Genomic DNA, 46,408 nt, shown 5'->3' with positions numbered 1-46,408 from the left:
CATCGAGGCGCTTCTTCTGTGCCTCGATGCGCTTCTTGCTGACGGAGGTGACTGCGCGGTCCTTGTTGTTGTCGAGTTCGTCGAGCTGCTTTTGAATGTATTCGCGCTGGGTTTCTTCGTTGACTCCGATTGCCGTGAACAGGCTTTGGGGCACGATGACCATGTCCCAGTCGGCGGCCGCGGATTGGGACACGAAGCGGCGCCGCCCCTCGGGATTGGTGCCCGCCTCGCCGAGCAGGATTCGGGCCGCTGGATACCATTGGGCGGCTTCGCGGCCGACTTGCTCCACGATGTGGTTCGGAACGACAAACCACGGCTGGGAAACCAGCCCGAGGCGCTTGAGTTCCATCATGCCCATCAGGCACGATCCGGTCTTCCCGGCGCCAACGACATGGTCCAAAAGCACTGTGGGCTCGGCGATTATCCTCGCCACCGCGTCGCGCTGGTAATGGTGCGGCTCGAATTTGTCGGACAGGCCGGGCAGGGTCAGGTGGTCCCCGTGGTGCTTGGGTGCCACGAGGCTGTTGAACCGACGGTTGAATTCGGTGACGAGAATGTCGCGGCGGGTGTCGTCGGCGAAAATCCACTTCTGGAATGCTTGGGTGATCTTCGCGGCTTTAGCCTGGGCGGCCGACGTCGCCTCGAAATCTAGTGCCGGGCCGCCTGTTTCGGCGACAACCTCAGCGGGCCGGTTGACGACAATGGGTTTGGAGTTGCAGAGGGCGTCGAGTATGTCGATGGCGTCTTTGGACTCGGTGCCCCACGTCTCGGTCATGGCGACCGTGCCACGCAGATTGTTGGGGCATTCCACCGACCAGGTGCCACCGACGTGATCGGCGGTGACCTTCTCGGCTCCGAACGTCTCCCGCGCGAACTGGGCGATGTATTTGGCGTCGATCCAGGGCGTGCCGGGGCGAGTCTTGATCTGCGAGGCTTCTTTGTCGCGCGGCATCACCTGGCGCAGCGCGGTCACGTAATCGTCGTAGACGGGGTTGCGTTCGGCGGCATCGGTTGCGGCGACCAGATTTTCGCGCACGTTCCCGGACAGCGCGGTGACGGCGGGGACCAGTTCCTCAGGGTCGTGCAGCGATGGGTACGCCAGGCCTCGCAGTTGCTCGCGCGCGGTGTCCGTGTCGACGTTCAAAAGTGTGGCGATGTAGTCGATGTCGATGCCGCGGCGTTGGTCCATGCTGATCGCCATGGCATCGCTGATGGTGGCGGCGGCCTCGGGGACGGTGCGGGCCGACAGCACATCGACCGAGAAGATCGGGGCTTTGGTGGCAACGCCGGTCAGTTCGTTGAAGATCTCCAGACTGGCTACGTGTGCCCAGCCGGGATCGTCCTTCATCCCGCCGTCAAGGTGGGGCCGGCGCTTGGAGGGTGCGTTGGGTTCTGCGGCCTTTTCCGCCCACTCTTCTTGCAGGTGCTGGGGCACCGGGCCGCGGTAGGGCCGGCCCTCATCGCCTTGGTCTTTGCGCCATTTCTCTTCGTATCGGGCGTATTTCTTGGCTTGCGCTTCCTGGGTCGGCGGGCCCGGGACAATCAGCTTGAATCGGTTGACCGGACCATGCGTGGTGACATAGTCGTCGTAGAGCCGGTTTAGGTGGGCGCGGAGCTGCTCGCGGACTTCCAGCGGCTGGCCAGTGCCTTGGGACGCGACCACCGATTGCGCGGCGTCGCGCAGTTCGATCAGCGAACGTGTTTCGCGCAGACGGGATTTCGGTGTGCGCTGTTCCGCCCATGCGTGGCCGGTCCACCGCTGGATACTGCCGGTGGCCTCGTTGTAGCGCAGGGTGTCAGGGATGGGTCGTTCTGCCCGGTCGGCGGCGGTGAGCAAGCCGGGATCGAATACGGTCGCGTCAACGTCGATCAGCGATTCGGGGGTGGCCGTGAGCCCTCGCCCGAGACTCTGGGCGTGCTCGATGATGGCGCCGAGCCGGTCACGGACCTGCGTGGCGAGCTCGTCGCCGGTAGTCTGCCCCACCACTTTGAGTGTCGCTGATCCGTAGATGCCCTGGCCCAGCGCCACGCTGCCCAGGACGTTCTCGGGGTGGTTGTGGAAGTACTCGTTGATGTTGAGTGCGCCATCGACGTGCTCGGGCTTGAAGACGCTTTCATCGACGAGGTGGTCGACGTCCTCGAGGTCCAGGGGTTCGGTGTCGATCCAGCGCGTCATGTCGTCATCGATCGATGCGTCGATGTCCTTGCGCCGCAACACGAGAATGTCGGTGACAACCTCGGTGCCCGCGACGCGTTTGAAGGCGGTGGACGGCAGGCGCACTGCTCCGACCAGTTCGGCCTGCTCTGCCATGGCCCGGCGGGCGCGGGTGTCCATGCTGTCCATCGTGTAGCGGGAGGTCAGGACGGTGACGTACCCGCCGGGCGCGGTCAAGGCCAAGGCCTTGTTGACGAAGTGGTTGTGGATGGAGAAGCCCTGCGGATTGTGCGCGGGGTCGACGAGGGAGAAGTTGCCGAAGGGGACGTTGCCGACAACGGCGGCGAACGAGGCCGCCGGCACACGGGTGGTCTCGAACCCTTCTGCGCGGATCTGCGCGTTCGGGTACAGCGCTGCGGCAATGGCGGCGGTCATCGGGTCGTTCTCGACACCGACCATCACCGCATCCGTCGGTGCCAGCCCGATGAAATTGCCTGAGCCGCAGCCGGGTTCGAGGACGCGGCCACCGGTGAAGCCGGCCGTGCGGACCGCATCCCACATGGCCTGGGCGATGGCAGGGTCGGTGTAGTGGGCGTTGAGGATGCTGGCTTCAGCGGCGCGGTAGGCATCGGGCCCGAGTGTTTCGCGCAGGTGGTCACGTTCGGCGGCGTACTGGTCGGTTCGGCGGTCGAACAGGTCGGCGCAGGCACCCCACCCGGACCAGGTGGCCAGCACCTCTTGCTCGACCGCGGTCGCGGGTCGGTCTTCGCGGCGTAGACGCTCGATGACGTCGATCGCGGCGAGGTTGGCTTGGATGCGGGCTTTGGTTCCCGACGGGACGCGGATGTCGGTGCCGGGCCGGAACTGGATGGGTGCGGCACCGACCGGCGCCGGCGCTGCGGCGGCTGGGTGTGCTTGTGCGGTCTCGGGTTGCGGTGTCGGGCGCGATGACGTGTCCGGGGCGGGCGGCACCGGGGCAGGTGGTGCGGGCGTGGACGATGCCGTCGACGACGACGCAGCAGGGATGGGAGCGGCCGGGGGTAGGAGTGTCGGGGTGCTGGTCCGCTCCCCCGGCTCGCTAAAGAGCTCTCCGACAAGGGGTTCGGGTCCGGCGGCTGCCTCGATGTAGGCGCGGCCGGTGGCACTGTGGAACTCGGCGGCGTCCTCGTCGCGGGTGAACAGGTCGTAGCCGCCGAGCTCCCGTACGGTCGTGAGCGCGGCGGCCAGGTCGTCGGCCTGCTCGAATCCGGTGACGGTGTTGGAGGCGAGGTCGGTGTAGACGATGCGGTAGCCCCGCGCCTGCGCGGCCGGCGCAGGGGTGGTGATCGGCGGGGTGGCCCGTGGTGTCGGCGGCGTCGCGGCGGCAGGGACGCGCGGCGGGGGCAGCGGTGCGCCACCGGGGTCGATGCTGCGGGGGTCGGTGGGTTGGTCGAAGTCCTCGAACAGGGAGAGCTGGGGCTCGCGTTCTACTGCTCGGGATACCCGTCGGCCGCCAGGTCCGCGTACACCAGCGGTGCCAGTTCCGCTGCCAACCGATGCTGGGGGCCGTCCGGTACCGGGAGCTGGTCCTCGATCCGGGCGATCAGTAGGTACGCCGCCTTGATGCGGAACATCACCGAGAAGTCCGGGTCCGGCCACACCATGTCCGCCAGGGCGTCGATCTGCTCCCCCGGTTCGGTCCGGTAGCGTGCGTCGTTCCATCGCAGATTCCACGGCACCTGGCTGGCCGGCACCGGCTGATGCAGCGGCGGGTCGACCGGCACTGTCGGCTCCGGTTCCTCCCGCTGCTCGATCAGGTCGTACAGTTCCTGGCGCACGATCAGTTCCCGGGCGTTCTGCAACGCGGTCTGCCGCAGCCGGACGGTGGTCAGGTAGTCCGGGTGTGCTCCCTGGCGTTCGGTCCAGTTCTCGATCGAGGTGCTCGCCAGCTGGTCGGACAGTTCGGCGGCCATCCGGTCCAGTCGCGCCGTCTCGGCGACCAGGTGCCGTTCGGTCTGTTCGGGGGTCCAGTCCGCCGGTAGGGGCAGCCACCTCGGGTACACGTCGTTGACCGCCTGGCGCATCCACTCGGTCACGGGTGTCGTCGCCTTCCTCGATGCTGAACAAATCCGGCTGGTTGATGTTGTCCCTGCGCGCCATAGCGTTCTCCCGGTACCGCTGGTCATGAGTTCTCCTCGTGATCTGCGGCATCGACCGGGATGGTCGTGCCCGTGCCCGGCGCCACCGTGGTGGTCGCCTGTGGTGTGCGTCGCTGGGACGCGGTCGTCGTCATGATGGCGACGGCGATGATGTTGTCGGGGTGCTGGCGTGGGCTGGTCTGGGTGAGCCCAAATCCTCGACAACCAAGTATGCCTGGGTCAGTGCTTGGTCGATGTCCTTGATCTGTTGGTCCAGGGTGAGTTGCTGCCGCTCGGCGCGGGTTTTGAGCACTTTGAGTTTGTCGATCACGGAGGTGACCGGGACCAGCGCGGGGTGCGGCTTGATTTCGATCCTGCGGTTGACGGGGGTGCCGCCTTTGAGTGTGGCCAGCGCGGAGCCGGGCTCCCACATCAGGTGGGTGTCGAGTCGCTCCAGGGTTTCCGGGCTCGTCTGATACCCGCGTTTGCCGAGGGTGGCCAGGGTGGTGCGGCCGGGTCCGCCGACGGCGGCGAGCCGGCTTTTGGTCATCTGGAGTTCGAGGAGCCGCTTTTCGATCCAGATTCCGAGGTTGTCGAAATCGTCTTCGGCGTCGGGGTTGATCACCGGCCGTGGGCGCTTGCCGACCTGAGTCTCCCGGGGTGTCGGCATGGAGCCGAACATCACGGCGTGCGCTGAGCCTGACTCCCAGGAGCACAGTTCGTCGAGTTTGGACAGCACGTTGCGGCCCGGAACTCGAAGCTCTTTGCCGTCCCCTTTTGGTTTACCGAGCAAATTGAGCGTGGAGCGGGACACCAGGCCAAGTTTGCTGGCTTCGAGTTGGCTCATCCCGAGTTCGCGGAGCCGGTCGTTGACGAACTGTGCCAGCCGGGCCACATCAGCTTTGACGCTGCTGCTGGCCAGCATTTCCACGTGGTTTTGGGTCAGGCCGGTGCGGGCCACGACCTCGTCTACGGGGTGGCCTTCGCTGAGCAAGGACCGTGCCAAGTCGACTGCGGCATCCTCGTCTAACGGCGCGGCGGTGATGGTCGGCCTCCTGGTCTAACCGGTCCGGTGGTCCCCCGTTCACAGGGATAGTACATGTTTCAGTATGGCACTAATAGAGCAACAGCGACACGCCCGCAACACAGTGGTGTTTACGGAAGTTAAGCAAATGGGGCGGGATTGCAAGACGCGTGTGATCTGGTGTGGCCCGTGGGGCGCCTGGGGCGCAGGCCGAATGCTCGGGCTGAGCGAAGTTGCTACAGGCCCTGATCGTAGCTTTGCGCGCGCGATTTGGGTGGCAGAAACTCTGTGGGGACGGTGAGGTCACTGGCTGGCCGGCTGATCTGCTCGAAGACCGGGACCATCCACTCGTGGGCCGGCTCGGTCTGCGACATATCCGGGCAGGAGAACGCGGCCCGTTGAACGAATACCTCGCGGGGAATCGCACTGTAGTCCAGTCCCCGTCCGGCCTGGGCCGCGACGGCGTTCATGAAAGCGCGCGTGGCGCGGCCCGTGCCCTCGCGGAACGGGTGCGCGTAGTTGATCCAGCAGTACGTTTGCGCAGCCCTGTCAGCGAACTGCGCGTCGTCCAGGTCGGACCACTTCGTCTCGGCGACGATGGTGGCGGCGCGGTCAATGCAGGCGGTGATCTTGTCGGTGCTGGCGAAGCTGCTCCACTTGGACACCTCGACCTCACGGAATTCGCCGGCGAACGGGTACACGTCCTGAAAGAGCCACCGATGCACGCCGCGCAGGTGCTCGGCGTCGAAGGTTTCCGGTACCGGGGCCTGACCCTGGGCGAGCTCCATCCCCCGGCTGTAGACGAAGTGGTGTTCGAGCCGTTCCAGTTCAGCGGCGTCGCGGATTCCTAGGTGGTTGCGCAGAACGGTGGTGCCCGGCCAGAAGTAGTCGTTCCACTGCACGAGGACGCGAAAGTGAGGTGGCCTCTACCGATGCGCGTCGTGGCGCACGCTGGCGAGCAGCTCGGCCCGGTACTGGTCGCCGGTGATCTTCCCGGTCGCCAGGTCGGCGAGTCGAGCCACGGACTCGAGGTCGGGTGTGTAGCCCTCGATCGCGCCGCTGACGACGGCGTCGTGCACGAGGCGGCGTTCCTGGGGTGGCAGGGCGGCCAAGATGCCCTCGTAGGTGTCCGCTACCTGCGCGCTGGTGGTCGCCGGGGTCATGTCACACAGTCTACCTGCCGGCGGTGACAGCCACTCCCCCATTTTCGGTCTGTGACGTGCGCATTTGCATTCCTGGTACGCGCGCTGGGCGAGTGGAGCGTGCGTGGCTGGCGCGCTCGTGACCGTGCGGTGACCAGCGGTTTTGTCATTGTGAGCTGCGTCATGGTGTCGCGTCCAGGACGTGGATGAAATGGGTCCCACCCTTCGGTCGGCGGGCACGCGATCCCTGACCTGCGGTTTTCCGGCGGCCCCGCCGCGGCCGTATGGGCAGCCTATGTGGGGCATCACTTATAGGCCACCGTCGATGCGCAGCAACCGAGCGGTATCACCTACTCCCCTAACTGGGCACCATCACATAGGGCATCATCATGGCCTGTTAATTGGGTCCTTTGTGATGGTCTGCTGTTGTACAACAATGCAGGTCAACCATATGGGTCAGATGCATGGTGCAATGCATGTTCACACTATGGGTGCAATGCATGTCGCCATGGCATGGTAGCCAGCCATGGGCAACACACTGTGTGATCAGTTACCGGGCTAAGTCAGGTAGCCGCAGTATGCTCATTGCACCTAGCGGAACATTGTGAGTAGGCAATGTATAGGTGTGTGAGGGCGACGGGTTGATGTACTTCGACACGGGCAGGTGTCGGAGTGAATCAGTGCATGCAAGGGACGTAGAGCAAGCATGTAGGTATCAGTTTGGGAACAACATCACGGTCACATGTGCGTGTACAGAGACAAGCGCAACAGTCATATGGCACACTCATAGGCATCAGTCACATGACACAATCACTGAACACCAGTGATGCACACGGTTATTGTTCAATGACGGCTAACAATGCTGGTTATGCCGTTACAGCACCGCAACGACGTACCCATATAGGAAAGGGCCTCTGACGTGCTTGTTATCGGAATCTTCAACCAAAAAGGTGGTGCGGGAAAGACCACTGTGGCCGTCAACTTAGCTGCCAGTCTGTTGTGGCTAGGTAAGGTTCTACTGCTCGACATTGATCCACAGCGGTCCGCATCATTCTGGGCAAAGCGGGTAGGGGATAAGGCCGGGTTCGATTACACAGACAGCACCGATCCGGACATTCTGGACCAGCTGCGGAAGCTTCAGAACTACGCCGTCGTGGTTGTAGATACGCCGGGGTCGCTGGAAGGTGCGGACGTTCTGAACACGGTTCTTCCGAAGTGTGATGTAGCGATTCTGCCAACCGAAGCGTCAGCATTGGGCTTTGATCCGCTGCGGCGTACGGCCAAACTGGCTGAGAAGTGTGGCGTTCCGTATTACGCATTGCTCAACCGCGTGGAGCCACGCGCCGACGAGTCGGACACCAAAGCAACCCGCGAGATGCTCGATGCGATGTCCATTCCGTACATGGCATCGCGCATCCGGTCGTACAAGATTCACTCCCAAGCAGTGCTTGAGGGCAAGGTCGTCAACCACATGGGATGGAGCCGATCGGCCCGTCACGTAAAGGAAGACTTCGAGAAATTGAGCCGCGAAGTGGTGGCCGTATCCGGTAAACAGAGTGTGAAGGCGTAGAGCGATGGCGAAGGTTTCACTGAAATCACTGGTGTCCGAAGACGATGACGAGCAGCCCGAACAGTCGCCTGCCGAGGCGCCAGTTGAGGACACCACTACATCCGTCACAGTGACGAATCCTGTTGGGGCGGTAGGACATCCGGCGCCCAAGTCGCGGGGGAGGGCTCCGCGCGGTCCGGTCAAAGCGATCGCCACCGTGTACACCGTGGACCCGATATTTCAGCGTCTGCGACAGCACGTGGCCGCCCGCAAGGTCGGTGGGGAAATCGTCTCCTACGGCGTGGCGACCCTGCTCGCGGTACAAGCCAACGCGGAGGAACTGTCCCGCTACTGGACCGAGGGGCCGGGCGCCGGCATCGTGGACCTGGACGACGACGACATGTTCGGTGTGGCCGTCCGCAAGGCCAGGCCGAAGAAGGTGCCGTGGCAGCTGCACGGCGCGACGCCCGAGCAGGTCGAAATCCTGGACCGCTTCGTCGAGCAGTGGGGTGCACCCAGTCGCTCGGAGTTGGTGGAGGTCGCGCTGACGATGTATTTGGGAACAGCGCGCCGTATCCGCCGCCACGCCCGGTAACGGAGCTGTCGTCGACTGTTCGGCGTCGCCGAGGCCGGACAAGGTGCATGCTCTGCGCGGCTGACCCGCGCGACGATATGGTGAACGACATTGCTACGAGCGCGTCCACCGGGAGGTGAGGACCATGGCTGAGGGTGTGCACGGCGATGTGACTCGGGTCGGTCATGACCTACGAACCGGTACATACGTGACCGTCGGAACGTTGGCGGGGCACACGCTCAAGTCCAAGGTCGCCGATATCGACCTCAAGCAACTGCGCGGGTCGAAGTCCATCGCGGCCAGCCACCTCGCGCGCAGAAAGCGTCCGATTCGTGGATGGAAGCGCTCAACACCAGCACCAGATTCGGCGCCGCGTCCGATCGTGTTCGCCGACATCCCTGTCGAGCTCTCGCGTGGGGTTCAGGTCCCTGCTGGCCTGACCCACGTAGTTGTCTGGCCCACGGGTCACGACGCCGCGGTGGCCGACCTGCCGGCGAACGTACAGGAATACACCAAAGCGCTACTGGTGCAGCTCGAACTGAAACTCCAAACCCGGCTGAGCGCGATCGACGCGGCCGATATCGACCTGTCGGCGCTCGGGCCTGTCGACGAGCTCGCCGAATCCATGATGTCTCAGCTGCCGGCGAGTCACGCGTTCGACGAGGCGATCGGGCCGTTTTACGACGAGGCCGGTGCTGCGAAGCGGATGCACGTGTCCGCAGATACGTTGCAGGCACGGGTGCTGCGCGATGAAGTTCTGGCGTGCCCCACAGCCGAGGGCGACGTGGTGTTTCCGACGTTCCAGTTCAACGCCGATGGCACGGTGCTACCGGGGCTGGATGCTGTCCTGCGCGCGCTTGCGGCGGGCACCAAGGATCGGTGGCAGGTCGCCTTGTGGCTGAGTACGCCCAATGAGCAGTTGAGGGGCCTACCGCCACGAGTGGCGTTGAAGACCGGCGCGTCACAGGCGGTGCTGAAGGTTGCTGAGCAGACTGCTGAGCGCTGGTGCCACTAAGGCGCACGGGCTTGGGGCTGCGCAAGCCTCCCGCGGACATCAGTGGGTTCCCCACGAAAAGAGTTCGCAAAGGCACGGCGCTATACCGCGCACACCACAAAAACTACGGGCCGTGGTGGTTTTCCAGTGACGATGGTGGCCGCTTCAACCTCGACCCGCCGGCGGGGACCTGCTACCTGGCGATGGACGAAGAGACCGCGCTGCGTGAGCGTCTGGGCCGCGGCATGCTCAAGCGCGGCGTCGTGTCCCAGGGGTGGGCCGATGAGACTGTCGTGTCCAGGGTGAGCGTGCACCGGGGTGGTCAGGTCGCCAACACGTGTCACCGCGAGGCAACCAACCACGGCATCACCAGGGAAATCGCGACCTACGCCCGTACCGGGTACGGGTTGACCCGTATGTGGGCGCGGCGGTTCCACGCCCTGGGCCTGCGCGGTGTCCTGTACGAATCCCGGTTCACCACCATCACCGCGGCGAATGCGTACGCGCTGTTCGACGCGGCCGGACCGAAGGCTTGGCCCGACGATCCGGCGCCGGCAGCCGGCGTCGACGCGTGCTTGCGGGCCGGGCTCCAGGTCATCGCCCTTCCATCGGTCACAGCGTTGCGGATCGTCCCCACGGCGTAGCGCACGATCAGCGCCCACAGCACCTCGGCTCGCCTTACGCCGTGGTCACGATGCGCGCACCGAGTAGGTCGGTGACCAGGTCTAGTGCTTCGCGGTGCTCGTCGACCTCCGGTGGCCCGGTGGCCATGGCGGTGGACCAGAAGCTCTGCTCGGCCGCCGCGTCGGCGGGCTGGGCCTGGGCGAGGGCTGCCAGCGCCGCGGTCTCGTGGTCCTGTTCGCGTTCGTCGAGCCAGCTACGCCATTGGGCACGTTCATCGCGGTAGCGGGCGATGCGGTCGTCACGGGTGGTTTGGGTGTCGTGGGCGGCGGCGAGCGCGTCCAGGGTGGTCGGGCCGGCGGCGACGGTGCCGTGGCCCGTGCGGGTGATCAGGCCGACGATTTGCAGGGCGGTCATCGCTTCATCGCCTGCTGTCGCTGAGACCGCCGCCGCAGCGTAGATGTCGGCGCGGCGCGTCAGCCCGTAGTGGGCGACGAGCTCATAGATGCGGCGGCGGGCGTGGCCGGCGATCGACCAAGCATCGTGGACGGGTTCGATCCTGACCCGGTCAGCCCAGGCGTCATCGAGCGTGATCCCGTGCGGCGTGGTCAACGCGTAAGTGTCAGCCTCGGTCCCGACGTGGGGGCGGGTGAGGATCAGCGGGGAGCCGACGCGGTCACGCAGGTCGCGCAGTACCCGCCACACGGCATCCTCGCTGAGCAGCCCTGTGGCGAGCGAAAGGTTGCGGCCGCCCACTGACACCAGCCAGCTCCCGTTGATCTGCTCTCCGCTGGTGTAGGCGTGCCAGGCGAGGGTCTGGAGAACGGCGTGCACTGTCCAGCGTGAGCGCTTCCCTCGGTACTCCACGTCTGCCCACGCCATCGCGTGGGCCAGCCAGCGTCGCAGCGCGGGCGGCCCGAGGGGGCCTAGAACCTCTGTGCCCCCCTGTGTGTACTTCTTCTTGTGCTGCGCATGGCGGTGTTTGAGGACATTGGTGCAGAGCCAGGTCAGGGCTTTGGTGAAGTCCCGTGCCAGGGCGTTGTCGCGCCCGTGTTTGTACCGGCTGTAGGCGGTGCCGAGTCCGGTCTCCCAGGGGCCTCCTGGGGCGATGAGAGCGGCGAGTGTCGTTTGGCTGTGCCCTCGAGCGATGGCGGCGACGACGACGGCCATGCGGGCTTCTGAGGTGCTGTCCCATTGGCGTTGGCCGGCGGGCATGTGACCGTGCTGGGCGTAGGCGGTGATGTCGGGGTCGTAAGGGTCGGTGCGCACGTATGCGGGGGCGAGGGTGCGGTGCTCGCCGTCGCCGACGCAGTAGGTGGTGACCTCGCGTCCGCCTGCGTGGGGGGCCTTGATCGTTGGGCCTGGGGTGCGGGATTTGACCGCGCCGAGCAGCTCGTAGAGGCGGGGGAGCAGCTGGGGCGCCGATCGGGTGGTGAAGGCCTCGATCGCGGCCGCCAAGGGTCCGTCGAGCTGGCGGTAGCCGCCGGTCTTGGCGGGCGTGCCCGGGACGGACAGGCAGCCCGACCGGGGGTTCGTGTTGGGCGTGATGTCCAAGCTGGGCAGGCGGGCGGCGAGCAGCCGGGTGAGGTGGTTGATTTCGGCTGCTGAGGCCGTGGTGCCGATGGCCAACGGGCACAGCAGGTGGCGGCCGCCGGGGGACCGGTCGGTGACCACGACGCCGCCGCAGCGGGTAAGCCATTCAGCGGCGGTGGCCATGTCCGCGTCGGCGGCCTCGGATCCGGCGCGTTTGTTATCGAAGTCCAGGGCAAGTACGAGGGTGCGTGCCTGATTGGTGAACAGGTACGCCGCGGCCGGTCTGCTCGGTAGTCGCGCGGATAGGCGGCCGGTGTCGCTGAAACTGTCGGTGTCGGCGTTGTACAGGCGCACCGTGCGGCGACCGGGGGCACTGATCAGTGGCGCGAGGGCCTGCCAGACCTTTTCTGGGCGCTCCGGAACCGGCTGTGCGGCAGCGGTATTCGCGGTGGCCATCAACCGAACCGATGGTTCGAGTCGTGGCAAACCTCAACTGGCGGTTGATACGCCTGTTGAGCGTGGGGCGCAGGGTGCGCCAGCGTGGGAGTGTCCACGCGCACCGGGGCCGTTAACCAGAGGTCAGCGGGTCCCGGGGTAAAGGTTTGAACACGGTAGATGCACAACTTCGCGAATGTTGCTGTTCCTTTTTCGCGAAATGCGCTACCGTGAGACTTGCCGTTCAAGCAAATCCCTTCGGGATGTGGGTGCGGAGAACCCAGAGCCGAGCGCCAACTCGACTTGAACTCTCTAGACCTGGCCCCGCCTCGGCGGGGCCTTGGTCGTTCAGCGGAGAAATCCGCACCCGCTATTCAGATGTCACATCTGCCCGTCCCACGGATCTAGTTGGGGGCCGGGCGGGGTGCTACATCGCCAGCGGCAGCGCCTCCTTGCCAAGGTTGAGTTCGCGCACCAGGTTCGGGTAACCCAGCAGGTAGCAGCAGATGTCGGCCAGCAGCGTCGGACGGGTGGTGCCGCGGCGCTGGTAATCAGCGATCACCATGTCGGCGACTTCGCGCGGCGGCCGGACCTTGACGTGGGGGCCGATAAGGCGTCCCTCTGCGCTCAATGCCCTTGTGGCGGTGCGGCTTTCGAATAACACCTGCTGTGACAGATGCCGCATGAGGTCGGGGCGGTCGTAGTGGTAGCAGACGATGTCGGACAGGATCGCGGACCGGTCGGTTGAATGATCGGCCGCGACCGCATCGGCGGTGTGCAGCACCGCGATGGGCAGGGGAGCGGTCATGATCGCGCGGTCGCCAAGGGAGGGTCGACCCATGCGAGCTGATGCAGTCATGGCAGTGATCCTGCCTCGGCGTTTTCCGGAAAGTGACTCGACACGCCGGGATGCGCGACGTGGATCGTATTCCTCACGCTGAAATCCCCCTGGATATGGCCGAAGCCGTGGTGCGGGTCTAGCTGATACGAAGCCGTTGCGCTCAAACCTTGCGCACTCGACGAGTGATGCTACACACTAGGCAATGAGTAAACGCAAGTGCTGCAAGCTGTTGTTGTATACCTGTGATGTCGAAAAGGAGTGGGGATGTCGGAACCGATCACCCTCGATACCGAGGCCACGCACCAGGCTGTTCAGGCCTGGCGCGACTACGGAGACCAGGTGCAGGCCCACGGCCAGAAGCACCACATGGACATTGACGATGTCCGCGCGACGGTCGGTGACGCGTACAGCCCGTACGTGGATGCCAAGCAAGCCGAGTTGCAGGCCAGGCAAGCCGCCTACGCCCGAGTCGCGGCCAACGCTCATGGTCATGCGCAGCGGCTGTCGAACACGGCCACGATCTTCGAGGCGACCGACGATGACTCCGCAGCGCGGATGGGCGCCATCGTGGCCGGTGGCGCGGAATCCAATGGGACCCAAAGCATTCGGCCGGTGAGCAACAACACCGTCAGCGACGAGGAAGCCCGGTTGAACATGGAGAATATGCAGCGCATCGCCAGCTCTGATCTTCCCGGCGCGGGCATGCAGTTCTAACGGTTCCCTCTGGTCAGCGTGCGCCCGACCAGCGACTATTACCAGGAAGAAACTTTCGAAAGGGGTCAGAGATGTCGGAACCGATTTCTCTCGATAGCGAGGCCGCCAAACAGGCGGTCCAGGAGTGGCATGACTATGCCAACCAGGTGCAGGCCCACGGCCAGAAACACCACATGACCCTCGAAGAAATCCGCGCCGCCGTGGGCGACACCTACGCCCCGTTCGTCGCGGCGAAGCAGGCGGAGATGGAGGCCCGCGAAGCGGCGTACGCCCGAGCGGCGGCCAACGCTCGTGGTCACGCACAGCGGCTGTCCAACACAACCACCATCTTCGAGACCACAGACGATGAGTCCGCAGCGCGGATGAACCGCATCCTGGACGCGTAGCCTGCGATTATGGACTTGAAGGTCGATCCGGACGGTCTACGCGCCGACGGTGCTGCTTTGGCTCACTCAGCAAGCCAAGGCGGGACCGTCGCGCCCTGCGCGGCTGCTGCATCCGACACCGTCTCCACCCACCTTGCCGACATGCTGACGACGTGGACGCAGTCATTGCACACGCTGCTGGACCATGCCGGGCAATTGCGGGTAGCCGGCGGGCTGGCGCTGTCCGGCACCGCAACGGACCTGCAATCCATGGACGACACCAATGCCCACCACATCTCCAACGTGATCAACGGTGCGGGATCGGTCCCTGCCTCGACACCCAGCGCACCCGCCGCGTCACCGCCGATCATCCCGGCCCCCACGCTGCCGACGCTGCCGACGCTCAATCCTCTCGCTCCGATGACCGGCGAACAGGTCTCAGCCCTGGTGCACGCCGGGCCAGGACCGGCCAGCCTGCGGGCGTTCGCCACCCACATCCGGACCATGGTCGCCCCGGCGGTGATCACCACCGCGCAGGACGTCCGCAACTCCGGGCAGTCGGTTCACAACCACTGGGATGACGGCAAGACCACCGCGGCCCAGAAGGTCGGCGCGCACGCTGACTGGCTTGAATCGACCTTGCATCCGAGCTTCATGTCGGTCGCGGCCGCCGCGGACTCGGCCGCCGAGCACACCGACACACTGATCAAGAACACGCCGACGCCGCAGGAATTCACTGACCTGCACCAACGGCTCAACGTGGCGATGGCGAACTACCGGGCCACTGGCGGCCGCAACGCCGCCCAGGTCGCGTCCCTGCAATCCGATCTGGCCAAGAAGCAGTCCACCGCGCTGGCCAGCTACGAGACGTTCGCGGCCGCGGCCCCGGCCACCACAGCCGGCGCGGCACCGCCGGCCCCGGCGCCGCCGATCGTGCACGCGGGCGGCCAGGTCGAGAAGCTCAACCAGACGGCACACCTCAAGCAGGATGGTCCCGGCCACGGCCAGGCCCAACACGGTCACGGCCCCGGCGACGAAGACTCGCCCGCGCCGACCAACGCACCCCCGGGAACCCCAACAGGCAGCCCGCCCGCTGCCGCCCCCCTGGCGGCCGCGGCAGCCGACCAAGCTGCTCCCGGCATGGTCGCCAACATCGCCGGCATGATCATGGGCGCCGGGACAGGAGCGGCCGGGCAGGTCGCGGGCAGTCTTCACGGGCTGACCTCGTCACCCATGTCAGCGCTGTCGAGCTTGTCGTCGCTTCCCGGTCTGGGAGGCATGCCGCAGATGGAGCCCCCCCAGCTACCGGGCGGGCCTGGGGACGGTAACGGCGGTTCACCCGAAGGCGGCCCGTCCGACTTCGGCACCGAGGGCACCGGCCCCGCGTCCGACGGTGGGGGTGGCGGCGGGGGCGGGGCCCCGCCGTCCCGCCCGAGCCCTGCCGTTGGCCCACCGGTTGGCAGCGGCATTACCGCAGGCACGCCGGGAGGCGGCAGCACCAGTGGTGGCGGCCCCGGGGCGGGCGGCATGGGCATGATGCCGCCGATGATGGGCTCCGGTATGGGCGGCAAGAACGAGGAAGGCCGCAAGTCAGACGACCATCGCCGCGTCGTACTCCGGCCGGTCGCCAACACCGAGCCGGTGTTCGGCGAAGTCCGTCGCGAACGCCGCGAACGCACCGAGCGAGACAAGAAAAAGACCTAGCAAAACCAGGGGAGTTGCGTTGCAGCGCAACGCATATCAGAGAGGGAGACACAGGACATGTCCACACGGACCGAGCAGATGTCATCAATGATCGACAAACTGTTGGACAGCGTTTACGAGTGGGAAGACAAGGTGAACGCCTTTACCGCGACCAGTGAAATCGACGACGAAATCGTCGTGACGCACGACGGGCGCGGCCGTCTGATCGGCTGCGACATTCCGCCCGGACTCCAAGAGCAGCTGTCCACGGAGGAATTCGAAGAGGCAATGAATGAGGCCATCGCCAGGAACGCCAAGCGTGCATACGACGGCATCCAGGCACTGGCCGCCGAGTTCCGAGCGCAGTGGGCCAACATCCCCGAGGAATTCGCCAAGCACCCCGTCGCGGCCGAATTTTCCGAAGCGCTGCGCGGCGCGAGCTAACACCCTCACTGTCGCCGCTGAAAAATACGTCCGGCAGCGTCGGTGCAGGCAGTTACCATTTCTATACGAGCAGAAGGGGAGGGAAACAGATGGACGCGATCCACGCCGATGTTCCGCAAGTGGAGTCATCCAGTGGGGGCTGGTCCTCCATTGTTCCTTCCCAGGAGGGCATTCACCCGGTTCCGACAACGGGCCTGGATGTGCTGTCGGGAGCGGTTTCCGGCGCGGTGGCGGCGTGGCCGGCGGTCCATGAAGAGTTTGTAGCGGGCCGCGTGAACGCCGCAGGCCACTTCGTGGCCGCCAACGGCGGCACCGTCGCCAACATCACCACCACCGAGGCAACCAGCACTGCACAGATCAACGGGATTGAGGTTTAGAAGATGGCCACTCACTACACGCACCCGTCGGTCCTGTCGCCATACCCCAACACTGGTGAGGTGCGGCTGCCGCCGTCGATGCAGCCCCCCACCCCACAGATGGCGCCCGGCTACCCGCCGGCGCAGCCGCCACGCAGCCCCAAGGGCGGGCTGATCACCGCGGCGATCGTCGGTGCCGCCGCGATCGCTCTCACAGCGGGCGCGATCGGTGGACTCATCGGAAATCGCATGGCCACCAGCCCGGCGCCAGCGACGCCTGCCGCGTCACCCGCCCCGACCGCAGAACAGGTGCACACGGCCACGGTCGACCTGTGCACCCGGTTTGCTGCGGGTGATCGCGCTATGCCGTCGCCGCAAAACACGGGGTTCGATGTGATTCCGAGCTACAACTACGTTGCGGAAGCCCTGCGCGAGAACCCCGCCGCGGATAGCGCAATCCGCGATGCGGTGAGCGAAAGCCTCAAGCTGGCACGCGATCAAGCCGCGCATTTCAGCAATACGCCTGCGAAGGGTGCCATCCAGCCGGCGACCGGCTGGACTGTAGAAGCAGCTAACGGCGCTGACCAGCGCGTATGGGATTTGTGCAAGGCATACGGAGGCTAACGAATGGACGCGGGAGCGGAAAGTAGTACCGGGGGGGCCGCTGCCGCTGCGCAGTCCGGTGCTCACATCGGGATGAACCTATTTCACCAGGCGGTGAAGGCCGCTGACACTGTGGCCAAGAAGACCAGCGGCGCCGCCGGTACCGCAACGAACACCGCTAGCGAGCTGGGCGAAGGCCCGTTCGCGATGGCGATCAAGGCCGGACGGCGTCCACCGGACAGCTTGGTCGAATTCCTCGATGAACTTCATGAATTCCACGCAGGTGTCGCCAGGGACCTGGACGAAGCCATCGGCACCTCGAAGAACACCTACAGGCCGCAATTCGCCGAGGCGCTGACTGGCGCGGCCGGTGACGCATTGCTCGCCGCGCATGACGAGAACACCCACCTGTGGGGCACTCACTACGACCAGCACACCAGTGCGGCCAGGGCCGCATACCAGGCATCCCATCACACCCAAGTTCTTCAAGGCTTGATCGACAACACCGCTGAAGCTGGCCAAGAAGAGTTCAATAAGGCTGTGAAAAGCCGCAATCCAGCAGCGGCGATGCAAGTGTGGACCACTTACAGCCAGCAAGCCGATAGCGACGTAGCCGAAAGCGTCAAACAGGTCACCCAGGCACTCAGCGGGAAGTTCACCATTCCTCAAAACGGCCCTTCGGACAAAAAGCCTTCCGACGGCAAGGAAGCTCACCGGGGCGAGAGTGACAAGGACGAAAAGAAAGAAGCCCATCGGACGGACGCCAAAGGAACCACCGACAAGTCGGGCGGCGCTGACAAATCCGGAACAGGCACGGGCGCTGAGGGCGACACGAAATCTGCCTCGCCAGATGCCACGCCGCGCACCGACAATCCCGTGAAAGCCGCCTCCGCTGACCCAGCCGCAACAGATGCGACAACTCCACGAACCCAGCCCGCCATGCCGATGACGGGCATGCCGAGCGGCGGGGGTACGCCCAGTGGCGGTCGTGGTGGCGGGTCCGGAGGTGGCGGCATGGGCTCGGGTATGTCCGGGCTTGGGTCGAGCATGAAGCCGCCTTCAGGACTTGGTTCACCGGGAGGTATGCCCGGTAGTGGGGGCATGCCTGGTGGCATGCCCGGCGGGGGCGGTATGCCCGGCGGCGCGTCAACATCGCCGGCGTCTGCGTCGCCGCTGGCGAACGCGGGGTCGAGTTTCCAGAGCGGGCTGGCATCTGGGATGAGCGCAACCGGCGGTGGCGCTTCCCCTGTTTCACCTGTGTCGCAATCACTTTCGCAGCAACAGGCGGCAGCTGCCTATGCTGCGCAGCCGCCGACAGGTGCAGTGCCTCAGATGGGCAGCACACCCGCTGGGATTCCGATGGGCGGCGGTCCTTCTGGCGGCGACGTGGGCGGTGGTGGTGCTGCGGCTCAAGGCGGCTCTGGGGCGGCGCCGATGGGCGGCGGCGGGATGATGCCTCCTGCTGGCGCGATGGCCGGCGGCCCGATGGCTCCCTACAGTGCGCCGGGCGCTGGTGCGGGCGGCGCGACTCCTGCGGCACCTTCGGCTTCGACGTCACCAGCGAGCAGCGGGGCAAGTGCTGCCAGCGGTGGCGGCGGCCCGGCGGCCGGTCCGGTGATGGCGGCCGGGCATGGTTCGGCGGGGGCCGCGTCCGGTCTGATTTCCTTGGGCACTGAGGTCAACCCCGATTTGTTGTTGGCGCAGAGGGTACTTGGCGGTTTGGTTCGCGCTTGCGAGAACTGGCCATCGCTGATCGTGTGGGCGGTGAGCGTGGTGAAAACCCCTGTGGGGTCGCAGATCATCATCGCGACCAGCGCTGGCGGGGGCGGCTATGTTCCGCCGACGGTGGTGCTGCCGACGACCGCTCGGTTGGCTGTGGTTGATCCTGTGCTCCCATTCGGGTGGGCAGCACCGTGGATGGGCTGCCAGAAGCCGTCGAAGATTCTCGCGGATCATTTCGAGCTGTTCCGCAAAAAGACTGGGGGAGCGCAGCTTTCGGCAATGGTGACCACGGAACTGTGGCCGCAGGCTCCAGACGGAGTACAGGATTTCCTGGGGATGCAGCACCGGGATGCGTTGGCTCTGGTTAGCGAGGCGCCGCGCCTCGATGGCGGACATCAGCATCGGCTGGCCGCCTTTGATCCCAGCCTGGCTCATCGGGTTGCCAGTCTTGATAGGGGAGCTGACGTATCAGCCTGGGCGGCGGCGAATCTGACCGCCGCGGTCATCAATGCAGCACACGCTGAGCCGGACGTTTCTGGAGACAAGTTGGTGACCGATGACGAGCTCGCGGTGCTGCAATCGGTGCACCGAGGAACAGCCGATGCCGTTGGTTGGGGGCTGTACGACAGCCTGGTTAGGAAGCGCCACAACGGGGTGCTGGAGTGGCCCGAGGTTCATGCGCCGCAGGATTTCGATGGTTCTGCACTGAACGTGACGATGGCGCAGTCGTATCGGAAGTACTTCCGGATGAGCCAGATCGTCGAGTTGGTGCGGTGCTGGAAGTTCTCGCCCCCGCCCCTGGCGGACCTGGCCTATTGCGGCATCCACGCCGGGTTCGGCGCAACAGTGGTGGCCAAGATCGGCGAGTTGGAGCAGCAGCTGCGTGGGCAGGCGTCTTAGCAGGCTTGTGTCCGCGCAGTTGAAAGGGTCCAGTCTCAGAATTATGGCAATTCTTCGCATCTGCCCCAGGTCGACAGTGGTCGGGAAGAGGGCAAAAGCGCTGGTCATGCCGTTCGAGGTGTCAAATCCGCTGAGACAACGCCATGCAGGTGTCACCGACCTTGAGGCAGTGTCACGCACGGTGAGACCCCACAAAAGCACAAAATCAGTTGCAGCATTGCTGTTCACGATTGCTTTTTTGTGTGTAAACTGCTGATGGTAATGAATTGGTGACGTGTTGAGAGGGGCTGTCGTGGAGCTTGCTGAGGAGTCGGCGAACGACACCCGAGAAGTCCGGGTTGTGGCTTCGGCTGTGTCGGTCAAGCGGACCATCGCTGCCGAGGTGGGGGACAACGGGTGCGTCGTGGGGGTGCGTTTCCTCAGCGATGCGTTCCGGAAGTGGGACTCGTACACGTTGGGAGAGCGGGTGGTCAAGGTCGCTGATGTGGCGCATGACCGTTACCTGTCCATTCAGCCGAACCGCGACGGGCATTACCCCGATCGCGGGGAGGTATCCGCGCGTGAACGCAAGCTGAACTTCTAGAAGGGGCAACACCGCGATGTCGAATGATTGGGACCCGATCAACACCGTGCTCGGTGGAATCTTGGGAACGGCGATTGCCGCACCGCTGGGACCTTTGGCCCCGATTGCGGGGATGATCGGCGCAAGCTGGCTAGGCAAGGAAGACAATCCGACCGCCAATGGTCCGATTCATCTGGGCCATGTCGGTCCGGACGCGCCGCCTCCTGCGGCGCCGCCCCCGCCGCCTCCTGCACCTGGTGGGTTGGCGCCCGGACCGCCGCCCCCGCCGCCGCCTGCTCCGTTGCCTGCACCGCCGGGCGGCCCCACTCCGGGGACGGGCGCGGCGACTGATGCGGCGAACAAGGAGAGCCGCGAGGTCGCGGCTGTCCTCGCGCAGTTGCACGAGTTGGACAAGTCGGCGGCAAGCACGATCGATGCGATCCACGCTGCTGGGACTGCGGGCCAGCAGCAGTTGGACGGCATCACCAAGGATGTTCAGGACAAGATCACCGAATTAGGTCCTCGGCTGAACACTCCTGCTGGTCAGCAGGAACTGCGGGACTTCTTGAAGGAGAAGTTGACCGCGGCCAAGAAGGTCATCGATCAGCAGATCGCCGATGCGGACGCCAAGGCCCGGCACACTCGTGAGTTGACGCAGAAGTACGCCGACATCGGTGGTGGCGACGACGTTAAGCCCGCCGGTAATGCTGGCAATGGGGGCAACGGCGGCGTGGGCGGTGGCCCCAGCGGGGGCGGCCCGACTGGTAGTAGCGAGCAGGGCACAACCCCGTCGAGTGCACCGGTGAACGCGGCGGCTCCGGGTACTTCTCCGTATGGGCAGGGCATGATGCCGGGTGCGGGGATGATGCCCGCGGGTATGTCGATGCCGCAGATGCCCTCGTTCGGCGGGGGTGGAATGCCCTCGTTTGGCGGGGGCGGTGATCCGTTGAGTGCGTTGGGCGGCTTGGGTTCTCAAGGGCTGGGCCATGATGCGTCGTCGTCGTTCCGTGACGACATCAACGGTGGTAAAGGCTCGGGCAACGACGGCCCGTCGAACTCGAAGTTCAAGGACGGTACGGAAACCGGTTCGGGGAACAACGGCGGCAAGCCGGGCAGTGACACCAATGGCAGCACGACTCCGGCGGGAGCCCCCGGGACCACTGGCGGGGCAACGGAATTGGCCGGCAACCACCAGAACGCCCCGGGCATTGACCCGAATGCGCCGGCACCGACCACGCATGTGTCGTTGCCTGGCGGGCTGGACACCGAGGCGCGCACGGTGCAGGGTGCGCAGGCGGTCAAGGCTGCGCTCGGTGGATCGACGGTGGCCGATGCGTGGCATCAGGCGGGCGTGACGGTGCCGCCGCCGGGCACTCCGGTGACCGACCCGATTCCCCCGACCAAGTTGAAGGCCGGCGACGTGGGTATCTGGCAGGACCATCTGGTGATGGCCTTGGGCAATGGCAAGGTGCTGGTTTCCGGTCAGCCGCAACCGTTGTCGAGTGTGGGGACCGGCCCGGATTTCCTGGGATGGATGGACCCGAGCGCATTGGCACCGAAGGGTGGCGCACCGGCCACGCCCCCGGCTGCGGCACCGCCGCAGCCGCCGGCGGCCCCGCCAGGTTTGCCGTCCTAAGAAGCTGTTGAGTGTGGGAGCGGGTGGGCGATGACGCGAAGTCGCGGTGGTAGCCGTGGGATCGGGTCATCGCCCACTGCGGCGCGAAACGATGTAGGTGTCCGATGAGTTTGGATGGGTTTGTGCGTGCTGCGGGTGCGGCGATGGGTATGGCCCGCGAATCGTTCGGCACCGGCGGTGTGGCGTTGGCGCCGCCTCCTGGTCTTGGCCCTCGCCCGGATCGCACTGGCGACGGGTCCGGTGCTGCGGCAACAGCTTTCAGTCACGAATCAACACAAATTGACTCTCACCTGGCGGCGCTGAGCGAGCATGATGCCGCCAGCGGCGCGCAGCTGCAACAAGCGCTGTCCTCCGCTGGTGTCTCGCGCGGCCGGATGGACTCGGTGATCGCCACGGCGGTGGCCGATGTGCAGGCCATGGGCATGTCCACCAGCACCGTTGAGGGCCAAAAAGCGTTGGTGGCGGCCATCAAACGGCACCTGGAGGACACCAAGTCCACCCTCGATCAGGGTGGCGCTGACGCCTCTACCCAGGCCGCGTCAGCCAACGCGAGCGCTGCGGGTTACCAGGGCGTCGGGCACCCGCCGGGCGGGGCTGCACCGGCGATGGCGCAGATGCCGGCGATGCCGCAACTGCCCCAGATGCCGATGGGCGGCATGGGCGGCGGAATGCCCATGGGCGGCGGAATGCCCCTGGCCCCCCTCGGCGCACTCGGAAACCTGTTCTCTCGCACTGGGTTCGCCCAGGACGGCGGCCATACATCGAGCAGTCCGGTGGGCGATGGGCTCGGCGGCAACGTTCCAGGCTCGGAGAACACGTCCTCGTCCGCGGCGATCCCGGTCGGCGAGGTCGATCTGCACAAGAAGGGGTTCCCCGGCGGGGCGGACGCCTACCGTGCCTACATCGGTAAAACCCTCGACCACATGGGGATTACCGATCCGGCGGCGCGGGCGAACTGGACTCGCGGCTTCATGACTGCCGCTGGCCGCGAGTCCGGGTTTCACCCCGATGCGGTGAACATGAGTGATTCGAATGCGCACGGTGCTCGTATGGCCGATGGTGCTCCGGCCAATTCGTCACGTGGCGGTTTGCAGACCATCCCGTCAACGTTCGCCGCCAACCATGAGCCGGGAACCAGCCGCAGCATTTATGACCCGATCGCCAACATCGCGGCGTCGATGAACTATGTGATGCGCCGCTATCACGTGGCGCGCGACGGGTCGAATTTGTTGTCGGTTGGACAGTTCAATCCCCACCACGCACCAGGAGGTTACTGATCGTGAGTTTGGATGGGTTTGTGCGTGCTGCGGGTGCGGCGATGGGTATGGCCCGCGAATCGTTCGGCACCGGCGGTGTGGCGTTGGCGCCGCCTCCTGGTCTTGGCCCTCGCCCGGATCGCACTGGCGACGGGTCCGGTGCTGCGGCAACAGCTTTCAGTCACGAATCAACACAAATTGACTCTCACCTGGCGGCGCTGAGCGAGCATGATGCCGCCAGCGGCGCGCAGCTGCAACAAGCGCTGTCCTCCGCTGGTGTCTCGCGCGGCCGGATGGACTCGGTGATCGCCACGGCGGTGGCCGATGTGCAGGCCATGGGCATGTCCACCAGCACCGTTGAGGGCCAAAAAGCGTTGGTGGCGGCCATCAAACGGCACCTGGAGGACACCAAGTCCACCCTCGATCAGGGTGGCGCTGACGCCTCTACCCAGGCCGCGTCAGCCAACGCGAGCGCTGCGGGTTACCAGGGCGTCGGGCACCCGCCGGGCGGGGCTGCACCGGCGATGGCGCAGATGCCGGCGATGCCGCAACTGCCCCAGATGCCGATGGGCGGCATGGGCGGCGGAATGCCCATGGGCGGCGGAATGCCCCTGGCCCCCCTCGGCGCACTCGGAAACCTAATCAGCGGTGCGGGCCGGCAGTCCGGTCCTGGTGGTGAGGATGCTGGGGGTGCTGAGCTGGCGGGGATGGTGCGCAGCAATGGGGGCGGTGGCGCGGTGGGGGATCAGATCGTGCACAACGCCTTGACTCAGCTGGGTGTGCCGTATGAGTGGGGCGGGGAAAAGCCTGGGGTGGGTTTGGATTGCTCGGGTTTGGTGCAGTGGGCCTACCACAAGGCGGGGATCGCGATTCCGCGCACCACCTATGACATGACGAACTGGGGTGTGCGGGTGCCGCCGAATCAGGCGCAGCCGGGCGACATTGTGCTGTGCAACCGGCAGGACGGGGCGTGGCAGCACGTGATGCTGGTGATGAACGACCACCAGACGGTGGAGGCTCCGACACGGGGCGTGCCCGTGAGGATCGGCCGCTGGCCCTCTGGCTCATTTGAGGTCAGACGGGCCGCATAGACAAACGTCATGAAGGGGTAAAGGGGAGAGAGATGCCGCCGGGCGGTTTGAATTACGCGTCATTAGAACAGGTTTCGGCGTGGCGGTTCCTGCGCCACCGGATTGCGGTGGCCATCGGCCGGCGCAATGTGCGCCTTGTGCACGATCCGTCGAAGAACTCGATCGCCGCGCTGCGGGTGAGTTTCGTGGTGTCGATGGTGATCGTGGCGATCTGCTGCGTCATTGCGTTCATCAAGCCGCAGGGCCAGATCGGCAAGTCCAGCATGGTGGAGGCGCGTGGCTCCAACGGCGTGTACGTCGATGTCGGCGGCACGTGGCATCCGGTGCTCAACAAGGCCAGCGCCCGGCTGATCACCGGGCAGGCCCAGGACCCGACGTTGGTGCCGATGTCGGAGATCCTTAAACAGCCGATCGGCCCGATCCTGGGCATTCAGGGCGCACCGGATGATCTGGGGGTCCGCAGCCCTGGCGACACCGGGTGGTCGCTGTGCGACAAACTGGGATCACAAGGCTCGCAGGTCATTCCGCGGACTACGGTGATCGACGGCATCGCCACGATGGGGGACTGGGCGCACACCATCGTATCTCCGGAGGCGGCGCTGATGACCTACGGCGGGGAGAATTTCCTGGTCACCGACGGCCATCGTTCGGCGATCGACCTGGCAGACAAGCCGGTCACGTTGGCGCTGGGGCTGCCGGTCGGCGACCTGCATCCGGCGGCGATGTCGCGCGCCCTGTACGAGGCCTTGGCCCCGACTGCTCCGCTGCGCGTTCCGGAAATACCGACCCCCGGCGGGCCGGTCAGTTACGCCACTGCGGCATTGCCGTTGGTGTCGGGAAGTGTCATGAAAGTGTCTGACGTCACCGGTGATCCGCAGTTCTTCGTAGCCCTGCCCGCCGGGGTGCAGCGCATCCCCCAGACGGTGGCCACAATGATCATCAACGCCGCGGTGGTGCCGGGCGCGCAGGTGATGGTGGCCAAGTCGGCGGCGCTGACGGCGATGCCGCAGGCGGTGGGGTTTGACACCAGCGTGTATCCGCCGGGCCTGGTCAAGCTGCTCGACAAGACCAATGAGCCGGTGACATGCGTGACGTGGCGGCGCACGAACGGCGAACCGCAGGCGCAGGTCTCGACGGTGTCGGGTCGGCGTCTGCCGATCCCGGTCGGTGATGAGCGGCGCGTCGTGCCGTTCATCAGCGCCGGACCCAACACCGCCGACGAGGTATTCGTCAGCCCGGACGCCGCCAACTTCGTACAGGTCACTGGCGTGCAGGCCGATTCGAAACGCGGCGAGAGCCTGTGGTTCATCGGTAACAACGGCACCCGATTCGGGGTGCCGGTCACGGGATCGAACGGCGATGACCAGAGTCGCCAGGCGCTGGGCCTGGACAAGGGCAAGGTGACGCCAACGCCGGCGCCGTGGGCGGTGATCAAGTGGCTGCCCGCAGGCCCGGCCCTGTCCAAGTCGGCCGCCCTCACCCAGCACGACACGTTGATGCCCGACCAGAACGCGGCCGCGGTGCCCACCCCGAAAGCAGGTGCGTAACACATGAGTACAACCGGTTTCATTCGCCAGGAAGTCAGCGCGCCGTTCGTTCCGGAGGAAGCGATCCAGATCGACGACCCGGCCGAAATCACCCGACCGGCGCCGGCGAAACCGCCCACCGTGGTGTGGGTGATAATCTTCGTGGTCGCGGCCGTGGTCCTGATGGTGTCGCTGTATTTGTCTGGCGCACGCCAACTTTCGGGGGCCTCATTCTTCGTCTTCCCGATGATGCTCGTGTCGATGGTCGGGATGATGCGCAACCGGATGGGCTCCAACGGCAAAAAGGACCACGGCGCAGCCTTGAACCAAGATCGCGCGGTGTACTTACGTGGGACCGATGAGAAGCGGGTCAAGATTCATGAGGCAGCCCACGCGCAGGCAACCGAAATCTCCTACCACCATCCCACCCCGCAGGACGGGTCGCTGGGCACGTTGGTGGGCACCGCCCGGATGTGGGAACGCACCCCTGATGCCCGCAATTTCGGGCACGTGCGGATGGGTGTCGGGATCACGCGGCTACAGACCAAACTCATTCCGCCGCTGAAGGTTCCGCCGCCGGAGTTCCGGGAGACGGTCACCACGGTGGCGGCCCGTGATTTGCTGCGCGCCCAGAACGTCATCCACGATGTTCCCCGTCCGCTGCATCTGTTCGATCAGCGGGGCTGGAGCTTTTTCGCCGAACCGGAGATGCGCGAGACGGTGCAGGGGATTCTGCGTGCGATGGTGTGCCAACTGTGCGTGTTCCACGGTCCCGACGATGTGCAGGTCGCGATCATCAGCGATGACACGGCCGCCTGGGATTGGGCGAAATGGCTACCGCAGACGGGCGATGACCAATTTGTCGATGCCTGCGGGCCGGCGAGGCTCATCTTTTCAGACGTGGCGGCATTCATGGAGCGCTTCGAGTCATCGTTGTCGTCGCGGCGGCCGTTCCAGGCCCGCCAGGAAGGTGGCGAGTCCCCCGATCGGTGGCTGGTGGTCGTGCTGGACCTGCCCGGGGCAGACAGCACGGCGATTCTGACCGAAGAGGGCCGGATGGGGGTGTCGGTGCTCGAAGCGACCGGCGATGAGAACAGTGTGCTGGCCACCGGTGACACCGCGTTTTTCGTGGCGACCGATGAGCACGGCACGGTCAATCTGCTCAAAGCAGCGAAAGCATAGGGGGATTTTCGCGATGGTTGCCATCACTAAGGAAGTGCCGTCCGGGCTGCGTTTTGCCGCCGTTCCGGACGTCATGCCGATCTACGAAGCCGAAGCATTGGCCCGTTCTCTGGCCCAGTACACCCCGACCGATGAGGCCGAGAAGTTGTTGGCCCAGCAGGCAGCTCAGGCGCGCGCGGGCCAGGACTTCACTGATGCGCTGAATATTTACGACTTGCGGACCTGGAAGCCGCGGCTGACGTGGAATGAACTCAGCCCGGCACGTCGGCTGAGAGTTCCCATCGGCAAGACCCCCTCGGGTGTGGTCGCGGAGCTCGATTTGAAGGAGGCCGCGGAGGCGGGCATGGGTCCGCACGGGCTGATGGTCGGCATGACCGGCTCCGGCAAATCTGAGCACCTCAAATCGTTCGTGCTGGCGCTGTGCGCCACCCATTCACCCGAGCAGCTGCGGTTGCTGCTGGGCGATTTCAAGGGCGAGTCGGGTCTGGGCGATCTGGAACGATTGCCGCACGTTGAGGGCCTCGTGTCGAACCTGGAAGGTAGCCGGCACAAGCTGATTCGATTCCAGTCGGTGTTGCGTGGCGAGTTGGGTCGGCGCCAGGAGATGTTGAAGCGGGCGGGCTTCAAGGGTGTGCGCGAGTATGAGGCAGCCCGCGCTGCGGGGCGCACCGATTTGGAGCCGATCGGCACGTTGGTGCTCATCCTCGATGAGTTCGCCCAGATGCTGGTGTTGCTCCCGGAGATGGGCGGCACGATGGACGAGGTCGCCCGGTTGGGGCGCTCGTTGTGGATCCACATTCTGAACGCTTCTCAGCGCGTGGAGGGCGGCAAGGCGCAGGGCATGCAGTCCCAGCAGCAGTTCGCGATCGGCATGAAGGTGAGAAACGCCGGCGAATCACGTGCCGCGATCGGTTCAACGCGGGCGTACGACGAATTCAAGAGCAAGGACGCCCTGCCGGGCTCGGCGTTCCTGGTTGTCGACGACGAGCACATCCGCTACCGCGCCTTCTACGCTTCCGGCCCGTACACGCCGCCGAAAATCAATGCAGCGGAACGAGATCGGGCCGAAGGACAGTATCTTCCGGTCACCAAATTCACCAGTGCGATGTCCGCGCTGCCCGACACGATCGGGATGGAGGATGAGGACGACGACGAGTTCGACGTCTCCGAGGCGGGGGTGCAGACGGTCGACCAACTGATGGTCGACCGCATTTGCGAGGACGCGCGTACGTTGCCGCGCGGGCACCGGATGTGGAAGCCCGACCTGGAGGAAACCGAGAAGCTGCCGATTGACGAGATTGTCACCGAGTACTGGCACCGGGAGCGCTGGCAGGATTTCACCGAAGATTCGGGCCTGGTGGCCCCGTTCGGCCGGGAAGACGACTGGTACTGGCATTCTCAGGATGTCGTCGCGGTCGACTTGGGTAGCACGCACGGTGGTGTGGCCGGGGCTCCGCAGGCCGGCAAGTCTACGGCGGTGCGGACATTGATCATGTCGCTGGCGATGGCCAATTCCCCTGCGCGGGTGCAGTTTTACGGCATTGACTTCGGCGGCGGCAAACTGGCGAGCCTGGCCAGCTTGCCCCATGTCGCCGGTATCGCAGCTACCGGCGACGACGAGCGAGTCGGTCGGGTGGTCTCTGAGGTCGAACGGATTCTGCGTAACCGCAAGCGCGAATGGGGACGCTTTGGCGAGTCGGGCTTGGACCTGGCCCGGTACCGGGCAGCCAAGTTCGGCCCGAACCCGATGCCGGTGCCCGATGACCAGCACGGGGACGTGTTTCTGGTGGTCGACAACATCAGCAAGCTCAAGACGGAAATGCTCGAAATCCACGACCGGATCATCGCGCTGGCGGACGGGGCCTTGAGTTTCGGCGTGCATGTCATCATCACCAATGACTCGTGGCTGACGATCAAAAACGCGGACAAGCTCCTGGCCAAGGTCGAACTTAAGCTGGGCGACAAGTCCGATTCGAAGATGGATCGACAGATTGCCGAGGATGTGCCCAGCAAGCAGAAAGGCCGGGGCCTGGTCGAGTCCGGCAATCACATGCTGGTCGCGGTGCCATACCTGTCGGAGTTCATCGAGCTCAGCGACACCGACGCGACGGAGGCGACCGCCAAGGCCGTGGCAGCCGAATGGGCCTCGCGTGGGTTCGGCGAGGCGCCGCGGCTGCGGCAACTGCCGCCCGAGGTCGACTTCGAGAAGCTGCCGCCGATGCCTGCTGCTGCGCCGCGTCATGCCCTGCCGGTGGGTATCGGTGAGCGGGAGATGAGCACCGTGTGGTTGGACCTGGCGCAGAATCCGCACGCGTGGTGCACAGGAACCTCACGGTCGGGTCGCAGTGTGTTCCTGCAGACGGTGTGCGCGGCCATTCAGCAGCGCTACACCCCGGAAGAGGCGCAGATCGTCGCGTTCGACCCGTCGGAGGACTTGGCTGACGCGATCAGCGACCGTTACCGCGTGGTGTACGAGAACCAGCATCAGCGCATCGGTCAAGCCAGCGCGGAGTTGGCGCAGTTGCTCGAGAGGCGCAAGCCGCCGGCGAATCTGCATCCACGTGAGTTGCGGCAGTGGCGTGCGACCGTCGTTCGGCCGAAGTGGTTCGTCATCATCGACGACCTGAACCTGCTCACTCCGGCGAACACGTACAGCTCGTTGACGTTGCCACTGGTCGGGCCTGCCGAATCCGCGAAGAACCTCGACCTGCACATCATCGCGGCGATCACGATCGACAACTGGTACGCCAAGGGACAGTCGCACAAGCTGCTCAGCGCCATGACCACGGCCGGTGCCTCGGTGGTGGTTCTGGACGGAAACCCGGCGGAAAAGATCATCGACCAGGTGCGCCCGGCGTCGCGGGTACCGGGGCGGGCCGAGCTGTACGAGCGCAAAGGCGGTGGCCAGCTCATGCAGATCGCGCTGCCGCCGCTACTCGCGGAGGATCCGAGCAGTGTTGGCTGATCGCGGCCCCACGGTGCGCCCCGCAAAAAATTAGTGTCGGCAGTACTGCCCGAGTCCTGGAATGATCGGTGGTAAGGGCGGATGTAGGGGGTGTTCATCGGGGTGATTTCTGGGCAGTTGGTGCAGCCAGCATGGGCAGTTGCATCATGAGTGAACAATCAGCCGTTTACGTATTCCATTACTTGCATCGTCGTGTGTACACTGGCGGCAAGTCCAACCAATCCAAGGAGTTGTGATGACCAGCTTTATTTCTCTGGAGCCCGAAGCCGTGATGGCCGCGTCGGGCATGGCGGCGGGCCTGTCCAGCGAGGCGGCCGCCCACGGCGGGCAGACCGCCGCGTCGGCGGCAGTGGTGCCCCCCGGTATCGAAGAAATCTCGGCCGCCAACGCCGCCAAGATCGCCGAATTCGCCAGCCAGGCAGCAGCGGTGCTGGAAGCAGGAGCCGCCTTCCACGCCGAACACGGTGTGGCCGTGGGTCTTTCGTCCGCGATCACCGATCTAACCGACGCGCTCAACTATGCGGCCGTCGGCAACATCATCTGATATTGGCCCGAACGACAGGGGTTAAGGCGCAACGATGACAGCTCCAGGCGCGTGGGGAGCCCTCCCTCCCGAAGACAACAGTGCTGGCTTCTGGCTGGGTCCGGGCGCGGAGTCGTTTATCGCTGCGGCCGAGAACCTGGTTGCTGTGGCGTCGGGGCTGATCGCGAACCTGGGCGGTCAAGAAGCGGTCAACGCCGCGCTGGCTGCCTCATGGCCGGACCCCACCGGGGAGCTGGCGGTCCTGTCGAAGGTTCCGCTGATGCTATGGCAGGCGCTGGCGGCCGGCCAGATTTCCGAGGCCAGTGCCGCCATCCACGCCACAGGATTGGCGTTCGAGACGCTGAAAGCGGCCACCCCCACACCGCTGGAGATTGGCGAAAATCAAATCGAACACGGTGTGCTGCAAGCGAACAACTTCTTGGGCATGCTGACGCCTGCGATCGGGGTCAATCGCGCCAATTACGGGCGGATGTGGGTCACGGCCGCCAGCAACAAGTATGAGTACGCCGCAGCCTCGGCGACCGGCGTGCAGTCCATTCCACCGATTCCGCCGCCGCCCCCGGCGACCGAAGGCGCGGCGTCAATGCCCTCAATGCCGACACCGAGCAACAAGGCCGAGGACCTGGCCAGCAGCCCTGAACAGGCTCTCCAGGCCTTCATGGGTCCACTACAACAGGTCGGCTCGATGGGCAGCCAGTTGGGTAGCGGAGGCCCGTTGAGCAGTCTGGGCCAGATGGGACAGTCGGCGTTCGGGCCGTTGACGCAAATGCTGCAAACAGGCATGGGCGGCAACACCACCGACGCCCTGGCCTCGTCGATGTCGGCGGATTGGCTCTCGGCCACGCCCGGTGCCGGTGGCCCCGTCGCGGCCAACCTGGTCTCTGGGCTGGGCGGCGCCGGCGGTGGTGGGGGCGGGGGTGGACTGGGTGGCCTGAGTGCGTTTCGGGGACCGACCGGCTTCGCGTCGGCTCCCACCATCAATGCCGCCACAGCCAACCCCGAGGCGACCGTATCGCGCCTCACCGAGGCGCGGATGGCATCAGGGGCGCCGGCAAGCACCGCGGGGATGGGCAGCAGCGGCGCGATGATGGGGCCGATGGCAGCTCGTGGCGGCGAGCAGGACAAACAGGACGCAGGCAAAGAACGCCGCAGCACCCCGCTGGCGTCCCTGGCCTCGCTTTACCGTGCTCCAGCAACCGTGCCGGTCATCACCGGCGGTTCGGGTGCGGTTTTCCGGGGGGAGGAGGGCATCACACGGCCGACGTGATGAACCGACGCACAAACCAGGCGGGTAACCGCACCGATCAACATTTCACCTACAGCTACGAAGGGACATACCAGACATGAGCACCCCCATTTTCGGTGATCTTGAAGGCATCGGCCGGGATTCCGGCTCGCTTCAGGAAATCTCCGACGAGCAGGCCTCGATCATGAACGCGCTGGGCAGTTCGATGGAGGCACTGGTCCCCGCGATGAAGGGCGGCGCCGGCAAGGCCATGCAGATGGTCGGCGAGCAGCTCCAGCACCAGGGACAGCAGTTCAGCTCCACGTTCGCCGACCACTCGCAGAAGATGAGCAACAACGGCCACATCTTGAGCACGGCCGACGACGACGGCGCGTCGATGATCAACGGCATCAGCAACCTGATCGTCTAGCCCGCAGCGCTCACTACCCAACACACCACCACACACGTTCATCGAAAGGACATCACAGTGCTGATTCACTACGCCACAGCGGCCATCGCCGACGTCGCCGCCCAGATTGGCCACGCCTCGGACCGTACCGAGCAGAACCACCAGCGCAGTCTGGCAACCGTGCAGGCGAACGCCAACAACTTCGGCGGCGCCGGTAGCGACGCGTTCAACGCCGCGATCAGCGCGATCAACCAGAAGTACGCGCAGTCGCAGGCGACCATCCAGCAGGCGGGCCGGGTGCTGCTCGAAGCCAACAACGAGATGACCCACGCCGACCAGAAGTCGGCAGGTCAGTACGCCTAACTGACCTGCTGGTCGATTCACCTGCGGCCCGGCGAAGGGCTGGATACGCCGGAAACGGCCGATACCAGTTTCCTTTCGCCGGGCCGTTGTGTGAACACGACCAGGATCATCCCAGGACAGAACAGAGAAAGCAGCCGCCACGATGACGCGACCACCGACTTTCATCAAGCGACAGGCCGCCGCCCCGCGCGGCCCGCGGCCGATCACGGCCATCGAGACCACGTGCGAAGGCGCGTGGCTGCTACAGGCGCTGTGCGGTATCGAGCACCTTCCGCCGTCGATGCTGTTGCGTCCCTACGTTTCTGCCTCGGGCCGGCCCACGTGGCACCCGGGCATTCCGATTCTTCGCGAGGCCGGCGCGATCATCGAGGACGACGCGGTGCATCCGAGCGTGGCACGGTGGCTGGAAATCCTCGGCGCCCCCGACATCGCATTGGTGGTCGACGTGCGGCGGCCCGGTGTCGAATGCCTGCGGATGGTGATCGCGCGGCGCGACGGTAAACACGCCGCGATTTCCCGTGGCGGTCCCGGTAACGCTGACAGCGTCACGATCGAGGAAGTCGGCTCAGTCCCGTCGATGCGGGTGTTGTTCGAGCGGATCATGGAGCTGTGCGACCGCGGTTTCGGTTCGGTCGCCCCTGCCGCCTTCGCGCCGGTCACTGTGCGCACGGCGGCACTTCTGGATGGTTTGAACAAGATCGTGCAGGGCGATCACACCCCGGCCGCAGCGCTGGGGTCGATGGATCTGACCACCGAACAGCGGCGCATCCTGACGTTGGCCGCCGATGAACCGCTGATGGAGGTGGGGTTCGCGTTGCAGGTGCACGATGCCCGGGGCGATCACTTCGCGCTGGCGTCGGTCGCGGTCACCGACACCACCGAGGGCCGGATCATCACCGGACCCATCGTCGGTGATGACCGAACGTGGTGGACCCAGATTGTCCCTGGTACCGCCGATGCCGGGGGGAGCGCGCTGCGTGCCCTGGTGGCGTCAGTGGGCACCACCTGGGAGGGCCACTCGCGATATACGTAAACACACAATTCATGTGTTTACGTACTGCATCTATTGCTTCAATTGTGTTATTTTGACGGTATGGATATTGGGGGTGTCTGGGCCACCGGCTCTGGCACGAAAATTGTGGGAGAGCCAGTGAGCCAGAGCAACGAGGACGATTTCCTCTCGCGGTATGTCGGAGACGAATCGTCGACACCGCACGGTGGGGGGCAGGACCCCGGCGACGAATCAATCCGGCCAAATCCTTTGGGCCTGTCGCCCGACCCTGAGGGCACCAACATTCTCGACAGGGAAACGCACGCGCGGATGATGCGGGAGGCAGGGGAACTGGCCGCCCAGCAGCCCGGCGCTGCGGCAGCCGCGCGCAGCGCCGACGAGCCGACGACCATCGGCGGTTTCCCTCCGATCAGCGCCCCGCGGCATGGGCAGCCCGGACCCGAGCTGGGCCGACACACTCAACCGCCGCAGGCGCCGCCGCCCCTGACCGCGCCGTCGCAGCGCCCGGGCCCGGAACGCCCCTTCAATCCGGAGCAGGCGCCTCCCGTTCCGCAATGGCCCGCGCCGCAGTGGCAGCAGGGCCCGCCCCCGCAACCCCAGCAGCCGGGTGGTCAACCAGGTTTTGCGCAGCCGTTCGGCCCGCGCAGCGGCGGCGCCCAAGGCGACGCTGAGTTGTTGGACGATTCGTCTGCCTCCGTCGGCCAGATGCGCGCGGAGATTCACGAAAGCAACGTCGTCGCGCCGTACAAACTGGTGCCCCAGACCGGATGGCGCAAAGGTCTGTACAAAGCCACTCGCATCAACCTCGGTCTGTCGGCCAGCGAGACACACTGGAATGACCTCAAACGCCGGCTCAAAGTGAACGTGCGGGGCCGCTACGTCATCGCGGTCATGCAGGAAAAAGGCGGGGTCACCAAGACCACGACGTCGGCCATCTTGGGCGCCGTCCTGGCTCAGTATCGCGACGAAAAGGTGGTGGCCATCGACGCCAACCCCGCGTCGGGCAACCTCGCTTCGCGGATCGACGAACCCTCCACAGAGTCCTGGGTGGGTCTCAACGCCGACCAGAATTTGGTGAACTACAGCGATTTCCGCAACTACCTGGGCAAAGACTCGCACTCGGGACTGGAAGTGCTTGGCTCCGATCGCGGCAAGGTGCCGATGTCAGGGACCGATCTGCACCAGGCCTGGGCCAGGCTGCAGAAGCTGTATCCGATCGCGATCGTGGACTGCGGTACCCAGCATCTCGATGACGTGACCCGGGCCATCCTCGACTACCTTCCCATCGACGCGCTCGTGGTCCCTTCCACCACCTCGCTGGATTCGGCTATTGCTGCTCGCGACACCTTGAACTGGCTGATGGTGGAGGGTTACCCGCACCTGGTACGCGAGGCCGTGGTGGTCGTGAGCAACACCAAAAAGGTCGACGCCAGCGCGCAGGTCAAGCAGTTGCACAAGGACTTTGAACGTGTCGTGCGCTCGGTGCATTCGGTCGGCTTCGACCCGCATCTGAGCGATGCGGTGGCCATCGACATCAACCGGCTCCAGCCGCAGACGTGGCAGGCGTACGTGGAAGCGGCGGCATCGCTGGCCGACGGTTTCACCCGCGCCGCCGAGCGTGCCCCCCAGCAGCCCCAACAATCCCAGCAGGCGGTTCAACCGCAGCGTGCGCCGCAGCTGCCCACGCAGGGCGGCCCGTGGCAGGGCCAGCAGGCCGGCCCCGGACAGTGGCGCGGCGGGGGACAAGGTCCGCGGCAGGGCGGCGGCCCTGGCGGCGGCCAGTGGCCGGCTGACGGTCGCTGGCAGGGCGGTCAGGCCCGATGACTGCGACCTCTGAACGCGCCGGGGCCAAGCCCAGCGCCCATGTCCGGTTGCGAGAGCAGGTCCGCGTCGCGGTGCTGTACCGCGGACGGCAGACCGACCTGGTGCTCCCGGCGACCGAAGTGGTGGCCACCGTCGTCAGCGAAGCACTGCGACAGGTCATCGATCAGGCTGAGGACCTGCGTCCCCGTGACGACCAGGACCTGATCAACCCGGGAAAGGTGGTGCTCAAACGCGTCGGCGGCTCAGCCCTGGCACGTGGCGAGTCGCTGCGTGAGCAGGGCGTCACCGACGGCACCCTACTGATCCTCGACGTTGAAGACGCTGAGGTGTCCTTCACCCCGGTCATCGAGAACGCGTCCTCGGCTATCGCCGACATCAACGCGCGGCGCTTCAAATCGGTGACGCCGCAGACCGCCACCACGGTGGCGGCGGTCACCGCGGGGATCGGTGCAGCGCTCGTCGCGGCACTGTTGGTGCGGGTGTGGGCGTTGGCGCACGCGGCCGGGACGTACTGGCCGCTGGTGCCACCGGGTTCCTGCGCGACGATCGCGGTGCTGCTGGTGGCGGGCGGCGCGATCGCCTGGTGGCGCCAGAACCTTACGGTGGTCGCCAACGGGTTGTGGGCGGGGTCGCTGGTGGCTGCGGGCGCGGCGGGATACACCGCAGTTCCCGGCCCGGCTGGCGCGTGGAATGTCGTGTTCGCGGCAGCGCTGACCGGAGTGCTGGCGGTGGCCTTGTGGGTTCTGGGTCCGGCGCCGGCAGCCCTGTTGAGTTGGCTGACAATCGTGTCGATCGGCGCGGGCCTGATGGGTCTGCTGCATGCGGTCGGCGTGCCGATGATCTACCTGTGGACCGGCGCCCTGGTGGCGGCACTGGTGGTACTCAAGAAGGTCGAAGCACTGTCGGCCACGCTGGCACGGGTGCCGATGCCGTCTTTCCCGACGGTGACGGGCAAGCTCACCTTCGACGATGCTGATGAGATGGCGTCCGAGGCGCTGGTGGCGGCAGAGACCGAAGGAACGCCCAGCGTTGACGAACTCAGTCGCGCGCAGATCGCGGCGAACGGCTACGTGCAGGCGATCGTCGCCGCCATCGCTCCGTTCTTCGTGCTCGGTGCCGCCGGCGCGGTAGCACCGGGGCAGGGCCGGTGGATGCTCGCTACCGGGTTCGTGCTCGGGATCGCGCTGATTCTGGTGTTCGGTGGCCGGGCATTGGACGACCGGGCAGCTGCGGTCACGGTGGTCGGCACGGCGTTGGCGATGAGCGCTGCTCTGGGCGTGAAATATGCACTGTCCAGCCATAATCCGACAGTCAGCTTGATCGTCGCCGGATTGGTCGCCGCACTCGGTCTGTCAGCGCTGGTGATTGCCGCTGTCGTGCCGCGGCGCGCGTTCTCGGCGCCGGTACGCAAGGGCATCGAATGGTTCGAGTACGCGTTGCAGGCCGCGGTGTGGCCGCTGTTGCTGTGGCTGCTGAACATCTACGAGCTCGTCAGGAACTGGGCATGAGCGCCCGACGCTTCGGCCAGGCGATGGCCATCGTGGCGGTCAGCGCGCTGGTGATGACCAGCCCGTTGGTGACCGGCACCGCAGCGGCGATTAACCCGCCGGTGGTTGACCCTGGGGCGGTGCCCAGCGCCGACCCGGTCGGCCCCGCAGAACCGCTGCGACAGGAACACCAATGCACACCCACTGGGGTGCTGCCCAATACTGACCTCGGTGCGCCGACCGCGGCGCAGGCGTTCATGGACATCCCCGCCTTGTGGCGCTCAGCCGGGCGCGGCGCCGGGCAGACCATCGCAATGATCGACACCGGAGTCAATGTCGCGCCCGGACCACCGGGCGCCCCGCCCCGGTTGGCACACGTGCACGGCGGCGGCGACTACGTCGACCCGACGGCCAACGGGTTGCAGGACTGCGACTCTCACGGCACCGTGGTGGCCAGCATCTTGGGCGCCCAGCCTTCCCAGACCGACGGCCTGGTCGGTGTGGTCCCGGATGCGGACATCATCTCGATCCGGCAATCTTCTGAAGCGTTCGTGCCCGCCAACCCGACCTCGGCCGACGTCGAGAACGACCGCCGCTCCGGAACCGTGTCTTCGCTGGCGAAATCTATTGTGCTGGCCGCCAATTCGGGCGCGAAAGTGCTGAACTTGAGCATCGTGGCATGCATCCCGGTCCTCAAGCCGGTCGATCAAACCACGCTGGGAGCAGCGATCCGGTTCGCCGCAGTCGAGAAGGATATGGTCATCGTCGCGGCCGCAGGCAATCTGGCCAATCAAGGCTGCGCGCAGAATCCCGACATCGACGCCACCAGCACGAAAGACCCGCGCAACTGGGCGCGGGTGGTGACCATCTCAACGCCTTCGTGGTTTTCGCAGTATGTGCTGTCGGTGTCGGCGACCGACGGCAGCGGTCAGCCCGCTGTCGATCAGCAGGGCCGCGAAATCAGCCTGGCCGGCCCGTGGGTCGGTGTCGCGGCGCCCGGCACGTTCGTTGAAGGGCTCGACGGCAAGGGCGCGGTGATCAATTCAACGTTCGATCAGCAGGCGGGGGTACTCAAGGCCATCAACGGCACCAGCTTCGCCGCGCCGTACGTCAGCGGCGTGGCCGCACTCATCCGCGCCAAGTACCCCAATTTGACTGCCGCCCAAGTGATCGCGCGCATCGAAGCGACTGCGCACTCCCCGGCGGCATCGCCGCAGGACGTGGCCGGCGGCGCCGTGGTGGACAACCGGATGGGCTACGGGGCGATCGACGCAGTCGCCGCCCTCAACGATGACGTCCCGGTGGGGGCGGCCACACCGCCTGAACACCTGACCCGGCCGCTGCATCCACCGCCACCACCGCCACCACCGGACCGCGGGCCGATGATCGTGGCGCTGGCTGGCACGGGTATCGCCGTCGCGGCGCTGGTGGCCCTGTACTTCGCCAGCCGCGTGATGAGGGAGCGTCGACAGTGACCATGCCGAGAGTGGATGTGACCGACCTGAGCACCCTCGCCGCCGAGGACATCAGCGAGGACGAGCCCGGGCAGCGGCTGCCCCGGTGGCAGCTGCGGCTGCCGATCCGCCGCGCCGTCATCGCCGAGGTGATCGCCACGATTCTGGCCGCCCCACTGGCGGCCGTCGCACCGTGGTGGGCACTGATCCCGATTGCACTGCTGGTCCTGGTGGTTGCCGCACTCAACTACCGGGGGGCCTCCGCAGTCGACTGGGCGGCGCGTACATGGAGGCTGCGCCGCAACCGCAGCGCGCAACGTCACGAAACCCGCGCAACGGTGCCCACCCCGTTCCCGACCGAACTGCCCAGCGTCGGAACGAGCGCACTGACCTGGGACGGCCAGTACGCAATCGCGATGATCGCCCTGCACGGCCGGCCGTACGCACCGACAGTGCTGGTGTCTGAGGGCGCGGATTCGCGCGATACCGTCCCGCTGGAAATGTGCGGTGAGCTGCTCGAACAATTCGGGGGGCTCGAGTTGGATTCGGTGGACGTGCTCAGCGACGGCACCCGCACCGCCCCAGATGGGCGTTTCACCGCACGATACGACGAGATGGTCAGCGACCGCTCAGCCGTCGGTTCCCGGCGGACCTGGCTGGTGCTGCGCCTGCGCCCCACTGGCTGCCTCGACGCTCTGCGCTACCGCGGCGACGTCGGTGAAGCCATCGCCGCAGCGACCGAACGCATCCGGCAAGCGGTCGCGCGATCTGGATGCCGCGCAACCACATGCAGCATCGAACAAATCAACGCCGCGACCACCGCACTGCTCGGTGGCCGGGAACTGTCCGCCTATGAGGAAGGGTGGACCAATTTGCGGCTGGGCAACGACTACGTCACGCCGTATCGGATGTCCGGCGCGGACTTGAGCACCCGCGTGCTCAATGACCTCTGGACCATCCGATCAAGCAAAACCGTTGTGCTGGTGCGTATCACGCGCGACAAGGCGACCGGCGAGCTCCAAGTCGGTGCGTTGGTGCGCATCCACACCAACGCACCCCAAACCCATCCACCGCTCTCGACACTCAAGACAGTGCCGGGGCAGGCATTCGCGGCGCTGGCCGCGACCCTGCCGCTGGGGGACCGATCCATGAGCCTGCCGCTCTCGACCCGGCCCCTGGGTGAGCCGCTGGCCGTCCAGGTCGGCCCAACCGGGTTCCTGCATGGCATGGCCGAACTCTCCGGCGTGCCACTGCTGCTGTCGTGGACCGACCCGCTCAAGTTCCTGCGCGTCGCGGTCGCCGCCGACCTCGACGTGGTGGAAGCCCTGGTACTGCGCGCCACCTCCGCGGGCTGCACCGCCGAGATTCACACCGACCGACCGGGGCTGTGGCAACCGATCTGCGATGACGAGCGCATCGCCATGGCGCGTGGCCAAGAACGCTCCACGGTCGCCAGCCTCATCGTGGCCGACGGATCCGAGCCTCAGCGGGTGCTGCGCGAAAGCGGCGAACGCGGACACGCGCTGGTCACCGTGCTGCCGGTCGGGGAAGCGTTGCCCTCGGATTCCGACATTCGGATCCGTCAGATCGGCGCCAACCGGATTGCCATCGACACCCCCGCACGATCGCGGCCCATTGAGCTGGGCATCATGCGCCCGCGCAACGAATCCCACATCCTTTCCCACCTGCGCGCACAAACCAACGGGAGCCCCCGCCGATGAGTCCTCGGAGCATTGAAGCACTACGCGCGGGGGTCAAAGCCCTGACCGCCAATCCTCGCAAAGCGCTGCAGGTACTCCGGATGGCCACCGATGACGACCCTGGAATGGCAGACGCCTGGCTGGCGCGGATGGCCGCCGGCGACTGGTCGGCGAACACGGTGTCCAAGCTGGCCGAGAGCAGCGACCGGCTGGGCTCGGACCTGCGCATCAGCGGCGCGGGCGTCACCCCCGGGCAGTTGGACGTGACATTCAGCATCGAGTACGTGACCTGGTCCATCAGCGATGTGACCACCGCCCGGTTGGCCTACGTCAGTGTTCTGTTGACGGACGGCAAGTTCGACGAAGCCAGTCGAGTGCTGGCCGGTCTGCGCACAGATCCTCGGGTGCAGTTCACCCGAGCCGTGCTGATGCAGATGACCGAACGGTGGCCCGACGTACTCACCGCGCTCGCTGGGCGTGAAGCCTGGACCCAGGACGACGTGCTGTCACGATCGAGCGCCCTACTTGAGGCCAAAGCAGCCGCGCACCTCGCACGGTTCGACCGGGCAAGCGCCGCCGTGGACGCCGCCACTGATTCGCCATTCCCGCTGAACACCGCCATCCACGAAGACCCGGTGGCGCGCGACGGCACATACTTGCGGGCCATGATCGCCCGCGCACAAGGCGACGAGGACACCGCACGCAGGATTCTGGGAGATGTCCTGTTGCGTTGGCCGGATTACCAGCTGGCGCGCACCGCCGTGGCGGATCCGACATTCGGTATCTCCGTGGTCGATCAGGCGACCATTGAAACCCGTGACGATCCGTGGGACCCGGCAACGGGACGGACCCCGCAGCAGCGGCAAGACGACGAGGATGCCGACGCCGCCCGCGAGCAGCTCGCCGAATCCCAAGCGACGCTGGACCGGATGATCGGCCTCGACGACGTCAAAAAGCAGGTCCGCATCCTCAAGGCGAATACGTTCGCGCGAATCGTGCGGGAACGCAAGAATTTACGCAATCCGGTAATCAGTAATCACCTGCTGATGACCGGTCCGCCCGGAGTGGGTAAAACAGAGACATCTAAAGCGATCGCGAAAACGCTGTGCGGGCTTGGTGTGCTGCCGACGTCGAAAGTTGAAGAGACGAGCAAGGAAAAGCTGGCGGGTCCACACGTCGGTGATGTCGAGAGCCAGACCAGCAAGATGCTCGAGAATGCGCTCGGCGGCGTGGTGTTGTTCGATGAGTTTCATGAGCTCTTGCATGGTGGATTCGCCGGCGGTGACCCGATCGGTCAGGCCATTATCGGTGCGATCGTGCCGTGGATGGAAAACCATAGGGACAAAGCGGTTTTGATTGCCGCGGGCTACCCGGCGGCGGTCCAAAAGGTCATCGAGTACAACCGGGGTTTTCAGGGCCGGTTCTCGACGACGATCAGGTTCGAGACGTATCCGCCCGATGTGCTGCTGGAAATCACCGCGTCGATCATCAAGCACGGCGATAGCACGGTGCCTGCGGGTGCGCTGGCGCGCGTTCTGATGGGGCCGTTCACCACGTTGTACAACAAGAGCTCCATCACCGAAGACGGCGACATAATCCGAGGGCTCGACGAGGTCAACAACGGCCGGTTCGCCCGCAACATCGTCGAACGCGCCATCAGTATCCGAAACCTGCGCATGATGGACAACTTCGGCCTGGACGACCTCGACATGTCTGATCCTTCACTTGGGGCGGAAATTCCTGACGAGGTGGTCACGCTGATCACGGAAGATGACTTGGCCGACGGCCTGTACGCGAGCCTGCCCGCCGAATACAAAAGCATTATCTAACAAGGAGAATCCGGTGAATCAGAACGCCGCGACTGCCATCTTCATCGACAGCGCTTTCGCCGACCTCATCTGTCCGTGGCCACCTCCGCAAGGCGTGCCGATCGGTCCATTCGACGCCGAGCGACTGGCGCCGATCATTCGAGAAGAACTTGATCGGCGCAAAGCGCTGCTCGCGCAACGAAACTGGCGGGCGCGGTGACACGCCGCGGCGAGGGAGCAGTATCGGGCGCCCGTGAGCAGTTCCGCACCGATGTCATGTACCGGCAGATCGGGCAGACCACGACCGGACGCCAGCGGCGTTGTCGCGGAATTGCTGGCCACTGACCTGGCTGGTGTCGCCCCAGGTGCTCTTGGTGGTGGCCGAGGTCAGGAGCGTGCAGTTCGTTGGCACTGTCGGGTGATCAGGCCGCATCGGTCACGGTGCCGGTGTTGTTCAACTGTGAGCCGGAACACGAAGCCTGGTCGGATCAAGTGGTCGCATACTTCAAGGCAGAGCGAACGACCTAGGCGTGAATGCGCAACCGTCCGTGTAACCAATGTGGTGGAACACAACGCCTAGGGCAAAGAAGCACTCACTGCGGTGGGTAGCCACCGCAGTGTCATTGACCGGGGCCGCAGCAGTTGTGACCGTGACGACGTGGCCGGCGCCACGCGCCGGACTGACCGGGTGATCCAGCTCCCTGCCCGTGGAATCGATCAGGCACGCAAGGTCGATTTGATTGTTTGCCAGTAGTAAGGCATATGGCCCACTACCGGCAGCCAGGTCCCGAGGTCAGGGACAGTGAAATGTATCGGCGTCGCATCGGGCTGCTCTAGTACAGCCTCGGCTGCGTTGATGCTGGCGATGCGGCACCAATGCTCGTCGTCGGGCAGGGTATGTCCACGAGTGGGGTCAGGGATAAATTGGCCGACTTCAAGGTCGTGCCATCGACGTTTGGTGTATCCCCGGCCGGGACCGTTGGGTTCCGCATCCGGCCAGGGGTCGTCGGTGTCGCGAGGCCGACAGTTGCCCGCGAGCTCGGCGGGGGTGAAAAGTCCTGGATTCAGGTTCGGTAGCTCGGTGCGGAGCACGCGCCCAAAGTCGTCGATTTCGGCAGCGCGCATCGTCACACTGAGCCCACGTGATACCGCGAACCACAGTTGATCGAAGGTCGGTCGGCTGTAGTGCTGACCGCGAAGGGCACCGGTGAATCGCCGCGTGTAGTAGCTAACCCAGCGGACTGCCTTAGTGGGGTTGGAGTTCCACAGCCACGCGAAGACACGTCCCACATCGTCACCGATGTGCTCCAAGTAGCCTTCGTTGATGACCGACAGGGCGAAGTGGTCGGCCGCTGGATCGATCACGCTGCCCAGGAGGCAGAATTCCAGGTTCTCGTTGTCGATGACCAGCGCGTTCGGGGGGACGATGTGCCCGATGACCTCGTTGTCGCGCATGAGGTGGAAGGTCTTGCCGGCGGCGACTTCGTCGATGGTCGAGCTGGTGTGCTGTCGGAAATGGGTGATGCCGATGAGTCTGGCGGAATTGATTTCCATGCGCCCAGAATACCGAAACAATACGGTGCGGCGTATGAGAAACGTATGCTTACCAAGCCTCACTGGCGTTATCGGCGTGTTGGGGGTCGCGGTCGACGGCGCCGGGAACGTACCGCTCAACCACTGCGACAAACCGGTGATCAAGCTCCCGGTCGCATTGCAAGGCCGCCGGCGCCGCGCTTCAGTGCTTGGTTGTGGCCTTGTCCATCACCAGGTCATCGATACGGGCAGCGGACGTTGAGGGGTTGGGTGTGCATAGGGTGGCGGTGACGGCGACGTTTACCTTGACGCGGTAGTCCTTGGAGCACTTCCACAACTGGTCTTGGGGTGTGGTGGTCCAACTGATGCGATGGTCTCCTACGTGGACGTCGCTGACGGTCCACTTGGTGTCGTCGGCGCCTTGTTCTCCAGTCAGGACGAATTGCGGCGGGCAGCTTTGGATCGCTGTGGTGAGTTTCGTCAGTGAGGCTGCCGCGCCGTCGGCGCTGTCCCAGAACGCAAGTCCGGCCCAGGCGGTGTTTCCGGCCTTGTCGGTGAATTGCTGCCCGCCGATTTGGCTGGCGTCGCCCCACACGGTCTTGCTGGTTGCCGAGGTGACCAGGCTGCAGTTCGGTGGCGCTGTCGCGTGATCGGCTCGTGGTTGCGTCATCGGTGCGGCGCCGTTGGGTGCCAGGTCGAGCAGGGTGATTTGTTTGATCTCATCGATGGTCGGCAGAGCGACGGACGGGTCGGCGAGCATGTAGAACGCGGCCTGCGGTGTGGCGTTGGCGGGCAGTGAACTGGGGATGGCCGTCGTGGGGGCGGACACGCTGATCGGCTGCTGGGACACGACCACGACGGCGGTAGCGACAGCGGCGACGACGATCGCCGTAGCGCCGATGATCAGCGCTGCACGTCGCCCGCGTTTGGCCGCCGGCGGCGCCCATGGCGGCGCGCCTGGTCCCCACGGCCCACTGGGCTGCGGGGACCACTGAGCTTGCGGGTTTAGGCCGGTTGCCGGCCATGGCGCGGGTTGTTGTGGACGGTTCGGGTCGCTGTGGTGCGGGGTGTAGCCATCGTTGCCGGTCACGAATTCTCCAGTCTGGGTTACTTGTTGGTGGCTTTTGCGATGATCTGATCGGTCAGCTTCGCGGGGCCGTCGCTGGGATTTGAGCCGCATACATAGGCGTAGGCCACAAGGTTGTCCTGTACGCGGTAGGACTTCGCGCATTTCCACTGGGTGCTCACGGCCGTCTGGCTGTCGGTCCATACCAGCTGGTTATCGTGGGCGGCGATGTCGGTCACCGCCCAGGCGAGTGTGCTGTCGAGATGGTCCGCATCTGGGGTGGTGAAGCTGGTGCAGCTGCGGACGGAGTTGGTGACCGTCGCCAGGCTGTCGGCGGCGGCCTCAGTGGTGTCGAAGATGGCCGCTGCGACGCCGCCGAAGTTGATGGAGTGGTCGTAGTCTGGGCCGTCACCAAATCGTTGAACGGCGACCGAAATCGCTGTACCCCAGGATGATTGGGTGTTGGCTGCGTCGGCGAGTGCACACTGAGCGGGTGTAGTCGCCAGGTCGGTGCCGACCTTGGTGATGACGTTCGGCGTGTACTTCGCGTCGATCAGCGTGGCCTGCCGCACTCTTTCGGGCGTGGGCAGGAGTGTGGCCGGAACTGCCTGCACCAGGGTCGGTGTCGCCGAGGTGGAGCTGCCCGCTGCCGCGCCGTCGTGCTGCGGCCCGCCCATGCCGTGATTGGCGAGGATGATACCGGCCACGATGAGTGCGGTACCAACGATGCCCGCGGCGATGATCACCGCCGAGCGTGACGAGCGCGGGGGCACAGGCGGATAGGGATAGGCAGGGCCTTGTGTTGGTGTCCACGGCGGCGGGTACTGCGGATCTTGTTGTGGGCCAGGATTTGTCATTGCTGCTCGCTACTGGTTGGTGGCGTGGGCGATCACGAAGTCGGTCAGCGCGGCGGCGCTCCCAGGTCGCGCTTTGTCACTGCATATCAGTGCGTTGGCCGCCAGGTTGCCCACGATCCGATAGTTTCGCTGGCAGGACCACCCGTCGGGTTGTTGTGTGCCCCAACTGATGTGGTCATCGCCGTGGTCGACGTTGGCGATAGTCCACGTGGCCGGGGGCACTTTCGGGTTCCAGTCGGGCACGGTGAAGGACGTGCAGCCTCGGACTGACCCTGATACCAGAGATAGCGATGATGCCGCGTCCGCAGGCGTGGGGAACACGGCCAGTCCTGCGACCGCGGTGGAGATGTAGTTGGTCATGGTGCCGTCGATGAATCGCAGTCCCGCCATGGCGCGCGCTGATTTCCATGTCGACTGGCTGGCGGAGTTGGAGGCGAACGCGCACGACGGTGGGGTGGTGGTGGCGTCGGGCGAAGGGACTTGCATGAGTTCGGAGACCGTGACCATGTCGACGCCAGTGAGGCGCGCGACGTCGCCGAGTGCTGGTAGGGCGCTTTGCGGGACCACCTGGTAGGTCGGCCCCGCCAGCGCACTCGCTGTGGTGGCGGATGTTGTTGGCGCGGAACTTGTTTGCGTCGTATCGGTGATCGGCGCTGTGGGTGCTGGTGTGCTGCTGGAGCCGTGCCGGGTGAGCACCACCGAGGTGGCCACGATGGCGGCGGCCAGGATCAGTGCCCCGCCGATGATGAGCGGGCCTCGGTTCCGCGATGGCAGCGGCCCGGGCGCCCAGGGTGGGCCTATCGGGGCGGGTTGGTGGTGCGGGAATGGGCCGGGGTGTGGCGGTGGGGTCCACTGCCCGCCGGGGTTCGTCACTTCTTGCCGTTGACGTTGGTGATCACCGCGTCGATCAGTTTGGACGGGCCCATGGAGGGGTTCTGATGGCACAGCGTCGCGGTCACGGTGACGTTGGCTTCGGCGCGGAATGCCTTGCCGCACTTCCATGGTGTGCCGGTGCTCTGTTGGGTGTTGAGCCAGGCGATCTGATTGCCTTGGGCTTTCACATCCGAGATGGTCCACGGTTTCGCGGGTTTGCCTGGCTTGTTGTTGCTCGGGATGGTGTACGGAACCGTGCAGCC

Annotated in this window: 40 protein-coding genes (1 of these 40 running past the window's edge); 29 read left to right on the top strand and 11 right to left on the bottom strand. The window is 65.5% G+C overall.

Going from position 1 to position 46,408, the window contains the following annotated elements; translation table 11 throughout:
• Positions 1-3,621 precede the first annotated feature (3,621 nt).
• The 4 genes from A7G45_RS32170 to A7G45_RS32155 form a co-directional block, all read right to left on the bottom strand.
• On the bottom strand, positions 3,622-4,230 hold the full coding sequence (locus A7G45_RS32170; protein ID WP_260943518.1) for a hypothetical protein: 609 nt from the start codon (positions 4,228-4,230) through the stop codon (positions 3,622-3,624).
• A gap of 193 nt (positions 4,231-4,423) precedes the next feature.
• Complete coding sequence (locus A7G45_RS32165) at positions 4,424-5,278, bottom strand: hypothetical protein (protein ID WP_260943517.1); 855 nt, start codon at positions 5,276-5,278, stop codon at positions 4,424-4,426.
• A 254-nt stretch (positions 5,279-5,532) separates the two neighbouring features.
• Entirely contained in the window at positions 5,533-6,198 is a 666-nt protein-coding gene (locus A7G45_RS32160; protein ID WP_260943516.1) for a Fic/DOC family protein, read from the bottom strand.
• Positions 6,199-6,222: 24 nt separating this feature from the next.
• Positions 6,223-6,459 (bottom strand): antitoxin VbhA family protein, encoded by a 237-nt coding sequence (locus tag A7G45_RS32155; RefSeq protein WP_260943515.1) that lies wholly within the window; start codon positions 6,457-6,459, stop codon positions 6,223-6,225.
• Between the two features lie 898 nt (positions 6,460-7,357).
• Here A7G45_RS32155 and A7G45_RS32150 point away from each other — a divergent pair.
• The 4 genes from A7G45_RS32150 (at position 7,358) to A7G45_RS32135 (ending at position 10,199) form a co-directional block, all read left to right on the top strand.
• Complete coding sequence (locus tag A7G45_RS32150; protein WP_260943514.1) at positions 7,358-8,008, top strand: AAA family ATPase; 651 nt, start codon at positions 7,358-7,360, stop codon at positions 8,006-8,008.
• A 4-nt stretch (positions 8,009-8,012) separates the two neighbouring features.
• Positions 8,013-8,582 carry a hypothetical protein gene (locus A7G45_RS32145; RefSeq protein WP_260943513.1) on the top strand — a complete coding sequence of 190 codons (570 nt, stop codon included), beginning with the start codon at positions 8,013-8,015 and terminating at the stop codon, positions 8,580-8,582.
• 124 nt (positions 8,583-8,706) lie between these two features.
• Entirely contained in the window at positions 8,707-9,576 is an 870-nt protein-coding gene (locus tag A7G45_RS32140; protein WP_260943512.1) for a hypothetical protein, read from the top strand.
• A gap of 11 nt (positions 9,577-9,587) precedes the next feature.
• Entirely contained in the window at positions 9,588-10,199 is a 612-nt protein-coding gene (locus A7G45_RS32135) for an RES family NAD+ phosphorylase (RefSeq protein WP_260943511.1), read from the top strand.
• Positions 10,200-10,233: 34 nt separating this feature from the next.
• On the opposite strand, the gene A7G45_RS32130 is transcribed toward A7G45_RS32135, so the two are convergent.
• Both A7G45_RS32130 and A7G45_RS32125 read right to left on the bottom strand, forming a co-directional pair.
• Positions 10,234-12,165: a hypothetical protein gene (locus A7G45_RS32130; RefSeq protein WP_260943510.1), complete on the bottom strand. Its 1,932-nt coding sequence runs from the start codon at positions 12,163-12,165 to the stop codon at positions 10,234-10,236.
• Positions 12,166-12,571: 406 nt separating this feature from the next.
• Positions 12,572-13,003 (bottom strand): hypothetical protein, encoded by a 432-nt coding sequence (locus tag A7G45_RS32125; protein WP_260943509.1) that lies wholly within the window; start codon positions 13,001-13,003, stop codon positions 12,572-12,574.
• Positions 13,004-13,249: 246 nt separating this feature from the next.
• Here A7G45_RS32125 and A7G45_RS32120 point away from each other — a divergent pair, with 246 nt between their 5' ends.
• The 25 genes from A7G45_RS32120 to A7G45_RS31985 all read left to right on the top strand — a co-directional run bounded on the left by A7G45_RS32120 (position 13,250) and on the right by A7G45_RS31985 (position 42,036).
• Positions 13,250-13,699 carry a type VII secretion target gene (locus A7G45_RS32120; RefSeq protein ID WP_260943508.1) on the top strand — a complete coding sequence of 150 codons (450 nt, stop codon included), beginning with the start codon at positions 13,250-13,252 and terminating at the stop codon, positions 13,697-13,699.
• Between the two features lie 71 nt (positions 13,700-13,770).
• Positions 13,771-14,085 (top strand): hypothetical protein, encoded by a 315-nt coding sequence (locus A7G45_RS32115; RefSeq protein WP_260943507.1) that lies wholly within the window; start codon positions 13,771-13,773, stop codon positions 14,083-14,085.
• A 9-nt stretch (positions 14,086-14,094) separates the two neighbouring features.
• A complete protein-coding gene (locus tag A7G45_RS32110) occupies positions 14,095-15,768 on the top strand; it encodes a hypothetical protein (protein ID WP_260943506.1) in 1,674 nt (557 codons plus the stop codon).
• Between the two features lie 87 nt (positions 15,769-15,855).
• The gene (locus A7G45_RS32105; RefSeq protein WP_260943505.1) at positions 15,856-16,191 is read left to right on the top strand and encodes a hypothetical protein; all 336 of its coding nucleotides are present in this window, start codon (positions 15,856-15,858) and stop codon (positions 16,189-16,191) included.
• 89 nt (positions 16,192-16,280) lie between these two features.
• Positions 16,281-16,568 (top strand): hypothetical protein, encoded by a 288-nt coding sequence (locus A7G45_RS32100; protein WP_260943504.1) that lies wholly within the window; start codon positions 16,281-16,283, stop codon positions 16,566-16,568.
• Between the two features lie 60 nt (positions 16,569-16,628).
• Positions 16,629-17,171 (top strand): hypothetical protein, encoded by a 543-nt coding sequence (locus A7G45_RS32095; protein ID WP_260943503.1) that lies wholly within the window; start codon positions 16,629-16,631, stop codon positions 17,169-17,171.
• A gap of 3 nt (positions 17,172-17,174) precedes the next feature.
• Positions 17,175-19,772 carry a hypothetical protein gene (locus tag A7G45_RS32440; RefSeq protein WP_276555934.1) on the top strand — a complete coding sequence of 866 codons (2,598 nt, stop codon included), beginning with the start codon at positions 17,175-17,177 and terminating at the stop codon, positions 19,770-19,772.
• 292 nt (positions 19,773-20,064) lie between these two features.
• Positions 20,065-20,355: a hypothetical protein gene (locus tag A7G45_RS32070; RefSeq protein ID WP_260943499.1), complete on the top strand. Its 291-nt coding sequence runs from the start codon at positions 20,065-20,067 to the stop codon at positions 20,353-20,355.
• A 16-nt stretch (positions 20,356-20,371) separates the two neighbouring features.
• A complete protein-coding gene (locus tag A7G45_RS32065) occupies positions 20,372-21,970 on the top strand; it encodes a DUF4226 domain-containing protein (RefSeq protein ID WP_260943498.1) in 1,599 nt (532 codons plus the stop codon).
• Between the two features lie 104 nt (positions 21,971-22,074).
• A complete protein-coding gene (locus A7G45_RS32060) occupies positions 22,075-23,247 on the top strand; it encodes a transglycosylase SLT domain-containing protein (RefSeq protein ID WP_260943497.1) in 1,173 nt (390 codons plus the stop codon).
• 2 nt (positions 23,248-23,249) lie between these two features.
• A complete protein-coding gene (locus tag A7G45_RS32055) occupies positions 23,250-24,317 on the top strand; it encodes a C40 family peptidase (RefSeq protein WP_260943496.1) in 1,068 nt (355 codons plus the stop codon).
• 32 nt (positions 24,318-24,349) lie between these two features.
• Positions 24,350-25,864 (top strand): type VII secretion protein EccB, encoded by a 1,515-nt coding sequence (gene eccB / locus A7G45_RS32050; RefSeq protein WP_260943495.1) that lies wholly within the window; start codon positions 24,350-24,352, stop codon positions 25,862-25,864.
• Between the two features lie 3 nt (positions 25,865-25,867).
• Positions 25,868-27,025: a cell division protein FtsK gene (locus A7G45_RS32045; RefSeq protein WP_260943494.1), complete on the top strand. Its 1,158-nt coding sequence runs from the start codon at positions 25,868-25,870 to the stop codon at positions 27,023-27,025.
• A 13-nt stretch (positions 27,026-27,038) separates the two neighbouring features.
• Positions 27,039-29,990 carry a type VII secretion protein EccCb gene (eccCb, locus tag A7G45_RS32040; RefSeq protein ID WP_260943493.1) on the top strand — a complete coding sequence of 984 codons (2,952 nt, stop codon included), beginning with the start codon at positions 27,039-27,041 and terminating at the stop codon, positions 29,988-29,990.
• Between the two features lie 235 nt (positions 29,991-30,225).
• Positions 30,226-30,534: a PE domain-containing protein gene (locus A7G45_RS32035; protein WP_260943492.1), complete on the top strand. Its 309-nt coding sequence runs from the start codon at positions 30,226-30,228 to the stop codon at positions 30,532-30,534.
• A gap of 34 nt (positions 30,535-30,568) precedes the next feature.
• Complete coding sequence (locus A7G45_RS32030; protein WP_260943491.1) at positions 30,569-31,801, top strand: PPE domain-containing protein; 1,233 nt, start codon at positions 30,569-30,571, stop codon at positions 31,799-31,801.
• Positions 31,802-31,877: 76 nt separating this feature from the next.
• Entirely contained in the window at positions 31,878-32,189 is a 312-nt protein-coding gene (locus A7G45_RS32025) for a hypothetical protein (protein ID WP_260943490.1), read from the top strand.
• Positions 32,190-32,246: 57 nt separating this feature from the next.
• On the top strand, positions 32,247-32,531 hold the full coding sequence (locus tag A7G45_RS32020; RefSeq protein ID WP_260943489.1) for a WXG100 family type VII secretion target: 285 nt from the start codon (positions 32,247-32,249) through the stop codon (positions 32,529-32,531).
• A 142-nt stretch (positions 32,532-32,673) separates the two neighbouring features.
• A complete protein-coding gene (locus A7G45_RS32015) occupies positions 32,674-33,564 on the top strand; it encodes an ESX secretion-associated protein EspG (protein ID WP_260943488.1) in 891 nt (296 codons plus the stop codon).
• A 117-nt stretch (positions 33,565-33,681) separates the two neighbouring features.
• Entirely contained in the window at positions 33,682-35,367 is a 1,686-nt protein-coding gene (locus tag A7G45_RS32635; RefSeq protein ID WP_260943487.1) for a MinD/ParA family ATP-binding protein, read from the top strand.
• Positions 35,364-36,875 (top strand): type VII secretion integral membrane protein EccD, encoded by a 1,512-nt coding sequence (gene eccD, locus A7G45_RS32005; protein ID WP_260943486.1) that lies wholly within the window; start codon positions 35,364-35,366, stop codon positions 36,873-36,875. Before A7G45_RS32635 ends, eccD begins: the two co-directional genes overlap by 4 nt.
• Positions 36,872-38,329: a type VII secretion-associated serine protease mycosin gene (gene mycP / locus A7G45_RS32000; protein WP_260943485.1), complete on the top strand. Its 1,458-nt coding sequence runs from the start codon at positions 36,872-36,874 to the stop codon at positions 38,327-38,329. Before eccD ends, mycP begins: the two co-directional genes overlap by 4 nt.
• 2 nt (positions 38,330-38,331) lie before the next feature.
• Positions 38,332-40,029: a type VII secretion protein EccE gene (eccE, locus tag A7G45_RS31995; RefSeq protein WP_260943519.1), complete on the top strand. Its 1,698-nt coding sequence runs from the start codon at positions 38,332-38,334 to the stop codon at positions 40,027-40,029.
• On the top strand, positions 40,026-41,837 hold the full coding sequence (locus A7G45_RS31990; protein WP_344257703.1) for an AAA family ATPase: 1,812 nt from the start codon (positions 40,026-40,028) through the stop codon (positions 41,835-41,837). Before eccE ends, A7G45_RS31990 begins: the two co-directional genes overlap by 4 nt.
• Before the next feature lie 13 nt (positions 41,838-41,850).
• Entirely contained in the window at positions 41,851-42,036 is a 186-nt protein-coding gene (locus A7G45_RS31985) for a hypothetical protein (RefSeq protein ID WP_260943483.1), read from the top strand.
• Between the two features lie 497 nt (positions 42,037-42,533).
• Here the strand turns inward: A7G45_RS31985 and A7G45_RS31980 are convergent, their stop codons facing one another.
• The 5 genes in view from A7G45_RS31980 to A7G45_RS31960 are tightly spaced (at most 37 nt apart) and all read right to left on the bottom strand, a layout consistent with a single transcriptional unit that may run on beyond the window.
• Positions 42,534-43,514 carry a hypothetical protein gene (locus A7G45_RS31980; protein WP_260943482.1) on the bottom strand — a complete coding sequence of 327 codons (981 nt, stop codon included), beginning with the start codon at positions 43,512-43,514 and terminating at the stop codon, positions 42,534-42,536.
• 37 nt (positions 43,515-43,551) lie between these two features.
• Entirely contained in the window at positions 43,552-44,439 is an 888-nt protein-coding gene (locus A7G45_RS32630) for a sensor domain-containing protein (RefSeq protein ID WP_260943481.1), read from the bottom strand.
• Between the two features lie 17 nt (positions 44,440-44,456).
• Positions 44,457-45,272: a sensor domain-containing protein gene (locus A7G45_RS31970; protein ID WP_260943480.1), complete on the bottom strand. Its 816-nt coding sequence runs from the start codon at positions 45,270-45,272 to the stop codon at positions 44,457-44,459.
• Positions 45,273-45,281: 9 nt separating this feature from the next.
• Positions 45,282-46,145, bottom strand: coding sequence for a sensor domain-containing protein (locus A7G45_RS31965; protein ID WP_260943479.1), 864 nt, complete (start codon positions 46,143-46,145; stop codon positions 45,282-45,284).
• Positions 46,142-46,408, bottom strand: partial view of a sensor domain-containing protein gene (locus A7G45_RS31960; protein WP_260943478.1) — the final stretch only. 495 nt of this gene lie beyond the right edge of the window; 267 of the gene's 762 nt are visible here — the last part of the coding sequence; its start codon lies beyond the right edge, outside the window — the gene reads right to left on this strand; it ends in the stop codon at positions 46,142-46,144. Before A7G45_RS31960 ends, A7G45_RS31965 begins: the two co-directional genes overlap by 4 nt.

This window comes from Mycolicibacterium llatzerense, from assembly GCF_025331195.1.
Taxonomy (GTDB): Bacteria; Actinomycetota; Actinomycetes; order Mycobacteriales; family Mycobacteriaceae; genus Mycobacterium; species Mycobacterium llatzerense.
The sequence above is the reverse complement of the archived record's forward strand: the minus strand, read 5'-3'. Positions and strand labels throughout refer to the sequence as shown.

Coding starts and splice junctions, on each gene's coding strand:
- A7G45_RS32030 (WP_260943491.1), top strand. CDS start 30,569: ATGACAGCTCCAGGCGCGTGGGGAGCCCTCCCTCCCGAAGACAACAGT.
- A7G45_RS31990 (WP_344257703.1), top strand. CDS start 40,026: ATGAGTCCTCGGAGCATTGAAGCACTACGCGCGGGGGTCAAAGCCCTG.
- A7G45_RS32440 (WP_276555934.1), top strand. CDS start 17,175: ATGGACGCGGGAGCGGAAAGTAGTACCGGGGGGGCCGCTGCCGCTGCG.
- A7G45_RS32060 (WP_260943497.1), top strand. CDS start 22,075: ATGAGTTTGGATGGGTTTGTGCGTGCTGCGGGTGCGGCGATGGGTATG.
- A7G45_RS32120 (WP_260943508.1), top strand. CDS start 13,250: ATGTCGGAACCGATCACCCTCGATACCGAGGCCACGCACCAGGCTGTT.
- eccB (WP_260943495.1), top strand. CDS start 24,350: ATGCCGCCGGGCGGTTTGAATTACGCGTCATTAGAACAGGTTTCGGCG.
- eccCb (WP_260943493.1), top strand. CDS start 27,039: ATGGTTGCCATCACTAAGGAAGTGCCGTCCGGGCTGCGTTTTGCCGCC.
- A7G45_RS32035 (WP_260943492.1), top strand. CDS start 30,226: ATGACCAGCTTTATTTCTCTGGAGCCCGAAGCCGTGATGGCCGCGTCG.
- A7G45_RS31970 (WP_260943480.1), bottom strand. CDS start 45,272: ATGACAAATCCTGGCCCACAACAAGATCCGCAGTACCCGCCGCCGTGG.
- A7G45_RS32105 (WP_260943505.1), top strand. CDS start 15,856: ATGATCGACAAACTGTTGGACAGCGTTTACGAGTGGGAAGACAAGGTG.
- A7G45_RS32125 (WP_260943509.1), bottom strand. CDS start 13,003: ATGACTGCATCAGCTCGCATGGGTCGACCCTCCCTTGGCGACCGCGCG.
- A7G45_RS32025 (WP_260943490.1), top strand. CDS start 31,878: ATGAGCACCCCCATTTTCGGTGATCTTGAAGGCATCGGCCGGGATTCC.
- A7G45_RS32115 (WP_260943507.1), top strand. CDS start 13,771: ATGTCGGAACCGATTTCTCTCGATAGCGAGGCCGCCAAACAGGCGGTC.
- A7G45_RS32130 (WP_260943510.1), bottom strand. CDS start 12,165: ATGGCCACCGCGAATACCGCTGCCGCACAGCCGGTTCCGGAGCGCCCA.
- A7G45_RS32065 (WP_260943498.1), top strand. CDS start 20,372: ATGTCGAATGATTGGGACCCGATCAACACCGTGCTCGGTGGAATCTTG.
- A7G45_RS32015 (WP_260943488.1), top strand. CDS start 32,674: ATGACGCGACCACCGACTTTCATCAAGCGACAGGCCGCCGCCCCGCGC.
- A7G45_RS32110 (WP_260943506.1), top strand. CDS start 14,095: ATGGACTTGAAGGTCGATCCGGACGGTCTACGCGCCGACGGTGCTGCT.
- A7G45_RS32140 (WP_260943512.1), top strand. CDS start 8,707: ATGGCTGAGGGTGTGCACGGCGATGTGACTCGGGTCGGTCATGACCTA.
- A7G45_RS32045 (WP_260943494.1), top strand. CDS start 25,868: ATGAGTACAACCGGTTTCATTCGCCAGGAAGTCAGCGCGCCGTTCGTT.
- eccD (WP_260943486.1), top strand. CDS start 35,364: ATGACTGCGACCTCTGAACGCGCCGGGGCCAAGCCCAGCGCCCATGTC.
- eccE (WP_260943519.1), top strand. CDS start 38,332: ATGCCGAGAGTGGATGTGACCGACCTGAGCACCCTCGCCGCCGAGGAC.
- mycP (WP_260943485.1), top strand. CDS start 36,872: ATGAGCGCCCGACGCTTCGGCCAGGCGATGGCCATCGTGGCGGTCAGC.
- A7G45_RS32145 (WP_260943513.1), top strand. CDS start 8,013: ATGGCGAAGGTTTCACTGAAATCACTGGTGTCCGAAGACGATGACGAG.
- A7G45_RS32100 (WP_260943504.1), top strand. CDS start 16,281: ATGGACGCGATCCACGCCGATGTTCCGCAAGTGGAGTCATCCAGTGGG.
- A7G45_RS32155 (WP_260943515.1), bottom strand. CDS start 6,459: ATGACCCCGGCGACCACCAGCGCGCAGGTAGCGGACACCTACGAGGGC.